A 57,671-nucleotide genomic window follows, 5' to 3' on the forward strand; every position below is an offset into this window, starting at 1 on the left:
GGCACGCGGGGTTCGTGGTGACGTGGTGTGCCGCGTTGTGGTGCGGATCGTGCCGTTGTGTGGCACGCGGGGTTCGTGGTGACGTGGTGTGCCGCGTTGTGGTGCGGGTGGCGGTCAGCCCTGCGTGTCGATGGGGGTGTCGAGACGCAGGTCGGGATGCCGGCCGGCCACCGTCCGCATCCGCCAGCGGTGCGGGAAGACGGCCAGCAGCGCGCCGTCCCGCACCCGGGTCATCACCTCGACGTTCGATTCGGTACGCAGGATCTCCTTGCCGGCCGCGTCGGTGACGGCGGCGATCTCGTACGGCAGATGCTCCAGTTTCACCTTCACCCCGAACTCGGCCTCCAGGCGGTAGGTCGCGACCTCGAACTGCATCGGCCCGACCGCCGCGAACACCGGGGTGCCGTCACCACGCTGCTCGGACCGCAGCACCTGGATGACACCCTCGCCGTCGAGCTGCTCGATGCCGCGGCGGAACCGTTTGAACGCCCCGGTGTCGTCGGTGCGCACCACCGCGAAGTGCTCCGGCGGGAACGACGGCAGTGGCGGGAACTCGACGGCCTTGCCCGCGTACAGCGTGTCGCCGATGCCGAGCGCGGTGGCGTTGACCAGGCCGACCACGTCACCGGGGAACGCCTCGTCGATGGTGTCCCGGCCCTGGCCGAAGATCTGCTGGGCGTATTTGGTGGCGAACGGCTTGCCGGTGCCGGCGTGCGTGACGATCATGCCGCGCTCGAACCGGCCGGAGCAGATCCGCATGAAGGCGACCTGGTCGCGGTGCGCCTTGTTCATGTTCGCCTGGATCTTGAAGACGAATCCGGAGAACCCGGCGTCGACGGCCCGCTCGCCGCCGTCGGTGGTGGGCCGGGCGGTGGCCGGCGGGGCCAGCTCGACCAGGATGTTCAGCAGCTGGCGGACGCCCAGGTTGGCGACCGCCGCGCCGAACAGCACCGGGGTGGCGGTGGCGGCCAGGAAGGCCTCCTTGTCGAAGTCGGCGCCGGTCATCTCGAGAAGCTCCAGCTCCTCGTTGGCGGTGTCCCAGTCGGCGCCGAACCGCTCGGCGGCCTCGTCGGCGGACAGCTCCTCCTCGATGGCCAGGTCGGCGCCACCGGGTGAGCGCTCCATCCGGGTGAACACTCCGGTGCGCCTGTCGATCACGCCGCGGAAGTGCCCGGCGATGCCGACCGGCCAGGTCAGCGGGGTGGGCTTGAGGCCGATCCGCTGCTCGATCTCGTCCATCAGGGCGAGCGCGTCGTGGCCGGGCCGGTCCCACTTGTTGATGAAGGTGATCACCGGGATGCTGCGCTGGCGGCACACCTCGAACAGCTTGAGCGTCTGCGGCTCCAGGCCCTTGGCGGCGTCCAGCAGCATGACCGCGCTGTCCACGGCGGTGAGCACCCGGTAGGTGTCCTCGGAGAAGTCGGCGTGACCGGGGGTGTCCAGCAGGTTGATCACGGTGTCGTCGTAGGAGAACTGGAGCGCGGCCGAGGTGACCGAGATGCCGCGCTGCTGCTCCATGGCCATCCAGTCGGAGACCACACCCTTGCGGTCGCCTTTGCCGTGCACCGCGCCGGCCTGGCCGATCACCCGGGCGTGCAGGGCCAGCGCCTCGGTCATGGTCGACTTGCCGGCGTCCGGGTGGGAGATCACCGCAAACGTCCGCCGCCGGGCTGCCTGGACGCCGACACCCGATGCCAGCACGCTCTGACTCACGAATCCCACTTTCCACAAACCGTAGCCAACCCTTCAACCTTACGGTCGCCCCTCGGGCGGCTGCTCGGAAGCCTCCTTGACATTGATTAGCGTCGATGCTCGAATTTCCACACGAGCGGCCATGAAACGTTCCATCCCCCCTCGCAGGAACACCGGCCGCGATCCCCCAAGGAGGAAGCATGCGTGTGCTCCGGCTACTCCTCGCCACCGCCCTGGCCGTACCCCTGCTGCCGGCGGCCCCGGCCGTCGCCGCCCCGCCCGGCTGTCTGGGCGTGAAAGCAGCTCACGCGGCAGCCCCGACGACTGTGTGGCTGGCGGGCGACTCGACGATGGCGAACGGCACCACCACCTGCCCGGTCGGCTGGGGTGCCCAGTTCGACCCGCTGTTCAACAGCGATGTCACGGTCAACAACCTGGCCATCGGTGGCCGCAGCATCCAGACCTGGCTGTACGAGGGCAACGTCACCTCCACCATCGGCTCCGACGGCGAGTGCGTGCTCAGCAACACCACCTACTCGTCGCGCTGGCAGCAGGTGCTCAACGGCATCAAGGCCGGTGACTACCTGTTCATCCAGTTCGGCATCAACGACGGCTCGGCCACCTGCCCCCGGCACGTCGGCACCGCCCGCTACCAGCAGCTGATGACGTACATGGCGAACACCGCGAAGGCCCGGGGCGCGACACCCGTTCTGCTCACCGCGGTCGCCGCGATCACCTGCTCGGGGAGTACGGCGGTGAAGAACCGCGGCTACGTCACCCAGACCCAGGCGGCTGCCGCGGCCACCGGCGCGCGCCTGATCGACCTGCAGACACTCAGCGTCAACCACTACAACGCGGTCAAACTCTGCCCCAACAACGGTGACTACACCTCCGGGCTGGTCGGGCAGTACTTCTGCAACGACCACACGCACTTCGAGGCGTACGGCGCCCGGCAGATCGCCCGCCTGGTCGCCGGCGCGCTGCGCACCCAGAACATCCCGCTCGCCACCTACCTGCTCTAGGAGGAACCATGCGATTTCGTACGATCATCGCAACGGTCCTGCTCACGCTGGGTGTGCTGGCGGTCCCGTCGCCGGCGCTGGCCGCGGGTGAGCCGACCGACCCCAACATCGAGTACGTCGGCCGCTGGAGCAGCACCTATGTCCCGCAATGGGCCGGGGCCTACCTGCGGGTCGGGTTCACCGGCACCACCGTGGCACTGCGGCAGCGCAACACCATCGACTTCTGGTACAGCATCGACGGTGGCGCGTACCGCAAGGCCACCAATGTCAGCGGCACCGTCAACCTGACGCCCACCCCACTGGCGGCCGGGCGGCACACACTGCTGGTGTCGTACCGGATCGTGGCCGGCAGTTACACCGGTGACGCGATCTTCCAGGGGCTCACCCTCGGGGCCGGGCAGAGCACCTACAAGCTGGCCAAGCCCGCCAAGGGTGTCGAGTTCGTCGGCGACTCGATCACCGCCGGGTACACCGCGACGAACATGGCCCTCAGCGCCTACCCGTGGATCATCGGCGAGAACCTGGGCACCCAGCACACCCAGATCGCGCTCAGCGGTGCCTGCCTGCGCGAACTCACCGCCGCCCAGAGCACCCGCGGCATCCGCTGTTACGGCCTGGAGAACCGGTACACCAGGATGAGCTTCAACGACAACGCGCCGGAGTGGAACTTCAACCGCTATCAACCGGCCGTGGTCATCGTCAACATCGGCACCAACGACACCGGACACGGCGTCAACAGCACCGATTTCCGTACGGGGTACACCAATCTGCTCCGCATCGTCCGCGAGCGGAACCCGTACGCGAGAATCCTGGCTCTTCGGATCTTCAAGGGTTCCTGGGCCGCCGAGACGCGACAGTCGGTGCTCGACAGGCAGGCGGCCGGCGACACCCGGGTCAGCTACGTCGACACCACCGGCTGGTGGGACGGCGCGACGATGAGCGGCGACGGCACCCACCCGAACGACCACGGCCACCAGGTCCTGGCCACGAAGTTGCAACCGTTCGTGGCCACGGCGCTGGCCGGCTGAGGCATGCCGGGACGCCCGTGGCGGCGGGCGTCCCGGCAGTCTTGACCTATGCGGCCGCGAGGGAGTCCGACGAGACCGGCTCCAGCGCCGTCTCCAGGATCTCGCGGACGTCGGACACGATGTGCACGGTCAGCGCCTCGAGGACGTCGGCGGGCACGTCGTCCAGGTCCGGCTCGTTGCGTTCCGGCAGGTAGACCTCGGTCAGCCCGGACCGCTGGGCGGCCAGCAGCTTCTGCTTCACCCCGCCGATCGGCAGCACCCGGCCGGTCAGCGACACCTCACCGGTCATCCCCACCTCGGCCCGCACGTTACGGCCCAGCAGCAGCGACACCAGCGCGGTCACCATCGTGACACCCGCCGACGGGCCGTCCTTCGGCACCGCGCCGGCCGGCACGTGCAGGTGGATCGGGTGGTCCAGCTGTTCCGGCGAGATGCCCAGGTCGGTGGCGTGCGCCCGGACGTACGACAGGGCGATCTGCGCCGACTCCTTCATCACGTCGCCGAGCTGGCCGGTCACCGACAGCCCGCCCTTGGTGCCGGGCAGCAGCGACGCCTCGATGTAGAGCACGTCACCGCCCATCCCGGTGACCGCCAGTCCGGTGGCCACGCCGGGGACCGCGGTGCGCTCACCCGACTCGGGGGTGAACCTCGGCCGCCCGATCAGATCCTTCAGATCACCGGTGTCCACGGTGGCCGGTAGTTCGCGCAGCGACACCTTGCGGAAGGCCTTGGCGAGCAGGCGCTCGAACGAGCGTACGCCCGCCTCCCGGGTGTAGTTCGCGGCGATCTCGCGCAGCGCGTCCTCGGTGACGGTCACCTCGCCGTCGGTGAGCGCGGCGCGTTCCAGCTGGCGGGGGATCAGGAAGTCACGGGCGATGGCCACCTTGTCGTTCTCGGTGTAGCCGTCGATGCCGATCAGCTCCATCCGGTCGAACAGCGCCTGCGGGATGGTCTCCAGCACGTTCGCGGTGGCGATGAACAGCACGTCCGACAGGTCCAGATCGAGGTCCAGGTAGTGGTCGCGGAACGTGTGGTTCTGCGCCGGGTCGAGAACCTCCAGCAGGGCCGCCGCCGGGTCGCCGCGGTAGTCGCTGCCCACCTTGTCCACCTCGTCGAGCAGCACCACCGGGTTCATCGAACCGGACTCGCGGATCGCCCGGACGATGCGGCCGGGCAGCGCGCCGACGTACGTCCGGCGATGGCCCCGGATCTCCGCCTCGTCCCGGACCCCACCGAGCGCCACCCGGACGAACTTGCGCCCCAGCGTCCGGGCCACCGACTCACCCAGCGAGGTCTTGCCCACTCCGGGCGGGCCGGCCAGCAGGATCACCGCGCCGGAACCCCGCCCGCCGACCGTCTCCAGGCCGCGCGACTCGCGACGGGCGCGCACCCCCAGATATTCGACGATGCGCTCCTTGACCTCGTCCAGCCCGTGGTGGTCGGCGTCGAGCACGGCGCGGGCCGCGGTCAGGTCGGTGTTGTCGGTGGTGCGGACCGTCCACGGCAGGTCCAGGACGGTGTCCAGCCAGGTGCGGATCCAGCCGGCCTCCGGGTTGTTGTCACCGGCCCGCTCCAGTTTGCCGACCTCGCGCAGCGCCGCCTCACGGACCGCGTCCGGCAGGTCGGCGGCCTCCACCCGGGCCCGGTAGTCGTCGGTGCCGTCCGCCTCGCCCTCGCCCAGCTCCTTGCGGATCGCCTTGAGCTGCTCGCGCAGCAGGTACTCGCGGTTGCGCTTCTCGACGTTCTCCCGAACGTCCTTCTCGATCGTCTCGTTGACCTCGGACTCGGCCAGGAAGTCCTTCGTCCACTCGATCAGCTGCCGCAGCCGCGCCTCGACATCAGGCGTTTCGAGCAGCTCACGCTTGCGGTCGTTGGACAGATAGGGCGCCCAGCCGGCGGTGTCGGCCAGATCACTGGGGTCGTCGATGGCGCTGACCGAGTCGATCACCTGCCACGCTTCACGCCGTTGCAGGACCGACACGACCAATTGTTTGTACGTCTCGGCAAGCTCACGCACGTGCTCACCGGGAGTCACGGCGTCGACCGGCTCGGCCTCCACCCACAGCGCCGCGCCGGGGCCGGTCACCCCACTGCCGATCCGGGCGCGGGGCCCGGTGCGCAGCACGGCGGCCGGGGAACCGCCACGGATCTTGCCGACCTGCTCCAGGGTGGCGACCACGCCGTACGAGGCGTAACGGTCCTCCAGCCGCGGGGCGATCAGCAGCTCATCGCCGGCCGAGGTGCGGGCGGCGTCGACGGCGGCCTGGGATGCCTCGTCGAGGACGACGGGCACGACCATGCCCGGAAGCAGGACGACATCGTCGAGGAACAGCACGGGAAGTCGCTTGCTGGTCACTGGTTACCTCCGGGAAGTTGAGTACAACCGGCTCAACTGTGCGGGTCCCGGTCCTCTTCCAGCGTTCACTGTCGGCGAACAACCCGGCCGATCAGCTCACCCAGCCCGCGCCGCAGCCGGCCACGCCGGTAGCCGCCGTGCACCCGCCCCGCCGACGGCGGCTCGAACAGCGCGCCCGGCCCGTCCACCGCCGGAGCGGACCTGGTCAGCAGGGTCGCGCTCCACCGGGCCACGACTGTCTCGGTGAGGTGCGGCGCGATCCGGTAGGCGGCCAGCGCCAGATGACCGACCACCCCGGCGGTCGCCTGCCGTCGAGGGTGCCGGGCGCTCGCGACGATCGTGGCGGCCAGCCTTTCGGGGGCGTACGCCGGCGGAATGGCTCGTAGCTCCCGCCCGGTGTGATTGGCGGCCCGCACGAAGAAGGGCGTGTCGACCGGCCCCGGCAACACCAGGCCGACCCGGATCCGCGGATGCCCGGCCACCTCCTGCCGCAGGTTCAGCGCCAGGCCCCGGACTGCGAACTTGGCCATCGAATAGAGCGGGATCATCGGATTCGGGAAGATCGACAGCAGCGACCCGACGATGATCAGCGTGCCGTGGTCCTGCTTCCGGAAGACGGTCATCGCGGCGCGGGCACACAGCGTGGTGCCGAAGACGTTCACGTCCACCAGGCGGCGGATCTCGTCCACCGGCGCCGAGGTCAACGGACCGGCGACACCGACAGCCACCGCCTCCACCCACACGTCGATCCGGCCGAACCGTTCCACCGCCGACCCGGCCAGACGGTCGACCGCCGCCGGATCGGCGATGTCCGTCGGCACCGTCAGCACCCGCGCGCCCCGCGACACGCAGTCCCGTTCCACAGCGGCCAGGGCCGGCGCGCTCCGCGAAGCCAGGACCAGGCTCGTCCCCCGGCCCGCGAAGGCCAGCGCGGTAGCCCGGCCGATCCCGCTCGACGCCCCGGTCACCAGCACCACACGGTCTTCGGTCATGGGAGCCGCCTACCCGATTCCGGGGCGATCACTCTCAGGTACGGCCGTCGCGCTCCTGCGCCTCCCGCAGCGCGTCGGCGTAACCCACCCAGTCGGCCAGCCGCACCGGGAAACCCTCCACCGTCAGCCGTTTCACCACCGCCGGATCATCGTCCACGACCACCGCGATCGTGCCCTCCCGGGACAGCCGGCGCAGCCGGGCGGTCTTGTAGTCGCGAGCCGGCCGCCGATCATGGTCCGGCCGCATCAGCAGCGTCCCGGCCGGCAGCCCCTGGTCGGCGAACCAGCGCTCGGTGACCGTCCGCAGCCGCTCCGGCCGCCCGGTCAGCCACACCACCCGGTGATCGGCCGCGAACCGGTGCACCAGCTCCACCCCGTCGGCGAGCGCCGGATCCCGGTCGGCGGCGGCGAAGAAGGCGACCCAGTCCTTGGGCCGTTTGGCGACATGACGAAGCCGGTGCCGCACATCAGCGACAACCCCATCCACGTCGAACACGGCGATCGGTAGTTCAGACACGTGATCATCCTGCCCCCACACCCCGCGTGCCGACTACCGGCGCATTCCGGACCGTTGCGCGGCACGCGGTCGGGGTGCGCGGTTCGTGTGGTGACGTGCGGTGCGTTCCGGACCGTTGCGCGGCACGCGGTCGGGGTTCGCGGTTCGTGTGGTGACGTGCGGTGCGTTCCTGACTGTTGCGCGGCACGCGGTCGGGGTTCGTGGTTCGTGTGGTGAGTTGCGGCGCGGAACGCACCGGATGTCGGCACGCGGGTTCGTGGCTCTAGGCTGCGGCCATGGCATTGACCCCGGACGAATTTCACCAGCGGTTCTTCGGGCGGCCCGAAGGCCAGGGTCAGCTGTTCGGCTCCTGGCTGCCGGTCTGGGACGATCTGCTTCCGGAATACCCGGCGGGGCCGGCCGACGCGGACGCCGAGCTGGTCGTGGACGCGCTGCTGGCCTCGTCCGGCGGCTCCCGCAGCCCGCGGTAGGAAACCGATGGACTGGGGAGAACTGCGGCACGCGTACGGGCCGGCCACGCACACCCCGGGGCATCTGCGGGCGCTGGAGTTCGGGGATGCGGCGGCTCGGGAGGCGGCGCTGTACCACCTGGACGTCGCCGTGCTGCACGGGAACTTTCCGGAGACCGCCACCGCGCCCGCGGTTCGGGTGGTGACGGGGCTGCTCGCCGAGGGGCGGGCACATCCGGACACGGTGGAGTCGCTGGTGGAGTTCCTCGGCGCGGCGGCCCTGGCGGTGACCGATCTGGACGGCATCGACTATCGGCCGGCCGACATCCCGGACCTGGCCGAGGCTGTGGCCGCCTCGTACCCGGTGGTGCTTCCGCTGCTCACCGCTCCTCCCGTGGACCGGATCGCGTACCGGGCGATCATGATCACGGCGATCGCCCGGCTGCCGTCCCTGGCGGACCGGCGGGCGGAGCTGGTGGCGCTCCTCCGGGACTGTGCGCGTCGTGATCCGGGGCCGCGGGAGTCGTGGGTGTTCTGTCTCGGCCGGCTCGGCGTGGATCTGCGGGACCGGCTCGACGACCCGGATCCGGGGGTACGGTTGCGGGCCGCGCTGTTCCATGAGGACGATCCGCGGGCCCGGGACCTGATTCGGTCAGCCCTTTCCGGGCCGATCCCGCCCGGTATCGATCCGGGTGATGTCGTCGCCGCGGCGATTCGTACCGCGGCCGGGTTCGACGAGATCGCCGGGCCGGCATGCGACCTGGTCCGGCGGGACAGTTGGGTCGCCTGCGACAGCAGCTGGGGCGCACTGGTGGCCTTCGGGTTCCCGGAGGCATCCGGGGAGACGATCCGGGACGGATCGGGGCTCACCGATGCCCAACGGGCGCTCGCCGGGGCGCTGGCCGCCAACGGTGACCGGGAGATCTGGAATTCGAAGAACGGAAACTGCTCCCTGGTCTTCGCCCGTGCCGGGCTGCCCCACGACCGGGAGGCGTGCCGCCGGCTCTCCGAAGGGCAGTCGATCACGTCTTAGCGGATCTCCCGAACATGCGGGTCGCCCTCCGGCTGCTGGAAGCCGTCGGTCCGGGGGAGGGCTCCGCCGCGAACCGGTCCGGTGGATCATCGGGAGCGTTCCTGCGCCGGCTGAATGATCGAATGCAGGAACGCCACCCCGGCGGGCACCGTGGCCAGGCCGGCGAGCAGCGACTTCGGGACGTTCTCGCCGGACACGTACGTCAGACCGCCGACCACCCCGCCGGCCGCCAGCGAGATGGTGAGAATCACGGCGGTGCGCAGTGTCATCAGACTGCTCTTCATCGAGTACCCCTCTGCGAAACGGAACTGCCTTCCTGTCGGCAGAACCCCGCGGATGTGCACCACAGTCGTCTGTCGGCAACCCGACAAAGCTCGCGGTGCGGGTGTCAACCCGTCCGGACGTGCAGAGTCTGGAATCGGCGGAGGTGTTGGTCTTGGCATTTGCACAACAGCAACTAATCCGTGGGTATCGATAGCGCCGGATCGTGGTCAGCCGGGGGGAGTGTCGCGTGAGGTTCGGCGTACTGGGCCCGTATCTCATCCATTCCGATAGGGAGAATCGGATAAGGGCGGCGAAGCATCGCAGCCTTTTCGCCGTCCTCACCGTCAACGCGAACACCTTCGTCACGGTGCGCCGGCTGACCGGGGAACTACGGCCGGACACACCACCGAACTCCGCCGAGAACCTGGTCAACGCGGCCGCGCAGATCGGCACCGCGATCGGCATCGCCGTGCTGCTGGCGGTGCCGGGCGGGCAGGTGACGGCCTATCTGGCCGCCGCCGGGCTCGCGGTTCTGGCCACCGCGGTGTGCGCCCGGACGAGGTGACGGCCGGTAGCGGGCGCTACCGGCCGTCGGATCGGGAGTTACAGCGGCAGCCAGAGGGACAGCACGTTCGGCGGTTCCCAGCCCGCGATCGACGTGTGCGCCTGGCGGCACTGGTAGCGCGTCCCGTTGTAGGTGACGATCGTGCCGGGGGAGTACGACGTGTTGACCGCCCACGTCGTCACCCCGGGAGTCACGGTCGGGGTGACCGTGGGTGAGGACGTGGTCGTGCCGCAGGTGCCGAACACCCGGAATTCGAAGAGCGAGTAGCCGTACGGCGTAGCCCGGGCCGTGCCGTTGATCCGCACGTAGCGGGCGTTTCCGGAGAGCGTGACCGTGTCGGTGCCGCCGTCGCCGTTGGTGACCGTGGCGGCGGTGGCCCAGGTGGTGCCGTTGGTGGAGGTCTGGACGGTGTACGCGGTGGCGTACGCGTCCTCCCACACCAGTTCGGCCCGGCTCAGGTTCTGGGTGGCGCCCAGGTCGACCTGTAGCCACTGCGGGTCGGCGAAGGCGCTGGACCAGCGGGTGGCCGTGTTGCCGTCGACCGCGTTGCCGGCCGGGTAGTCGGCGTTCTCCGAACTGGACGCGGTGGCGGTCTTGCCCTGGGACAGCAGCGGTCCGGTCGTACAACCGGGGTTGCTGGGGGTGGGTGAGGGGTTGACCACGCCGCCACCGTTGGCGTTGCCGCCGCTCCAGGTGAATCCGCCGCTGGTGGCGGTCTTGCCGGCGGCCACCGCGAGGGTACGCCCGTCGGAGTACGTCACCGTGAGTGCGCTGTTGGTGATGTTGGAGGCGACGTACGTCTTGACGCCGTTCTTGACGAACACCTTGGCGAGCGGGTGGTTGGCGGTGACCGTCTTGTCGACGGTGCCGAGCGCGGCCAGGTTGCGGATCCAGTGGAAGGTGTGCGCCTTGCTCTCACCCTCTTCGGAGGTGTAGTTGCCGCCGCTGGCCCGGAATTTCGACAGTGCCGCGTCCCCGTCGCCGAGGGCCAGGTACTGCCAGTGCATGTCCCGCCACTGCTGTGGTTCGCCGCCGTTGTTGCGGACCAGTTCGGCGTACGTGTCCCGCACCGACTGCGGATAGTCGCCGAGGTACAGCTGGCCACCGGTCATCGGCAGCATGTTGATCCCGACGATCAGCGCGTGCTCACCACTGAACCAGGTGGCGTACGCCCCGCCGGAACCCCACACGATGGCCGCGTAGTTGTGCCCCCACTGGCTGGGGAAGTTCTCCCCGGTGACGTCGAACCAGTACTCGTTGATCGCCGCGGCCTGGGTGGTGTGCAGCCAGATGCCGGCGTCCCGGACGGTGGTGTTGCCGGTGGCCTGGCCCCACTGGATGAGCGCGTTGGAGAAGTTCTGGCCCTCCGACGACGACTCCTGGTTGTTGCCCGCCCCGAACGCGCCGTGCCCGGACGCCCAGTCGTGACCGGCGTAGATGTCGAAGTCGCGCAGGTACGGGAACCGGGTGTCGCTGCGGTCGTAGTTGTTGGCGTCCCGGATCAGCAGGTCGACCATGCCGCCGTACTGGCTGGTGGTCGCCCACGCCGGGTCGAACTTGGCCAGGGTGGCGGCGGCCGCGATGTAGTAGCCGTAGTGGAAGTGGTGGTCGTTGAGGTCCTCGTCGGAGGCGTACGACGCCGGGTACCCGATCAGGGTGCCCCAGTTCTTGTCGTAGTAGAACAGCCGTGACGTCTTTCCGGCCGAGGCGGTGAACCAGTCGGTGATCCGGGTCTTGATGACACGCAGGGCGCTGTCGCGCACCGACGTCAGGTTCAGCTGGTCGGCGATCTCCGCGATCCGCGCCGCCCGGCCCAGGCCCTTGCCGGTCCAGTAGGTGTCGTCACCACGGAAGTCGGCCGGGTTGTTCAGCTCGGCGTTCAGATAGTTGGTGATCGTGGTCAGATCCGCGCCGCTGTTGTCGGCGACGGCCGGGATCTCCGGCAGCACACCGGTGTACTTCATCGACGTCTGGAACTGCGTCCCGGTCACGATCTTCATCCGGCCGCGCGGGGACACGTACGTCCGGGGTGACGGGGTTGAACCGGTCAGATAGCGCCACTGGTGCGGGTACAGCCCGATCACCGTGCCGGAGCCGCTGCCCTCACGGGCGGTGGTGGTGAACCCGTACGTCGTGTTGACCGTCCCGGTGTTCTGGTTGTAGCTGTACGACACACGCGTACCGGTCACGTGGTTGTGCGCGAACTGGTTCCACGAGTCGGCCAGCGCGATCTTCGCAGCGGTGCTGTCGGCCGTGGTGGTCGGCAGCACCCCGACGGTGAAGTAGCCCTTGCCGGCCAGCGTCGACCGGAACGTGTTGCCGCTCGCCGTCCAGGTGGCCCCGGCCGGCGCCCACGCCACGTAGTCCTGCCCGGCGATGGAGAACCCGAGCCGGTTGCCGCTGTTGGACCAGGCGGTCGGCGGCCCGGTCACGCTCAGCAGCGCGTCGCCGCCGGTGACCTGGTAGTACGACAGCGGCAGGCCGTGCCCGATGGTGGCCTTGAGGGTGCGGGTGCCGTCACTCCACGACGGGGTGACGGTCCAGTCGGTCCAGTTGTCGACGAGCGCCTTCGGCGCGTTCAAGCCCGCGACACCCGCGACGACCTTCTGCGCGTACGGGTAGTGGTACTCGCCGAGGCCGGTGGGGCTGCCACTGATCGCCGGGGTCTGCTCGTACGACAGCCCCAGTCCGCTGGCGATCGGCCGGTACGCGACCGGGTGGGCGTACAGCGCCTGGGAGAAGTTGCAGTCGTCGCCCTTCTTGAACAGCAGCGACGACCACCAGTCGTTGGTGGGCACCGCGCCGGCCGGGGCGTTCGCGGTCACATTCTGCCGCGGGTTGGTGGAGATCGTCCCGCAGCCGGTCGGCAGTTTCGCCCCGGCCGGGAGGGTCTCGGTGTAGCTGCCGGCGCCGATGGTGGCCGCGCTGGCGGTGCCGGCGCCGACCACGACGGCCAGCACACCCGATCCGACGGCGACCGCGCCGGCCACGGCTAAACCGGCCAGCCGGGTACGCCGGCGCGTGGGGGGAGAAGTCATCACTGGGGACCTCCGATGGGGAACGGTGCGATCGGGGGAGTGAGGTGCGCAAAGAGCTGTGAGAGCGCTCTCTGGAACCGTGACCGTAACCGGTACCGTGAGGGAGGTCAATGTTTCCGGCCCATGAACTGTTACCGGAACCGCCGACCTACTTCTTCGCCACGTAGTTCGGGTCGTCGAAGGTCTCCACCTTGAACCGGCCCTTCGGGACGTCCAGCTTCCGAACGCCGGCCGCCGCTGCCACCTGGCAGGTGATCGTTCTCTCCGGCTGGCAGTCCTTCCATCGGGGCTGCCAGCCGTCCCCGTCAGGCCGCCAGGTCGCGGGCCTGATGCAGGTTCAGTCTGCGGTTGACGGTCGCCGTCAGCCTGGTCACCGCGCCGTGCGGCAGGAATCGGGCCACCATGGTGATCGCCCGGTTGGTGGACCGTCCCGGGTAGGAGGCGCTCCGCCGCCGGGCATGGTCGTCGAGGATGTCCGCCGCGACCCGCTCGGGAGTGTCGACGAACACCGGGTTGATCGACGCGGTGCCGGCGTCGAAGAAGGACGTGTCGGTGCCGCCCGGCAAACCGCCTCACGCCCGCCACCGCCCACGCTCTCTGGCTGCTCGACCCGGTGGAGCCGCCACCATCGATGAAGGTGATGGCCGAGCGCCTCTACTGCAACGCCTCGAACCTGACCTTCGTCACCAACCAGCTCATCGACCGCGGCCTGGCCGACCGTGCCACCGACCCCTCCGACCGCCGCCTGAGGGTGCTGGTCCTCACCGATCGAGGGCGCCGGGTCCGCGGCGAGATCATCCAGGCCATGCTGGACCGGACACCGTTCTGCGCCCTGGAGACCACCGAGATGACCCAGGTACGAGCCCTCCTGGGGGAGGCGTCAGGACCCGGTGACCAGAAAAGTTGAGTCCGCTTCCCCGGATTCCACACCCAACCGCCCATCGAGTACGCGCACCGAACGCTCCGGATAGTTGAACGACGAGAACCGGACCGTCTCGCCGACCGGTCGAGCACAGAAGGTCGCGTCCTCACGGAACAGCAGGCTGTCCTCCGGCTCACTCAACCGAAGCCGGAACGAGGCGTGCCGCACGTAGCGCCCGTCCGCATACCGCAGCGACAGACACTCCCGGTCAGCCAGGCCGGCGGTGACGGAGAGCGCCGCGCCGGGCGTCCCGTCGGCGATGACCAGCTCGTCACCCGCCAGGTCGACGATGCCACGCGACCCGTCCGCCGGCCGGATCACCACCCGGCTCCCGGCAGTGATCCCCGGAACGCCGATCTGCCCGACACCTCCAGCAGGCGAACCCGGTTGTTCCGTACTCGACCCGGTCCCGCCCGGGCCCGGCCCTCCCCGGCCCGCACCCGGGGCATCCGATCGTCCTGCGGCCGGCTTCGAAGAGCGCTCCGCCGTCGTCGAGCCCGCCCCGAACGGAAGATCGGGCAGTGTCGTCAGTGTCGTGGCGGAGAACGCGGTCCCGGCCACCACGACAGCGGCCACCTTCGCCCCGGCAGACCGGGCGAACCACCCCCGGCCACCCGAGCCCCCGGCATGCAGCGGATCGGCTCCGCCGGCTGTGGTCAGCAGGTCGAGACCGCCCGTCGGGAACGGCAGAAGCAGCGCGCCGGCGCCCGGCAGTAAGCGCTCCATCGGGACCATGCCGGCGCCGGCCGGGCCGCACCGGGGGCAACCACGCAGATGCCTGACGAACCGTTTGCGCCACCGTGATGACGGGGTTCCGTTCCAATCCGTGGAGAGTGCTTCCAAACCGGGGCACGACGGTCTGGCCTCCAGCGCGGCCACCAGCCGGCGGCAGAGTTCCAGCTGGTGGCGCATGCGCTGGATGCGGACCCGGGCGTGTGCCGCGCCGACCCCGAGTGTGGCCGTCACCTCGGGCCGGCTGGTGCCGCCGGCCAGCTCCCGCCACCACAGGGCGGCCAGCTCCTGATCGTCCGGGTCCAGCCAGCCGACCGCCCGGCTGATCTGCCTGCGCTGGGTGGAGAGCGCGATCCGCAGCAGGGTGACGTCGGCGAACTCGGCCTCCGGGTCCGGGATCCGGGCGGCGTCGTCCAGCGGCCCGATCCGGTCGCGTTCCCGCTGCCACAGCCGTAGCCGACTGCTGATCTGCCGCATCGTGATGGCGATCAGCCAGGACCGGAAGCTCTCCGGCGCCCGCAGGCCCGGCAGATCCCGGTGCACCCGCAGCACCGTCTCCTGGACGACGTCGTCCACATCGGCATGCCCGTCCAGCGCCCGCCCGACGATCCGGTAGAGCATCGGCAGATGCGCGGCGATCAGCTCCTCGGCGGCCCGGCGGTCGCCGGCCCGGGCCGCGGCGACCAGATCCACACCGATTTCTGTTACGGCCTGTGGCCCACCGGCGTCTCCCCAGTGGGCACTGCCGCCGTCCGCCGACAAATCACGCCTCCGCCCGACAAGGCCAGGAAACTCGACAAGGCCGAGTCCCCAACGCCGATATCGCCGATGCTACCGCATTCTTTCGGCGATTTTTCAGGCGGATTATCCTTCGTTATCGGTCACTCCGGAAAGCGGTTTTCGGTGGCCTTTCAGCGTCGGTTCGAAACTCTGTTCGCCGGTCAGCCGACGGTGGAAGAAGGCTTCCCGGCAGGCCGTTCCCGCCCGCCGTTGCTGCGATTCGGTCAGTTTGTCCCCGGGCTCGGGCTGACCGTCGTCGGCGCCGACCTGGCCGCTGCTCGGCGGCATCCGCATGAGCCGGGGAGGGTGGTCGACGGAATCCTTCTCGCATCCCCGGCTCGCGTTCCGGGGATGGTGCACCCGCCCGGCGAACTCGATCTTCTGTGGACGGTGCCATTGCTGACGGTGAAGCCGGGAATACCGAATGCATCGTCACCGGGTCGTAGTCGGCGCTGCTGACCACGTACACAGCAGATGTCCTGGGGCGGGACCGGCCCTCACCGTCGGCAACGTCGCCGGCACGAAGCCGGCCGTGCGCTTTTTGATCTTTCGCAGGCCGGCGGGCGAACCGTCCGAACGCAAGAACACCGTCCGCCTTCCGGGCCGGTTTCCCGGCGCGCCTGAACCGGATCGACGCATTTACCGTTCTGATGGTTGTCAGGGGCGTCTCGGAAAGGAAATGGCATCGTGCGGATACGCACAGTCACAGGGGTGTTGGCCGGTACCTTCGCCATGGCGGCGGCGACCTTTTTCGTGGTGATCGGAACCGGCACCGCCAGCGCGATAGCCAACGGCGAACCGGTGCCGGAGGGGCAGTACCGGTTCTCCACCCGCCTGGTGATGACCGGGATCCCGACCGCGAGCGGCGGAAAACGCGACAGCGGCTGCTCCGGCGCCCTGATCGCCGAAGAGTGGATCATCACGGCCGGGCACTGTTTCCGGGACGCGAACGGGGTCCGGGTGAATCGTCCGGTCGCCGATTCCACGGTGGCCACCATCGGCAAGGCCGACGTCGAGGGTGACGGCCCGGGAGTGGCCCTGGACGTGGTCGAGGTGCGGCAGTCGACGACCGCCGACGTGGCGATCGCCCGGCTGGCGTCCCCGGCCGAGGGGATCGAGCCGATCGCCGTCGCGGACAGCCCACCGCAGGTCGGCGCCGTGCTCCGGCTCACCGGGTACGGCTCGGTGACCAGCAGCGACCCGGTGCAGGAGACTCGACTGCGGATGGGGCGGCTCGCCGTCCTCAACGTGGCCCCGAACGTCGTCGGCGTGGAGGGTTTCGGCCCCGCGCCGGACACCACCCCGTGCCCGTTCGACTCGGGCGGCCCGTTCTTCACCGAGGAGCAGTGGCAGGAACCCGAACTGGTCTCGGTGGTCAGTAACGGACCGTCCTGCCCGCACTCGCTGCAGGAGAACAGCGCGCGCGTCGACAACCTGAAGGACTGGATCGACCAGATCATCGGGTCCGGCACGCAGGGATGACGCCCGAGATGGCCGTCCCCTCACCGGAGGACGGCCATCAAGATCAATTGATGGCGTACGCGCGGATCACGGTCTGCTCCGCGGTGCCGCCCCTGGTAGCCGCGGTGGCCCGCAGGCTGACGAACCCGGCCGCCACGGGATGGTGCACGGTGACGGTGCGGTGTGTGCCCGATCCGGTGACCGGTACCCGGCGCCAGGTACTCCCGTCGTCGTAGGAGACCTCGACCGTGACGGCCCGGACCCGCGACGCGATCTGCTGATCCAGCCGCACCGGGATCCGGACGGCCCGGCCCGCGGGTGCCGTGCCGGTGAGGTCGACCGGTGGGCTGAATCGGACAGTGGTGACCGGTACGGGCGTCCACTCCGGCCCGGCGGTGTGCCCGGAGGTGAAGGTCCACGCGGCGGTGACCTCGGTGGAGTAGGTGTACCGGGCACCCCGTTGGATCGCGCTCTCCAGCCGGTAGGTGGCCGTCCCGGCCGGCACCTCCCACACTGCGGCGTCGGCCGGCTGCTCGCCGACCAGCTCGCGATTGCGGTAGAGCGCAGTGCGCGCGCTGTCCCAGCCGGTGAACCCGAAGTGGCCGGCGCCGTCACCGTGGGTCGGCGGGGCGGCCCGCAGGGTGTCACCGAGCCGGACCACATAGCCTCCGTTGCGGCTGGAGCCGACCACGGAGTGCGCGCGGACCGCCGTGTTCCACGGAACCTGGTAGGACCGGCCGGCCTGATGTCTCCGCGGTTCGCTGATCACCGTGCTGAGCGGGATGGTGGGGGAGATCTCGTTGAAGATGCCGGTCCACTCACCGGATCCGGCGTCGGCGTTGACGTATTCGGTGCGCCGGAACGGCAACACGCTGATCGGGGTGAGCGGTGTCCAGGCGAGACTCGGCCGATCCGGGCGCCATGGGCCTTGCCGGCGGTGGCACCGACCGCGTCTGCCTGGTACGACGTACGCAGGGTCGCGTAGTCACCGATCCGGGTCCGCCTGGTCAGGCCGGTGAACGGCACACCCTTCGAGAAGTACGTCTGGTCGTACGTCACCGGGCTGTCGGTGAACAGGCCATCGGTGCCGGGCCGGGCCCAGCTGCCGGTGACCGACCCCAGGAACCGTTTGTCGGCCGGTGACCCGGCGATCCGCCCGATCGCGGCCCGGTCGAGGTCGAACCCGCCGGCCGACAGGTCGATCCAGCCGCCCGGGGCATCCCACTCGCCGGAGACACCCGCGAAGGTGACACGGCTGGCGGCATCCGGCACGGAGAGCGCGATCCGCTTCGCGTTCCGGGGGTCCAGGGTGAGTTTCCGGTCACCGGTCACCGTGAACCGCGTGTGATAAAGCCAGGCGTCGACCGAGGCGGTCTCGACGGTGGCGGCCACCGCGTAGTCGCCCCGGGGCAGCCGGAGAGCGCTATCCGGCAGCCATTGGGTGAGCTTACCGGAGTCCAGATGGGCCAGTACCGCGTAAGCTCCGCCACCCGCCCCACCGGCGACCTCGACCTCGACGTCGTAGCTCTCCACCTCCCGAACCACACCCATCGGGGTCGAGACACGAACCCCACCGGGCCCGGTAGCGATCAGATGCGCACCGAGCGCCCGGTCCGGCAGGCCCCCCGAGTATCAGCAACGACCGTAACGGCGACGCTGCCACCCGCAGGAACGGTGATCCCGCTGCCGCTGGTGGTGTGGCGGGAGGAAGCGGTGAGTGTGGTGTCGGCGATGGAGAACACGCCGCTCTGGTCGGTGATGGTCAGGTTCAGTGGGAGGTCGGCGGTGCTCTCGTTGCGGTAGGTGACGGTTCTCGTCAGCGGCTGGTCGTCGTCGTGTGGCCAGCGCTGGATGCCGAAACTGATCGCGCCCTCGTCGACGGTCACCGGCTGGGTGAGGGCCCGGGCTATGTCCAGACGGCCCGCGCCCTGCTCGTACACCCCGGTGTCCTCGATCGGCAGGGCCGCGCCCATCAGGGCGTTCTTGCGTTGCCGGGCGGTCCAGTCCGGATGCCGCTGGGCCAGGATGGCGGCGGCCCCGGCGACGTGCGGTGTGGCCATCGACGTGCCGGAGAACGCGACATACGCGTCATCGCCGGAGACGCCTCCGGCGCGGGCCGCGAGGATCGCCACGCCGGGTGCGGTGATCTCCGGTTTGATCGCTCCGTCGCCGGTGCGCGGGCCCCGGCTGGAGAATTCGGCCAGCCGATCCGCGCGGTCCACGGCGCCGACCGCGAGCGCGGCGTCCGCGGTGGCCGGAGAACTGACCGGAGAGCGGTTACCCGCGTTGCCGGCCGCGATCACGAACAGGGTGCCGTACCGGGCGGTGAGGTCGTTGACCGCGGCTTCGACCGGGTCGATCGCGGCGGTGTCGATGCCGCCGAGGCTCATGCTGATCACGTCGGCGCGGGTGGCCGCCCACTCCATGCCGGCCAGGATGGCCGAGTCGGTGCAGCCCCGGTCGCCGCACACCTTGCCGATGACCAGGTCGGTGCCGGGCGCGACACCCCGGTACCGGCCACCGGACGCGGCACCGGTGCCGGCGATGGTGGACGCCACATGGGTGCCGTGCCCGGCGTCGTCGCCGGTGCCGCTGGCCGAGCCGGTGAAGTCGGCCGCTTCGGCGATCCGGCCGGCCAGGTCGGGATGGTTCGCGTCGATGCCGGAGTCCAGCACGGCGACCCGAACCCCGGTGCCGTCGAATCCGGCCTGCCACGCGGCGGGCGCGCCGACCTGCGGCACGCTGTGATCCAGCACCGGATCGCGCTTTCCGTCCAGCCAGATGTTCGCCACCGTGGGCTGGAGTGTGCGGTTCTCCGGCGTGCCCCGGGTGAGTCGCTGCCAGAGCCCGGCCCGTCCGTCCGTGGTGGCGCTCACCGCGAGCAGACCGGCCGCCGGCAGAGCCCGGGTCACCCTCGTCCCGGCGGTCACCGTCGCGGTCCGGGCCCGGTCGACCCCGCCATTGGGGTACGCGATGAGCAGCGGCAGCTCCGGGGTGCGGTCGTCGGTGTACCCGAATCCGGTCAGCGTGCCGACGTCGAACAGCCGCTCGTCGAGGTGACCGGCGGCGAGCAGCGGCAGAGCGTCGCGGGGTATGACAAGGTCACGGCCACCGGCCCGGCTCGACACGAAGCCGATCTTCTCCCGGCCGGGTGCGGGCCGGACCGAGGGGCGGCCGGTGCCGTGCACGGCGACCCGGTCACCGGTGATCAGCGTGATGGTGACGGACCCGCCGCCGCGGTTCGCCGGTGACCCCGCGGCGGGATCCGGCGGTGCGGTAGCGGTCTGGCCCGGCGGTGCGGCGGTGGCTCGGGTCGGCGGGGCGGCGGTGGCCGGAACTCCGGCTGCTGCGGACCCCAGGACGATCGCGGTGACACCCAGGAGTACTCCGGGCGCATTCGGTCTGAGCACATGACCTCCCAACAGGACGGGAATTGTTGTCGGTCAATATAAATGCAGGTCACCGCGGATGGGGATGTGGGTAATGGCACGAAAGTTTGCCGGGCCGCGGGGAACCGACCAGGCCCTTCATGCGTTTTGCCGGAAGCTGTGGCCGTCGTTTCGATCATCCGAGGCGTAACACTTCGGGGGCGTTCGATTTTGGCGCTATCCGCCAACGGTCCGGCGTGACTAATCGTTACGTGCGACGCCCTGTGAGCGCCCTCAGGGCATCATTCGAGCCGAATCGTTCGTAATACCTGAGAAATCTGAGTGAAACCTTGTGAATGCGGGGTCGCCTGCCTAACTTGACAATCGCGCTCATCGATGTGAGCGCTCACAAGAAGAAGGGAGCGGCCGCATGAGGATCCGGGCCGGACTCGCCGTCCTCGCGCTGTCGGCAGCGCTGGTGCCCGGGAGCGCCCGGGCCGACAACCCCATCGTGCAGACCATCTACACCGCGGACCCGGCACCCCTGGTCCACAACGGCCGGGTGTACGTCTACACCGGCCACGACGAGGACGGCTCCACCTACTTCACCATGCGCGACTGGCGGGTCTACTCGACCGCCGACATGGCCAACTGGACCGACCACGGCTCCCCGATGAGCCTGACCACCTTCAGTTGGGCCAGCGCCGACGCCTGGGCCGGCCACGTGACCGAACGCAACGGCCGGTTCTACTGGTACGTACCGGTCAAGAACCGGGCCACCGGCCGGATGGCCATCGGTGTCGGCGTGGCCACCAGCCCGACCGGCCCGTTCACCGACGCCCTCGGCCGCCCGCTGGTGGAGAACGGTGAGATCGACCCGAACGTGTTCATCGACGACGACGGCCAGGCCTATCTCTACTGGGGCAACCCCAACCTCTGGTATGTGCGCCTGAACACCGACATGACCTCGTACTCCGGAGGAGTCACCTCGATCCCGCTGACCACCGCCGGGTTCGGGGCGCGGACCGGGAACACCGGCAGGCCCACCCTGTATGAGGAGGGTCCCTGGGTCTACAAACGCAACGGCCTCTACTACAACGTGTTCGCCGCCGAGTGCTGCTCGGAGTTCATCGGCTATTCCACCGCCCCGGGTCCGACCGGGCCCTGGACCTACCGCGGAACGGTGATGCCCCGGCAGGGCGGCAGTTTCACCAATCATGCCGGAATCGTCGACTTCAACGGCGGATCGTATTTCTTCTATCACAACGCCGCGCTTCCCGGCGGTGGCGGATTCACCCGTTCCGTCGCGGTGGAACGCTTTACCTACCGCTCGGACGGAACGATCCCGGCGATCACCATGACCGCCGCCGGGCCGGCCCAGATCGGCACCGTGAACCCGTTCGTACGCCACGAGGGTGAGACCTCGGCCTGGGCCTCGGGTGTGGAGACCGAGCCCACGGCCGGCGGTGGGATCAACGTCGGATACATCGACAACAGCGACTACCTGAAGGTGCGGGGAGTGGCCTTCGGCGGTGGTGCGCGGACGTTCACCGCCCGGGTGGCCTCCGCGTCGGCGGGTGGCCGGATCGAACTGCGGCTGGGCGGCCCGTCCGGAACCCTCGCCGGCACCTGCACGGTCGGCGGGACCGGCGGCTGGCAGAACTGGGCGACCGTTTCCTGCCCGGTCACCGGCGCGAGTGGAACCCACGATCTGTATCTGCGATTCACCGGCGGTACCGGATATCTGCTCAATCTCGACTGGTGGCAGTTCAACGCCTGACAAAAGGACTCACGGAGCGAATCATGGACAGATCACGACGAATTCGGATCGGCGCCGCGCTGGGTAGCGCGACACTCCTCGGCACCGGGGTGATCGCCCTGGCGGCACCGGCCTCGGCGGCCGCGGGCTGCTCGGTGAACTACGCGGTGTCCTCTCAATGGCAGGGCGGTTTCGGCGCCGCCGTGACGATCACCAACCTCGGCGACGCGATCAACGGATGGACCCTGACCTGGTCGTACGCCGCCGGTCAGCAGGTGACGAGCGCCTGGAACACCGCGCTGACCCAGAGCGGAGCCGCGGTGACCGCGAAGAACGTCGCCTACAACGCCGCGATCGCCACCAACGGCACCGCCTCGTTCGGCTTCAACGGCTCGTGGGCCGGCAGCAATCCGGTGCCGGCCACGTTCAGCCTGAACGGGGTCACCTGCACGGGAGGAACCACCCCGTCGACGTCACCGAGCCCGTCCACACCATCCGGTTCGTGCACACTTCCGGCGTCGTACCGCTGGACGTCGACGGGTGTGCTGGCCACCCCGAAATCCGGCTGGGTGTCGCTGAAGGACTTCACCACGGTTCCGTACAACGGCAGGCAGTTGGTTTATGCGACCACGCATGACACCGGGACCCGGTGGGGGTCGATGAATTTCAGCCTGTTCACCGACTGGCCGGACATGGCCTCGGCCGGCCAGAACACGATGTCCGCCGCGACGGTGGCGCCGACACTGTTCTATTTCGCGCCGAAGAACATCTGGGTGCTCGCCTATCAGTGGGGTGGCCCGGCGTTCTCCTATCGCACCTCCACCGATCCGACCAACCCGAACGGCTGGTCGGCGGCGCAGACCCTGTTCACCGGCAGTATCACCGGCTCCGGCACCGGGCCGATCGACCAGGCGCTCATCGGCGACTCGCAGAACATGTACCTGTTCTTCGCCGGAGACAACGGCAAGATCTACCGGGCGAGCATGCCGATCGGGAATTTCCCCGGCAATTTCGGCTCGTCGTACACCACGATCATGAGTGACACCACGAACAACCTGTTCGAAGCGGTGCAGGTGTACAAGGTGCAGGGCCAGAATCAATTCCTGATGATCGTCGAGGCGATCGGTGCCAACGGCCGCTATTTCCGGTCCTTCACGTCGACGAGCCTTTCCGGTACGTGGACCCCGCAGGCCGCCACCGAGAGCAACCCGTTCGCGGGCAGATCCAACAGTGGTGCCACCTGGACCGACGACATCAGTCACGGCGAACTGATCCGGGTCAGCGCCGACCAGACGATGACCGTCGACCCGTGCCGGCTGCAACTGCTCTACCAGGGGCGATCCCCGAGCTCCGGTGGAGATTACGGCCTGCTGCCGTACCGGCCGGGGCTGTTGACCCTGCGCCGTTGACCTTCGTTCCCAGAGAGGTTTCCCCCATCATGCGCATCCCCATCAGAGTCCTCACCGCACTGTTCCTGGCCGCCGCGTCCGGTGCCGTCGCCGCCGGGCCCGCCGAGGCCGCCACCACGCTCGGCGCGTCGGCGGCGCAGACCGGCCGGTACTTCGGTGTGGCCACCGCGGCCTTCAAGTTCTCCGACACCCCGTACATGACGATCGTCAATCGTGAATTCAACTCGCTGGTCGCCGAGAACGACATGAAATGGGACGCCACCGAGCCGCAGCAGGGCCGGTTCACCTTCACCAACGCCGACCGGCTGGTCAGCCACGCGCAGAGCCGCGGCATGACGGTCCGCGGGCACACCCTGCTCTGGCACGCGCAGCAGCCGTCCTGGGCGCAGGGGCTGTCCGGAGCGGCCCTGCGCAACGCCGCGATCAACCACGTGACCCAGGTGGCCACCCACTTCCGCGGCAAGATCCACTCGTGGGACGTGGTCAACGAGGCGTTCGCCGACGGTGGCAGCGGCGCCCGGCGCGACTCCAACCTGCAGCGCACCGGCAACGACTGGATCGAGGCCGCGTTCCGGGCCGCGCGGGCCGCCGATCCCGGCGCCAAGCTCTGCTACAACGACTACAACACCGACGGCGTCAACGCGAAGTCGACAGGAATCTACAACATGGTCCGCGACTTCAAGGCCCGCGGCGTGCCGATCGACTGCGTCGGCCTCCAATCCCACCTGGGCACCGGTCTCGACTCCACCTACCAGCAGAACATCCAGCGGTTCGCCGACCTGGGGGTGGACGTGCAGATCACCGAGCTGGACGTGCAGCAGGGCGGCAACCAGGCGAACATCTACGGCGCGGTCACCCGGGCCTGTCTCGCGGTGACCCGCTGCACCGGCATCACCGTCTGGGGTGTACGCGACTCGGACTCGTGGCGTGACGACAACCCGCTGCTGTTCGACGCCGGCGGCAATAAGAAGGCGGCGTACACCGCGGTGCTGAACGCGCTGAACGCCGGTGGCCCGACCACACCGCCGCCGGGCACCGGTGCGTGCGGCGCACAGGTGACGCTGAACTCGTGGACCGGCGGATACACCGCGACCGTCCGGGTCACCGCCGGCGCCGCCGCGCTCAACGGCTGGACCGTCGGTGTGACCGTGCCCTCCGGCGGTGCCGTGACCAGCGCCTGGAACGCCACCAACACCGGCACCAGCGGCCAGGTGACGTTCCGCAACGTCGGCTACAACGGCCAGGTCCCGGCCGGCGGCTCCATCGAGTTCGGTTTCCAGGGCACCGGCACCGGCCCCACCGCGACCCCGACCTGCACGGCCGGCTGAAACCCACCCCGGCGGCGGCCCGCACCCGGGCCGCCGTCCCACCTCGGAGGAGTTGTCCCGTGCGCAGTAGATCGCTCGTCTCGACATTGATTCTCACCGTCGCCGCCGGCCTGACCCTCGCGGTGACCGGCAGCGCCCAGGCCGCCGAACCCAGCACCTTCACGAACCCCGTGGTGTGGCAGGACTTCGCCGACGGAGACATCATCCGGGTCGGGGACGCCTACTACTACTCGGCGTCGACCATGCACTACTCACCCGGAGCACCTATCCTGCGGTCGTACGACCTGGTGAACTGGGAGTTCGCCGGGCACTCGGTGCCACGGCTGGACTTCGACAACGCCGCGTACGACCTCAGCGGCTCACGGGCGTACGTCAAAGGGATCTGGGCCTCGGCCTTCAACTACCGGGCCAGTGACAGTACGTACTACTGGCTGGGGTGCACCGAGTTCAACCGCAGCTACGTCTACACCGCGACCTCGGTCGGGGGCACCTGGTCGAAACGGGCCCGGCTGCCGAACTGCTACTACGACGCGGGGCTGCTGTTCGACGGCGCCACCCCGTATGTCGCGTACGGCAACGGCACGATCAGTGTCGCCCAGCTCTCCGCCGACCTGACCTCGCAGGTGCGCGCGCAGACCGTCTACACGACACCGTCGAGCATCGGCACCCTCGAGGGCGCCCGGATGTACAAGCGCGGCAGCTACTACTACATCTGGCTCACCCGTCCCGCCAACGGGCAGTACGTACTGCGGTCGGCGAGCCCGTGGGGCCCGTACGAGCAGAGGCGGGTTCTTCTTGATCTGCCCGGCCCGATCAGCGGTGGGGGAGTGCCGCACCAGGGCGGCCTGGTGCAGACCCAGAACGGTGACTGGTGGTACATGGCGTTCACCGACGCCTTCCCCGGCGGCCGGATGCCCACGCTGGCCCCGATCACCTGGTCGTCCGACGGCTGGCCGGTTCTGACCACGGTCAACGGCCGGTGGGGCGCCACCTATCCGCGCCCGAACCTGCCCTGGCGGCCGGTCACCCCACTGGTCGGCGCCGACGACTTCACCGGTACCACGCTGGGCCACCAGTACGAGTGGAACCACAACCCGGAGACCAGCCGGTACGCCGTCGGCAACGGCCTGCGACTGAGAACCGCGACGGTCACCAATGATCTCTACAGTGCCCGGAACACGCTCACCCGGCGCATCCAGGGGCCGTCGTCGACCGCGACCATCCAGCTCGACTACTCGGCGATGACCGACGGTGACCGGGCCGGCCTGGCCATGCTGCGCGACTCGTCGGCCTGGATCGGCATCCGCAGGGACAACGGCGTCACCCGGGTGTCGATGACCAACGGCCTGACCATGAACTCCAGCTGGGCCACCACCGGCACCGGCACCGAGGCGGCCGGGACGAACGTCAGCGGCGGCCGGATCTGGCTGCGGGTGGCCGCCGACATCAGGCCCGGCGCCGGGCGCACCGCCACCTTCTCCTACAGCATCGACGGCAGTACGTTCACCCCGCTCGGGCCGGCGTTCACGCTGAACAACGCCTGGCAGTTCTTCATGGGCTACCGCTTCGGCGTCTTCAACTACGCCACCCGGGCCCTCGGCGGCGCCGTCACCGTCAACCGGTTCGCCGTCACCACCCCCTGATCCCCGCCAGGAGAACCTGATGAGAAGACCTCGAGTCACCGTCGCGCTGATCGCGGCGGGCGCGGTGTCGCTGGCCGCGGCGGCCGTCGCCACCGCGCTACCGGCCGATGCGGCAGCCGCCGGCTGTGCGGTCAAGTACACCGTGACCTCCCAATGGCAGGGCGGATTCGGCGCCGACGTCGCGATCACCAACCTCGGCGACCCCCTCACCGGATGGACCCTGACCTGGTCGTATGCCGCGGGTCAGACCGTCACCCAGGCGTGGAACGCCGCGGTGACCCAGAGCGGATCGGCCGTCACCGCCGTCAACGCCGCCTACAACGGGCCGGTCGCCACCAACGCGACCGTCTCGTTCGGCTTCAATGGAACGTCGAACGGCAGCACCAACCCGGCACCCACCACCTTCGCGGTCAACGGGCTGGCCTGTACCGGTGGAACCGCCCCACCCTCGGCGGCCGACATCACCGTCAACCCGGCGACCCGGTATCAGACCGTGGACGGATTCGGGGCCGCCGTCTCCATCTGGGGGAGCGCCTGGTCGACCGCCGAGACTCAGACCCTGGTCGGACTCGGTGCGAACCAGTTCGGGCTGTCGATCGTCCGGACCGGGATCTCACCGGTGTCCGGGGAGTGGGGCACCCAGGTCAACGCGCTGAAGACCGCCAAGTCGTACGGCTCCGGGGTGAAGATCCTCGCCTCGCCGTGGACCGCCCCGGCCGAGTGGAAGACCAACAACAGCCGGATCAACGGCGGAAAACTCAAAACCGACAACTATGACGAGTACGCCGGTCATCTCAACAACTACGTCCAGTACATGCGGGGTCAGGGTGTCGACATCGATGTCACGTCGGTACAGAACGAACCGGACTGGCATCCCGACTACGACTCGATGGACTGGAGCGGCACCGAACTGCGCAACTGGGTCCGGGACCAGGGCGCCAAGGTGCAGAACACGAAGCTGATGGTGGCCGAGGCGGTGAACCTGAACTACGGCTACACCGATCCGGCCCTCAACGACAGCACCGCGCGCGACAGGATCGGCTACATCGGCGGCCACCTGTACGGCACCGAGGCCGCCGGTCGTCTGGGTCCGTACCAGCTGGCCGCCCAGTACAACAAGCCGGTGTGGATGACCGAGTGGAACCTGCACGCCGCCGACGGCAACGGCTCGAACATCTGGGGCAACCCGGCGAACCAGACGGTCTGGAACGAGACCCTGGACGACATCATGCGCACCGTGCACCGGTCGATGGAGGCGAACTGGAGCGCGTACATCTGGTGGTACGGCAAGCGCTACTACTCGTTCATCGGTGACGGTGAGGCGGCGTACGGCACCACCGCCGGGGCGCCGCTCAAACGTGGGTACGCGTTCTCCCAGTACTCCAAGTACGTCCGCCCCGGTTATCAGCGGGTGGCCCTGACCAGGAGCAGCAAGGCGTCACCGCTGGAGGTGACCGCTTTCCAGGGCGACGGCAAGATCGCGCTGGTGCTTCTCAACCGGTCGGCGAGCGCGGTGAACAGCGCGGTGCTCCAAGCCCCGCAGACCATCACCCGAGCCGAACACCACGTGACCTCACAGACCGTCAACGCGGCAGCCCAGCCGACATCGGTCAACGGTGCACAGGTGACCGTCGACGTCCCGGCCCGCAGCATCTCCACGGTCGTCCTGACCCTGTGAAGTGGTGAGTAGCGGCGCGCTTTGCGCCGCTACTCACCACAACCCCGAACCGCGTGCCGACTTGCGGTGCGAATCGCGCCGGAAGTCGCCACGCGGGGTGGGGGTCAGCCCTTCAGGCCGGTGTGGGCCAGGCCCTCGATGAACTGGCGCTGGGCCAGCACGAAGACGATCAGGACCGGGATGGCGGTCATCGAGGCCGCCGACAACTGCACGTTCCACAGTTGCCCCTGGTAGGCGTCGGTGAACTGGGTCAACGCCTGCGGCAGTGTGTACTTGGTCTGCGACGAGATGTAGACGACCGGTTCCAGGTACAGGTTCCAGCTGTGCAGGAACGTGAAGATCGACACCGCGCCCAGGGCCGGCCGCGCCAGCGGGAGCGCGATCCGCCGGAAGATCGCCGGCCGGCCCAGCCCGTCGATGCGTGCCGCCTCCTCCAGCTCACCGGGCAGGGTGATGAAGAACTGCCGCATGATGAAGGTGGCCAGCACACTCGGCGGCCCGAGCATCGGCACCAGGATCAGCGGCCAGTGCGTGTCGATCATGCCGAGGCTGTTGAAGATCCGGAACAGCGGCACGATCGTCACCTCGCTCGGGATGAGCAGGCCGGTCAGCACGACCAGGAACAGCGCGTTCTGGCCGGGGAAACGGATCCGGGCGAACGCGTACCCGGCCATCGCCGCCACCACCAGCGTCCCCAGCGTGACGACGACGGCGATGTACGCGCTGTTGAAGTACTGCTGCGCGAACGGCTGCATCTCGAACACCTGACGCCACGGGTCGAGCGACCAGTCACTGGGCCAGAACGAGAACGCGAAGATCGACGCGTTCGGCTTGAACGAGCTGGTGATCATCCACCAGGTGGGGAACACGAAGGGCACACACAGGACCATCAGGACCCCGTACAGCCAGATCTTAGTTCTCATGGAAGACCCACCTCTTGCGCATCTGCCACTGGAGGACGGTCAGCGCCAGCACGATCAGGAACAGCACCACCGACAGCGTGGAGCCGTATCCGAACGCGTGGAACTGGAACGCCTGCTGGTAGAGGTAGTAGACGAGCACCGTGGTGGACGTCCCCGGACCGCCCTGGGTGAGCACGCTGATCTGGGCGAACACCTGCAACGACCCGACCACCGTGATGATCGAGGTGAGCAGGATGGTCGGGCTGATCAGGGGCAGTGTGATCCGCCGGAAGACGGTCCACGGCCCGGCGCCGTCGGTGCGCGCCGCCTCGTACAACTCCTGAGGCACGCCCTGGAGGGCGGCCAGGAACAGCACCATGTTCAGGCCGACGTTCTTGAACACCTGCACGATCACCACCGAGGCCATCGCGGTGCCCTCGGAGCGCAGCCAGTTCGGCCCGTCCACACCGATCGACGACAGGAAGGCGTTGATCCCGCCGTTGTCCTGCATCAGGAACCCCCACACGATGGTCCAGGCCAGCAGCGACACCACCACCGGCGAGAAGAACAGCACCCGGAAGAACGTGGTGCCGCGCAGCTTCTGGTTCAGCAGCACGGCAAGGGCCAGAGCCAGACCCAGATTGAGTACGACCAACCCCACCGAGAACAGCCCGGTGGCCCGGAGCACGGCCGGGAAGTTCGGGTCCGCGGCCAGGCGCTGGTAGTTCTCGGCGCCGACGAAGTCGAACGTGTCGGCGAGCACGTTCCACTCGTGCAGGCTGTACCAGACGACCAGCACGAGTGGAACGAACACGAAGGCGACGGCACCGAGCAGAGCCGGGGTGATGAACAGGTATCCGGTCAGGTTGTCCCGCCGCCGGGTGGTCCAGTAGGACACGGTCACTTGGCCAGCAGCGGGTCGATGGCCGTGCACACGCCGGTCAGCACTCCGGCCACGTCGGCGTCGGCCTTCCACAGCGGGTCGAGCGCACCCCGTACCGCCTGGTTGATCTCGGCACTTCCGGTGTGGCTGGGTTTGACCACCCCGGTGGCGATGCCGTCGATCACCACGTTCTGCAGTTGTTCCGGCTTGAGCAGCGGGTTGGCCTGGGCCAGGGTGTCCGAGGTGAGCTGCGACTGGCGCGGCGGCGGGAAGAACTGGGCGAGTTTGGCGGAGTTGGCCGGGCTGGTGAAGAACTTGACGAAGGCGGCGGCCGCGTCGGCGTTCTTTCCCTTCTTGAGTACGCCGAGACCGCCCTGCCCGATCACCGAGTACTTCCCGGACGGCCCGGCCGGCAGCGGCACCAGTTCCCAGCCGAACTTGGCGTCCTTGAGCAGCGAGGCCCGGGAGATCTGCGCGATCGTCATCGCCGACTCACCGGCGAAGAAGTCGGCGGCGACACCGGGCGCGGGCAGCGCCTTGTCGGTGAAGATCGCCTTGTGCAGGTAGGTCATCGCGTCGACCATCGGCTTCTGGTCGAACCCGCAGGTCTTGCCGTCGGCACTCCACGCCTCGGCGCCCCAGCCGCGGAACACGGTGGCCAGGTTGGTCCAGTCCTTGTAGTCGAAGTCGCGGACCACCAGGCCCTGCTTGCCGGTCTTGGCGGCGGTCGCGGAGGCGGCGGCGATCGCCGAGTCCCACGTCCACCCGTCACCGGACGGCAGCGTCTGACCGGCCTCTTTCAACATGTCAACGTTGACGAACACCCCGAACGGCGAGGTGGAGAACGGGTAGCCCATCAGTTTGCCGTCCTGACGCCACAGCGCGGTCGCGGCCGGCGACAGGTCGGCCGCCTCGTCGACGCTGCCGTCCAGCGGCACCAGCGCGCCGGAGGCGACGAAGTCGGGTGCCGCGCCCTCCAGGATCCAGGCGATGTCCGGCGGGTTGCCGCCGGCGATCTGGGTGGTCACGGTGGTGGTGTAGTTCTCCAGCGGCAGCGCCTCGAAGGTCACCGTGACATCCGGATTCGACGCCTTGTAGTCGGCGGCGATCGTGTTGAACAGCTCGACGTGGGCCGGGTTGGCCGACCAGGTGGTCATCCGGAGGGTGACCGGGCCGTCGTCGGCGGCTTCCGACGAGCACCCGGCGAGCAGGGCTATAGCAGCAAATCCAGCAATGAAACGGCGCATGTATACCAACTCCTCTCAATATCCGCTGATGTCGGGCCAGCGCAGCTCGACACCGTCGGCGCTCAGGTGGTTCTGGAATTCGGTGAGAAGCTCGGGGGTGTTGCGGACGGCTCGCGGGGACACCGCACGGTCGAGGCAGAAGGCGGCGAGCGCCCCGGCCACCTCACCGGCGTTCCACTCCACCGGGTGCAGCCGGTACGAGCCGTTGGTGATGTGCGTGGTGCCGATGTTCTTGCCGGCCGGCAGCAGGTTCTCCACCCGCTGGGGGATCAGCGCGCCGAGCGGGATCTCGAACGGGCACGACGCGACGTCGATGTAGTTGTCGCCGCCGGTGGACGGGTGCAGATCGATGCGGTACATGCCGACACCGATCGAGTCGTGGTACGACACCGCGCCCTTGTCCCCCCGGACGGCCAGCGACAGGTCCTGTTCGACCACTGTGTACTCGGCGCGGATGCGGCGGGACTCGCGGACGTACGGCGCCATCGCCAGCCCGTCCACACCACCTGTCACGTCACCGCGCAGCCGCAGGCCGGGCCAGCCGGTGCCGCCGTCCGGGCGGGGCGCCGCGGTCTGCAGCCAGTAGAGCACCGAGAACGACAGCTCCCGGGCCGAGCGCTCGACGGCGCCGGGGTCGGGCGCGTCCACGTACGGCTGCTCGAAGTAGTCGATCATCGGCCAGTTCACCAGGCAGATGTCACTCGGGTAGAGCCCGCCGGTGAAGTTGCGCCGGGCCGCGATCCGCCGGAACGTCCACAGGTTGCCGTCCCCCGGGTTGACCCGCTGATCGGCGTTGACCAGCCACGGGTCGTCGTCCGGGTTCGGGGTGAACGACCGGGTGGAGATCTCCAGCGTGCGCGGGTTCGGCGTCTGCCAGGACAGCATCGGCGCGCCCCAGAACGACGGCTGGTAGGCGCTCCAGAAGTCGTACGACGCCGGCCGGTCGATGACGTGGTCGCCGTCCACGTGGTCGATCGCGAAACACACCGACAGCGCCTGCATGTTGGCCGGATCGGCGACCTCGGCGGCGCTCGGCTCCCCGGTCTCGGCCTGCGACTCGGCGCCGGTGACGTACTCGGTACCGGTCAGCGGCAGCAACTCACCGGTCTCGGTGGCGTCCAGGATGTACGGCGCCGTCAGCACCACACGCTCACTGTCGACGTCGACGGTCACCGAGGTCACCCGGTCACCGTCGACCGAGGCGGCCACCGGCACCGCGGGCTGCAGCACGGTCAGCCGCCCGGCCCCGCGGTACGGCGCCAGCATCGACTCGATCACCGCGACCGCCACCCGGGGCTCGTGACAGAGCCGGCTGACGTGCCCGGCGCCCGGGTTCAGATCGCGGGTCCGGCGGGCCCGGTCGGTCAGCGGATAGTTCGCCCGGTAGTAGTCCCGGATCCCGTCGCGCAGCGCCCGGTAACTGGCCGTCACCCCGAACCGCTCCACCCAGCTGTGCTCGTCCGGCGGCACCGCCTGGCTGGTCAGCTGGCCGCCGAGCCATGCGTACTGCTCGGTCAGCAGCACCGTGCGCCCAGCCCGCAGCGCGGCCAGCGCCGCCGCCACCCCGCCCAGGCCGCCACCGACGACCACCACGTCCGCATGCATCTCACGCACGGGCCACCGCCAGCGTCGCGCCGGTCACCGGCTCGCACGGCAGCAGCCGCTGGGTGGCGCCGCCGGTGCCGTCCAGGATCGCCGACAGCACCTCCACGGCCTGCCAGCCCATCTCCCGCCGCGGAATCCGGTAACCGGTGAACTTCAGATCCGTGCTGGCCGGCCGGGTCGGATCACCCAGAGCGACGAACGACAGATCATCTGGTACGCGTAGCGAACGGTTGCCGGCCTCCTCGGCCAGGATCGCGCCGTCCGCGAACTCCTCCACAAAAATCGCCGTGACCTCTTCTTTCAACAGTTGATTCATGACGTGACCGGCGTCGGTGAAGCGCACGTGCACACCGGTGATCCCGGCCTGCTCGACCGCCTCGGTGAAGCCGCGCAACCGGTCGGCGTGCGACTCGGCCCCGGCGCCCTCGCCCACGTAGGCGATCCGCCGGTGCCCCAGCTCGACCGCCCGCCGGACCTGCGCCGCGGTGGCCGCCGGGTAGTCGGCGCCCACGTAGGGCACCGGCCCGCCGGCGTCGTCGCGCCGGCCGACACTGACGAACGGCTGCCCCTCGGCGATCAGCCGGGCCAGTTCCACCGGGTCGAGCCAGCGGCCGAGCAGCACACAGCCGTCGGCCAGCCGCAGCCGGTTGTCCTGGCTGAAGATCCGCCGACGGCCGTCGATCACCGGCGCGCTGGTGAACAGCAGCAGGTCACACCCGATGCTCTCGGCGCACTCCTCGATGCCGACCAGGAACGGGTGGTAGAAGTCGCCGAGCCCGGCCGGGAACACCGGCTCGTAGGTGAAGACGCCCAGGAACCGGTTGCGCTGGGCGGCCAGCCGGCGCGCGATCGGATCGGCCACGTACCCCGTCTTGCGGATCGCGGCCAGCACCCGTTCCCGGGTCTCCGGAGCGAGCCGGACCGCCGGATCGTCGCGCTCGTTCAGCACGATCGAGACGGTGGTCTGGCTGACGCCGCACATCCGGGCGATGTCCTGCTGCGTCACCCGTCGGCTCATCAGGTGTCCCCTCTGTTACGGCGCTAATACGCATTAACAAACGTGAGGAGATCGTGGGACACGTGATCCGGGCCCGTCAAGGAATCCCCAGGACTAATACCTATTAGCGGGTTGACCGGGGCAGTTAACGATGATGAAACTTCGAGGCATCCCCCGTACCGGAGAAAGGGTTTGATCTTGAATCGACGCTCTCTGATCCTCGGTGCCACAGCGGTCGGCCTGCTCGGCACGGCCCGCCCCGCCCAGGCCGCCGGCCCGGCCGGCATGCCCACCTACACCTACCTGCGCGACGCGCTGCGGATGCCGCTGAGCTACAACCCCACCGGCGAGTTCATCTTCCCCTGCATCCGCGGCGTCTACGACAAGATCAGCGGCTACCGCGGCCGCTACTACCTGTACTACGCCCCGCACGAGAAGCCCGGCGGCATCTGCGTCGCCTACGCCAACTCGCTCGCCGGCCCGTTCACCGAATACACCGGCAGCCCCGTCATCGACAACAAGCTGCCCAGCACCACCGTCTCGCACGTGTCGTCACCGCACGTCACGTGGATCCCCGAGCGCAAGCAGTTCTACCTCTACTACCACGGCGAGAACACCACCACCCGGGTCGCCCGCTCCACCGACGGTCTGACGTTCACCGACGAGACACCCATCCTGAGTACGAGACTCGTCCCCGGCCTGACCGAGACGTCGTACGCCCGGGTGTTCGCCCACAGCGGCCGGTACGTGATGGTCTACATGGGGGTGCTGGCCGGCAAACGGCGCATCTACCACGGCTGGTCACCCAACGGCTGGGACCAGTGGACGTTCGCACAGACCGCCCTGGTCAACCCGGAACCCGACGGCCTCACCGACATCTCCGGCCCGCACGTGGTCGTCCGCAACGGCACCACCTACGTCGCCTACCACGGCAACGACGGCCGGATGCGGATCACCGAGGTCGGCAACGCCTTCAACAGGGAGGTCCACCTGGGCGTCTTCCACACCCCGATCGCCTCCGACAACGGCCGCACCGCCGCACCGTCGTTCGGCACCGAGGGCGGCGTGCAGTACATGTTCTACGAGGCCGGCGCCCGCCTCAACGCCCGCATCTGCATCGCCCGAGCCGCCTGACCATCCCCGGTACGGCACCCCGGGTGTCGTACCGGGCCCGTCACTGCTCGCGGAGCGGGCGGTCGTCGTCGGCATGGAAGTAGCGGACCTCCACGTCCGGCAGCGCCCGCTGCAACTCCCGGGCCAGGTCCAGGCCCTCATCCGCCCACGCGTCGCCCGTCCAGTCCGCATCCTCGGGCGCGAACCTCTCGAACGTCTCGTTCCAGGCCCGCAACCGCCGCACCAGCGACTCCTCGACACCCAGCTCCCGCAACGACACCGGCGAGCCGCTGCCCCGGGGCCGCTCCCACACCGGATCCCCGACGCAGTACTCCGCCATCACCAGCAGCGTCGCCGGCCGGTCATCGGTGACATCAGGCGGGAACGCCCGCCACTCGAACTCGAAGCCCGGCCGCCGCCGCCCCTCGACCACCGCCAGCAGCTCCACCATCACCGACCGGTCCCGGGCGAGACCGGCCAGATCCCGGTCCGGGCCGAGGCGCTCCTCCAGAAAACCGCGGGCCGCGGTCATCGTCTGCGGGCCCAGCAGCCGGCCGACGTGATCCTGGAGAAAGATGAGCACCTCATCGGGCACGCCCCCACGCGTGTAGGCGTCCTCCGCGAGCAGCCAGGCGCCCAGCGCTTCCACCGGATCCCCACCGTCGGCCGCGGGCACCGTTTCGTCATCCACCCCCGAATCCTGGCACCCCCACCACACCCGCGAGCCGGTCCCCGCGAAGCCGGCCGGCGCCGGCCGCTTTGTCAACCGGCGCCGGGATCGGCGCGCGGTGCGGCACCATCGCGGTGCGCCGGGAGAACGCTCACCGCCGAAACCCGCCCGTCGTGCTGGAGCGCACACGTCACGCTGTCTCCATGACGCCCGGACATGCCGAGGAGAGCGCATCAAGGCTTCCTGCCGTCTGACGGTGGGTTCGTTGATGTTCGAGTCACTTCCGGGCTTGAGTCACTCGACGAGGAAGGCCGGACAGAACTCGCAAGAAACAGGATCGTCAACCTCACTATAAGGCGGAGAGCGAAGGCTGCGCATATCCACGCCGGATCTTGCGAAATTTGAGCCATCACAATGATGCAGTCGTCCAGCAGGGTGAGGAACTTGCCACCGTCGCGAGCTTCACGCATTTCGGCCGCCCTTCTTTCGAGGTCGGTTCCTATCCTGGTGAAGCAGGGGCGCCCGGATGAATGGGGTGCGGTGTCAAGCACTGTGAGAGGTGGCTGCCGGCGGCGAGCTCGGGCCGCCCTTTCGAGCGACGGGAGCAATCCCCCATTGACTCAGGCAATCCTTGTGCGGTACTGGTTGCCGTATTACCTGAGAGGGGCGGCAGGATGCATGTCTCTAACCTTCACTGGGCTACCTGGGCGGAGTGGGAAAAGATTTTCGCTCTTCGGGCCGGGGAGGACCTGTCCCAAGTGCTACGTCATGTGCGAGCCCATGCGACCAGTGCGACACGGGCTCGATGGTCCAACGACTGGAGGAGCCAGACTTTCTGCAACCTGGCGCTTCATCTCCTGCACGAGAAGATCACAGCCAGAGGCGGGACGACCGAGGCGATCGACGGTGAACGGATCTTCGTGGACTTGAAGCCGGTCGACCTCGAACGACACGCGGCAGTCATGATCGAGAACCTGGAGAGCGCGGATGCCCTGCATGTGCAGCGCTTCAACGACACGTGGGGGCATCAAGGGGCGTTCAGTGCCGACTTGATCTCTTACCTCCTTCGGCCGGCTCCCTACATGCATCGCCTTGACGTGTTGTTTCCGGCCATAGAAGCCGCAGCGCCGACGTTGACTCTCGGCGAGTTCGTTCAGCACGCAGCTTTGATGGAGCTCACCTCGAAGCTCGACGACAAGCTGGTAACTCTTCATTGCGCCATCATTCCGACACTTCCCCGGCATTCCGCCGCTCAGGGAAAGGTGGCAGCACTGAGGGATCAGAGACTTCTTCGATGGACGGCATTCTACGGCCAGGTGTTTCCCAGATACGGCCTCGACATCAAGGACGGGAAAGACTGGAAAGACTTGGCAAGAAAAATCGTCATGGCCAGCCTGGGGCTCTATCAGCGATCGATTGGTAAAAATCGCGATCCCTGGGAACGCGATGACATGACCTGCTTTTCGGAGTTGATTCTAGACCTTCTTTCGGTTTTCTTTGATGTCAAGCGTAGCGGCATAGACGGATTCAGATACTCCTGATGCTCAGGTGAATTCTCCCGCCGCTCCCGGTGAGGGGAATGGGTGGATGAACGGCGACCGGCGCCATCGAATCGAGCGGCTTATCCCGGTCGACGTTCATAAACCGTACCTTCCCAGGTCGTGATCGAGGTCGACGAGCATTCGTTTCACCTCATCCGCGGTGAATGCTGTCGGCATCTGACCCGCCTGATCCGGCTGGCTGCCGTAGTTCAGGGCCTCGGTGAGCACCTTCGTCTCGCGCCGTAGCTGGTCGAACGACTGGACGGCTCGGTCGTGCTCGGCCGGTAAAGGCCGAAGCTCTAGCCGGGCGGACGTCAGCCGTACCAGCCGTTTCGGATCCGCCGTGGTGATCCGGTATGTCATTCCGTTCCCCTGCACCGGCTGTACCTCCACGGCACCGTCCATCTCCGGTGCGCCCCGCACCGGATCGGGACCGCCGGCCGGTGACTCGGTGAACAGGACGTCAGGGTGCAGTTGCTTGTCCAGGTCGAAGCCGAAGAAGCCGTCATGCAGGACCACCCATCGGCCCTCGAATTTCGGCAGGCGCTGATCCAGGATTCCGGCCCAGCGCCAGAACTCCTCACGGCCCTGCAGCATCGTGTGCCCGCCGACGGAGATCACGCCTGCGGAAGCCACCAGCGTACCGGTGGCATCCTTGATCCGAATCGAGCCGAGCATGGCGCCGTTGCGGGCGACCATGACCCCGAAGTTGTAGACACCCTTGCGGTGTTCCGAAGCCGAAGCGAACGTGCCGGCCCACACGACAGCCGGCGCTCCGGCCAGGTCGACCGTCGCCACCCGCAGATCCTTGGCCGCGATCATGGCCTCGCTCCGTTGAGCCGCAGCGGTCCCCTCGGCGTCATGCTGGGCCTGAGCAGACATCACGACCGCCACGATCACCACCACGATCGCGATCACGGACGCACTGATGGCCATCAGAAGCCGCTGCCCCTTCGATTTCATGATCGCGAATATAGGGCACCGGTCACGCAGGACTGTGACGAAGCGTCAAGCCGGCACCTCGCGTCTCACTCCCGCCGCTGCGCGTGCATGGCAGTCACAACGGGGACTTCAGCCGGATTCGTCAGCCAGTCCACGAAGTGACGGCCCGGCGCCTGCGTGAGTGCGTCGCCGTACGCCAGCCCGAACAACGGCCCGGCGGCGGTACGCATGTGAGACTCCTTCGGCGGCGAGCGACAATGTCCACGATGAATGATCGTCTGGTGCACACGAGCGTTCCCGGACCGGCGGATGATACGGCCCTGCTGCGGGCGGCCGACGCGGCCGGGCACGGCTCGCGGGTCCGCGATCTGCTGGCCGGTGGCCTGGCCGAATCGGCGCGCGGCGATGCCGAGCTGATGCGGTGGGCGGCCGACTACGGCGCGTTCGCGCTGATCGTCAACCGTCTGGAGCCGGACACCACCGGGCCGCTGCTGCGGATCGCCCGGCAGTGGGCCGGCACCGACCCGGTCACCGAGCTGAGCCGTCGCCTCGGCACGTCGGGCACCGTGACCCGCTGGACGGTCCCGATCGACGATTACACCCACACCGATTGTGTACGGGTCACCGCCCCCGACGGCCGCTGGGCCGAGACGCAGACGGCCCATCTGGCGATCGTGACGTACCTCGAGGAACTCCTCGGCATCGGCGTTCCACCCGACGAGCTGCTGGCACGGGCCCTGGTGGACCGGGATCCCGGCGGGGCCGGCTGGTCACAGGCCTGGCACACCCTCGCCAGCCGGGCGGACCCGGAGGAGACGCTGCGCTGGGCGGCCGGCGTGCTGACCGCCCCGGACCGGGACGCCCGGTGGTTCGCCGCCGACGTGGCCCACCTGCTGGCGATCCACGACGTGCCGTGCCCGCCGGAGACGACGGCCCTGCTGCGGCAACGGCTGGCCACCGAACCGGATCCGGGTGTGCTGGCCGCACTGATCGGGGCGGCCGTCGAGTTCCACGGCCCCGGCCTCCAGCCCGAGGTGGCCGCCCACGCCACCCACCCGGACCCATCGGTCCGCCGCCGGGTAGCCGGCGAACTGTGCCAGTCGGTTCCGGACAGCGTGCCACTCCTGGTCAGGCTGGCCGCCGACCCGGACGGCGAGGTCCGGGCGACAGCCTTGCGGGTCCTGCGCGACTACGCCTTCGACCACCCGGAGACCGGCCGTCTCCTGACCGTCCTGCGCACCGACCCCGACCCGCGTGTGCGGGTGGAGGCCCTGGCCGGACTGGCCCGCGCCGGTGACCTCAAGGCATTCGCGGACCTGCGGCAACTCGCCGACGAGGCCGGCGAGGGCAGCCCGGCCGCCGCTCTCGCCGCCGCCGCCGGGAGCTGGTTGCGCACCCGGCGCCGCCAGACCGATCACTGACCGGCCCGTCATCGTGCACCATGGCCGTCATGGATCTCACTGACGGCCGGGCGGCCCGAGCCGAAGCGCTGGCCGGCCGGATGAACGAGCAGCAGGTCGCGTTCGTGGCGGAGGCCTGCCGGCGGCGGCTGGAGAAGCTGGGCCCGGCGGGTGTACGGGCACACGCCATCGCCGTCGATCCCGGCAAGTGGCCCGAAATCTCGGTGGGTGAGTCGATCACCCGTGGCGACGTCTTCGATCTCGCGCACAGCGGCGCGCTCGACCTGTTCACCGCCAGCTACGTGTTCGGGATGGGCAGACGCGGTTACGGCCGAAGCCGGTACGACAAGATCGTCGCCAGAGCCGTCGACCTGGCGGGCACCCTCGACGTCGTGCGGGACATCGGCCTGTGCCAGGGGCCGATATTCGCGTACGCACAGCTCTACGGGGGCCAGGATTTTGACCACCGGACCAGCAGCGGCACACCGGGGTGGTCGCGGATCGCCGGTTTCGGGCCGGCGTTCTTCACCAAGTTCCTGTACTTCGCCGTCCCCGGCGCGCTGATCCTGGACGCGCGCCTCGCCTACCGGGTCGCCCACCTGACCGGCAACGATTACGGCTACCTGCACAAGGGCCGACCGGCGGCCTGGACCCCTTACCGGTACGCGGTCTACCTCCACTGGATGCGGCAGGCCGCCGCCGACGTGAGCGTGCACACCGAGGTCACCCCCGAACTGCTGGAGGTGACCCTGTTCGACCTCAGCCTGGCCGACCTGCCGGGCCGGCCGGAAACCACTGTCCCGGCCGAGACGGACGACGACGGCGAGGCGGCCGACTGACTGCGGTGGGAGTCCTGTGTGCCGACGCCTTCGACCATCCGGAAACCGGGCGGCTGCTTGTTGCCGGCCGAACCGGCCCCATCTCCGGGCACTGCCCAGGGCCGGCTGCGCGGCTGCCCTCGGGTGTGGTGAGTTCCGGCGCGAAGCGCCCCGGAACTCACCACACCGTCAGTGGGCCTCGCCGAACCAGCGGATGAGCTGGGTGTTCAGGTCCGGTTGGTCGGTGCCGAGCCAGGCTGCGTGGCCGTCGGGGCGGATCAGGACGGCCGGGGCGTCCACAGCGGCGGAGGGATCGACCAGATAGTCCACGCGGTCCGACCAGGCGCCGGTGGTCAGGTGGCCGGTTCGGTCCAGCAGGGTGGCCCGGCCGTGGTGGAGGCGGTCGTAGAGGGTGCCCTGCGGCAGGTCCACGTCGGGCATGCGGCGGCCCCGCAGGGTGGGGCCGGGGCCGCAGTCGTAGCGGACGCCGATCGCGGTGGTCTTCGCCAGCAGATGACGGTTCACCTCGTCGATGTCCATCAGCTCGGTGAGCAGGCGGAGCGCGGCCCGCGCGCCCGGGTCGTCGGCCAGCAGGGCCGTCTGGGCCCGGGTGTTATCCAGGACGGCTGCCGCTACCGGCCGGCGTTCGGACTGGTAGGTGTCCAGCAGGGCCGGTGGCGCCCAGCCCCGGATCTGGGCGGCCAGTTTCCAGCCCAGGTTGAACGCGTCCTGCAAACCCAGGTTGAGGCCCTGACCGCCGATCGGTGGGTGGATGTGCGCGGCGTCGCCGGCCAGCAGGACCCGGCCGGACCGGTAGGTGTCGGCCAGCCGGGTGGCGTCGCCGAAACGGGACAGGTGGCGGGGGGAGTGGGCGCCGAAATCGGTGCCGGCCACCGCGCGCAGGGCCGCCCGTACGTCGTCGATGGTGGGTGGTTTCGTGCGGTCGCTGAGGCCGGGGGCCGGGATGATGGCCCGGAACACGCCGTCGCCCACCGGTGCGAGACTGAACCGTCCGCTGCGGACCGGGGCGGTCTGATCGGCCACCTTCATCTCGGCGATCAACGTCTCGTTGCGGGACGGCTCGCCGGTGAAGCCGATGCCGAGCAGGGTGCGGACGGTGCTGCGCCCGCCGTCGCAGCCGACCAGGTAGCGGGTACGCAGTGTCTGGCCGCCGGCCAGGGTCACCGTCACGGCGTCGTCGCCCTGATCGATGCCGGTCACCGGCTGGCCGCGCCGGACCTCGGCGCCCCGGGCGAGCGCGTGGTCCTCCAGCAGCCGGACCAGGGTGGGTTGCCGGATGCCGAGCAGGTAGGCGTATGGGGAATCCAGGTTGTCGGGTGCGGGTTTGTCGATGGCGGCGAAGTAGGCGCCGGGCGGGCGCTGCCGGCCCTCGGCGCGGACCCGGTCGAGCAGGCCGCGCATCGCCAGGATCTCCAGGCTGCGGATGTGCAGGCCGACGATGCGGGTGTCGGTGGCGGGCCGGGGCTCCCGCTCCAGGACCAGCACGGACACGTCGTGCAGCCGCAGCTCGGCGGCGAGGAGGGCGCCGGTCGGCCCGCAACCGGCGATGATCACGTCGAACATGGGGTGTTGCCTCTCGGGAGTGCGGTGCGCTCCCGGCGACAACTACGTCAGTCGCCCGACCAGGACGGGACAGGGAGCACCCGGAAACGAACGGTCATGGGTCTCACCTCCTACGGCAGCGTCGCGGTCAGCTGCAAACTAGCATGCCGGTCCAGCCGGTCGGCGGTGGCGCGCAGCAGGCGGGCGGTGCGGCGGCGGGTGGGGCCGGGCGGTGGATCGGGGATGACCGGAGCGTCCGGCATGGCGGAGTGGCTGGCCTTGCGCATGGAGTCGCGCAGCATCGGCAGGAGCAGTTCGATCATGGCACTGTCCTCTCACGTGTTGCGGGCTAAACTCGTTTTACTGGAAGCGTACTACCCTCTAAGTGGGTTTTGGTGGAAGCAATGACGGATTTTCCCGCGCTCTACGGCGAACACCCGGGGCTCGACTTCGCCAACACCGTCAACGGGCGAGCCCAGGACGAGCCCGAAGAGCACCTGCACGGCTATCGCGACATGGTGCGCTGGGCCGCGTACGCCCAATGGATCGGCCCGGAGGAACGGCGCGACCTGGACGCCCTCGCCGGGCAACGACCGGACGCCGCGCGTGGGTCCCATCTCGCCGGGGTCGCCGTGCGGGAGGCGATCCACCGCGTCTTCGCCGGGATGACCCGTGACCTGCCGCCGGATGAGGACGACCTGGCGTTGATCCAGCGGGCGTACGCCGCCGCGATGGCCGCCGCCCGGCTGCGACCCGGCGAAGGCCACTTCGGATGGGACTGGCCGGACGACAGCCTGGACCAGGTGTGGTGGCCGGCCGTGCTGTCCGTGATTGATCTGCTCACCACCGGGCCGGCCGGGCGGGTGAAAGTGTGCGCCTCCACCCGGGGATGCGCCGGGCTGTTCCTGGACACCAGCAAGAACGGTTCGCGTCGCTGGTGCCGGATGGCCGACTGCGGCACCGAGGCTAAGATCCACCGCCAGACGGCACGGCGCCGGGACGCCCGTCGATGATGAGTGCGAAGCCGTCCAGCAGGGCTTGGAGACCGGTTTCGAACAGGGCGTCCAGGTCGAAGTCGTAGCCGCCGTCCAGGCCGGACAGCATGTCGGCGAAGTTCGGGTAGACGCCGGAGGCGGCCAGGTCCTGCAGATCGTCCAGGTGGGCGTCGCCCCACTGTTCGTCGTTCAGGCCGGTCTCGGCTTCGGCCCGGATCTCACGTTCCCGGTGCACGGCCAGGCCCTGACCGTGCGCGTACAGCAGGATCTGCAGGTCCAGGATGCGGGCGGCGGGCAGGCCCAGGCCGGACAGCGCACCGATGATCCACTCGCCGTGGCGCAGCAGGTTCGGCAGCGGCAGCGGGCGGGCGAGCGGGCCCAGGTGGGCCAGCCACGGATGCCGCTGGTAGAGCCGCCACAGGGTGCGGGCGCCGAACTCCAGCCGGGCCCGCCAGCCGTCCGGCGGCACCGCCGGGTAGTCACCCTCGCTGTACGCCATGTCGGCCATCAGCAGCACCAGCCGATCCTTGTCGGGCACGTGCCGGTACAACGCCATCGTCGACACCCCCAGCCGGGCGGCGACCGCGCGCATCGACACCGCCTCGATGCCCTCGGCGTCGGCGATCGCCATCGCGGCCCGGACCACGCGATTGCGGTTCAGCTCGCGTTCCGGGGCCGGGCGCGCCTTCGCCCTCGGGACGACCACCGAGCCGACCCGGGGCTGGGCGCGGATCACCCCGGCCTGACCCAATTCGGTCAGGGCTTTCGCGGCGGTGGCGAGGGCGACGCCGTATTCGACGGCCAGCGCCCGGGTGGACGGCAGCCGATCGCCCGGCCGGAACTCCCCGATGTCGATGCGCCGGCGCAGGTCGGCGGCGATCCGAAGGTAGGGCGGATCTTCGCTCATGTACTAGTTCACCCCTCCTCTGTGCTAGCTCAGTGACGTTCAAAATCCTTATCAAGCCCATTGTGTACGCCGTACGTTGCTGATGTGTACAGCGTATCGAGGAGGATGTCATGACCACTGTGCTGATCTCCGGCGCCGGTGTCGGCGGGCCCGCCCTGGCGTACTGGCTGCACCGGCACGGGTTCGTGCCGACGATCGTGGAGCGGGCGTCGTCGATCCGGCCCGGTGGGCACGCCGTCGACGTGCGAGGCGTGGCCCTGACCGTGATCGAGCGGATGGGGCTGGCCGGGGCGGTGCGCGGGGCACGTACCCGGATGGGTGGAATGTCGATGGTCGACCGGGACGGCACCGAACTCATGCGGTCCACCGAGGTGGCGCTCAGCAGCGGCCGGCTCGACAGTGACGACGTGGAGATCCTGCGGGAGGACCTGGCCGGGCTGCTGTACGAGGCGACCCGGGCACACACCCGCTACCTGTTCGACGACACGGTGACCGGGATCGATCAGCGGCCCGACGGTGTCCGGGTGACCTTCGAGAACACCGGGCCGGAGACGTTCGACCTGGTGGTCGGCGCGGACGGGCTGCACTCCACGGTGCGGCGGCTGGCCTTCGGCCCGGAGCGGGAGTACGTGCACCATCTCGGCTCCTACCTGGGAGTCTTCACCGCACCCAATTTCCTCGGCCTGGACCGCTGGCAGGTGTGGCTGCGAGCGGAGCAGGAACAGGTCGGCTATGCCGTGTACTCGGCGCGGGACAACACCGAGATCCGGGCGACCATGGGATTCGAGTCCGGGCCGCTCGACTACGACCGGCGTGACCTGGACGCCCAACGTAGGCTGATCGAGGAGCGGGTCGCCGGGATCGGCTGGGAGACGCCCCGGCTGGTCGAGGCGATGTGGCAGGCCGGCGACTTCTACTTCGACGCGATGGCCCAGGTGCGGATGGACACCTGGTCGGCGGGCCGGGTCACCCTGCTCGGCGATGCCGGCTACTGCCCGTCACCGCTGTCCGGCCAGGGCACCAGCCTGGCCCTGGTCGGCGCCTACGTGCTGGCCGAGTCCCTGGCCGCGGAAAGGGGCGACCACCGGTCCGGGTTCGCCCGCTACGAGCAGCGGATGCGCGAGTTCGTCACCCTCAACCAGGCCCTGGCCACCGAGAACCCGGGCGGCCCACCCGCCGAGGAATCCACCGAACACGCCAAGTGGGCCATCGACCTCAGCTGACCCCTTAGGTTCTGTGTGGCCCCTTCGGGTTCGATGCGTGCCGGGACAGGGGCGGTGCGCGATGATGATCGGTATGGCGGCTTCTTCCGACGTGCGTGGACTGCCGGACGGCGACGCGATCAAGGTCTGGGGACGGCAAACGGTGGTCGGTGGAGCGGGTACGGCCGTCCGGGCGCTGTGTGATCCGGGTGCTGCCGGTGCCGTCCGGGCCGCTGGGGCCGAACGCGGCGGCGGTGCACGCGGAGTTCGCCCGGTTCGGACTGGGTGGTGAGGTGTTCAGTTCCGAATTGCCGCTCGTCGCCTTCGATGTGCCCGCCGATGCCGATTTCGGGGCGATCCAGCAGTTGCTCGCGGACGGTGTGACGAATGGGTGGTGGTCTTATGAGGTGGGCTGCGGCACCGAGGACTGGCGGACCGCGACACCTCGGTGACCACCGCATTCGCCCGGCGGTCGCCGGGCGGTCCGGGGTGCCGCCCGCGTCGCGGGGACGACACGGGGCGAATCGATTTTCGTGGGGCCGTGTGGCGTACCGGCAAAGGGTTGTGGGTGGGAAGAACGGACCGGGAGGCGGGCGCGAACCCGGAGTGGATTCGCGCCCATCCGGATCAGCCGCGGCGCCATTTCTGGTTCAGGCCGCCGAGGCATTCCCACAGGTTGAGTTTGGCGCCGTCGTTGCCGTTCCAGCCGCCGATGTCGATGCACTTGTTGGCCTGCGGATTGACCAGGTCACCGGCGGCGCTGAGCACCCACTGCTGGGCGGCATTGCCGGAACAGTTCGCGATCTGGATCGCGGCGCCGTTCGCGGTCGAACCCCACGCCACGTCCAGGCACTTGTTGTTGCCGGTCCTCAACGTGCCGCCGGTGGCCTCCCAGCGCTGCGCTCCGGAGCCGTTGCAGTTCCACATCTGCACCTGAACGCCGTCGGAGAAGTTGCTGCTCGGCACGTCGACGCACTTGTTGTTCCAGTTGCTGACCAGCGCCGAACCGCTGCCGCCACCACCGGTCGTGGTCAGCGACAGCCCGTACACCTGAAGGATCTCGTTGACCGGCTGGAACCACATCGTGCCGCCGGTCGTGCAGTTGCCGGTGCCGCCCGAGGTGACACCCTGCGCCTGGTTGCCGGTGACCCACGAGCCGCCCGAGTCGCCGCCCTGCGCGCACGCGTTGCTGCGGGACAGCCCGGACACCGAACCCTGCGCGTAGTTGATCGTCTCGTTCTTGCCGAGCAGTGTGCCGCACCGCCAGCCGGTGGTGCGCCCGGACCGGCAGATCGAGCTGCCGATCGCCGCCTCCTGCGAACCGGCGACCGTCACGTTGCCACCCGAGTAGTTGTTCACCCAGGGTTGGGAAACCCAGTTGCCGTTGGTACGAACCCAGCCGTAGTCGTTGCCGGGGAAGCTGGAGCCGGCGAACGTCCCCTGTGCCACATTGTTGTAGCCGAGGGTGGGGCTGCCGGTGCCGCCGCAGTGCCCGGCCGTGACGAAACCGCCGGCCACCGAGAAGCCGACCGAGCAGAGCGTGTTGCCGTTGATGACGTACTGGTCGCCGCCGCGGATGTCGTACATGGTGCGGGGCTGTTCCGCGGAGGTCCGCACGGTGACCGCGCCCGCCCCGCTGGCCTCGGCGAACTCACGGGCCTGTGTCTCGGCGCCCGGCTGGACCGTGACGACGACGCTGTTGGTGGCCGGGTCGACATGCCAGCCGCGTACGGTGTCCGGCGCCCGTTCCGCGTTGCGGTCCAGCTTGGCCCGGGCCGCGTCCAGGGTTTTCTCGCCACGTTTCACGATCGTCGGGACGGCGCCCTCGGCGCGTACCGTCGCGGCCTCCTTCTCGCTGGTCACCGCCACGGTGAGACGGGTCGCGCCGTCGGCGATCCAGGCGCCGCCGAACCGGTCGCCGAGCCGGGCCCGCAGCCGCTGCTCGACCACCGGGGCGGCCGCCTCCACGGCCAGGCGCTGCCGGATGCCGGCGTCGTCGAGCTTGAGGTCGCGTTTCATCGCCTCGGCCATGCCGGGGGCGAGACCGAGATCGGCGGGCGCCGGCAGCGGTTTCGGCGGGACCTGGGCGGCGAGCGGGTTCGGCGCGGCCTGGGCGGTTGCCGGGTTCGGCGCGGCCTGGGCGGCGAGCGGGGTGAGGGCTACCGCGGTGAGGGTGGCGGCGCCGACGGCTAACGCCTGGATGAGGGAACGTGGCATCGAGAGGTCCTTTCGCGCACGGCTGATCGCCCACGTCGGGGGAGGCGGGGGATGGATCGTGAGAGCGCTCTCGCAGGGATTCTCAACCCTCGATGCAACAATCGTCAACAAACTTCACAGAACTGTCGTACGGGGTGCTCGCCCCGGTACGGCCCCTCGATTCGCGTGCCGCGCAACGGCGCGGATCGCGCCGTTCCGCGGCACGCGGTCTTCGGCGGTCGAGTGTGTGCCGCGAAACGGTGTGGATCGCGCCGTTCCGCGGCACGCGGTCTTCGGCGGTCGAGTGTGTGCCGCGAAACGGTGTGGATCGCGCCGTTCTGCGGCACGCGGTTTGACTCTGGGTTTGACTATGAGTGCAGCACCTCGTCCATGCCACCGTTGTCGCGCCAGTGCTGGAGCAGGGCGTGGAAGGCGACCGGGCCCGGGCCGTACGCGTTGTTGACCGGCCGTGGTCTGCCCTCGCCGTTGTAGTAACCGGGGGTGCACTCGGCCTGGAACGCGTAGTTGTCGGGGGCGCTCGCCCGGATCACCTCCGCCCACGCCTGTTCGGCCTCAGCGGTCGGCTCGATCCGGCGGGCGCCCCGCTTGGCGGCCTCGGCCACCACCGCGGCGATGTGCCCGGCCTGCTCCTGGAGCACGTGCGTGAAGTTGACCGAGGCGGCGTTCTGCAGCGAGCCGAGGTGGAACAGGTTGGGGAAGCCGTGGCTGTAGAAGCCGTGCAGGGTGCGCGGCCCGTTGCGCCAGTGGCCGAGCAGGGGTAGCCCGTCGCGGCCGTACACGGGAAGGGTGCCGGAGACGACCCCGGAGACGCCGACCTCGAAGCCGGTGGCGAAGACGACGCAGTCCACCTCGTACTCCTCGTCCCCGACGACGACTCCGGACGGGGTCATCCGGGTGATGCCGCCGTGGTCCGCGGTGTCGACCAGGGTCACGTTGTCCCGGTTGAAGGTCGGCAGGTAGAAGTCGCTGAAGGCGGGGCGCTTGCACATGTAGCGGTACCAGGGCTGCAGTTTCGCCGCCGTCTCCGGGTCCTCCAGGATCGACGCGACCCGGTCCCGGATCTCGTCCATCTTGCGCAGATCGGCCAGCTCGTCCAGGTATTCGCGCTCCTCGTCGGAGAGCGAGGTGTCGACGGTGCCGGTGAGCATGTTGCGCTGCAGCCGGGCGGTGCTGGTCCAGCCGTCGTCGATCAGGTCGGTGGCGGCGTAACCGCCGGTGACGACGGTCAGGAAGTTCTCCATCCGCTCCCGCTGCCAGCCCGGGGTGAGACCGGCGGCGAAGGACTCGTCGATCGGGCGGTTGCCGCGCACGTCCACCGACGACGGGGTGCGCTGGAAGACGTACAGCCGCTCGGCGGCCTCGGCCACGTGCGGGATCACCTGGATGCCGGTGGCGCCGGTGCCGACCACACCCACCTTCCTGCCGGCCAGCCGGGACAGGTCGGGGCCGGTGTACTCGTAGTCCCAGCGGCTGGTGTGGAAGGTGTGCCCGCGGAACTCCTCGATGCCCGGGATGCCGGGGAGTTTCGGCTGGGTGAGGGTGCCCGACGAGACGATCGCATAGCGAGCCTGGAAGACATCACCCCGATCAGTGTGTACGGTCCACTCGCTCGCGTCGTCGTCCCAGCGCAGTTCGGTGACCCGGGTGTGGAACATGGTGTCGGCGTACAGTTCGAACTTCTCGGCGATCGCCACCGCGTGCCGGCGGATCTCCTCGCCCGGGGCGTACCGCCACTTCGGCACGTAGCCGACCTCTTCCAGCAGCGGCATGTAGACAGTCGACTCGATGTCGCAGTGGATGCCGGGGTAGCGGTTCCAGTACCACGTGCCGCCGAAGTCGCCCGCCTCGTCGATCATCCGGATGTCCCGGATCCCGGCCTGCCGCAGCCGGGCCCCGGTGAGCAGGCCGCCGAACCCGCCGCCGACGACGACCGCCTCGACCCGGTCGGTGCGGGGTGCCCGTTCGGCGACCGGCGTGTACGGGTCCTTGGCGTAGTAGCCGAACTCCCCGGCCGCCCGCCGGTACTGTCCGGTGCCGTCCGGGCGGATCCGGCGCTCCCGTTCGGCACAGTACTTCGCACGGATCGTCGCGACGTCGCCCGGAGTGCGGCGGCGTGGGGGCTTCGGTGCCTCGGTGGGGGACATGTGTGTCCTTCGGGTCTGGCGGGCGATTCGTTCCTGATCGGAGTGAGCTAAGCCAGGCGTACCTTTTAAGTCAAGTGACTGACTTAATCGGCGTGCCGGTCACCATGCGTCAACCAGGACAGAAGGGTTACCGGGTGACGTGGATCATCGTCGGGGCCAGGTAGATCCCCTCGATCACATCGATCAGGCCGGTCGCCGTCCGATTCCAGTCCGTCACGTTCCGCTCCCGCTGCGCGCACCACTGCACGATCAGCGTGTGCGCCATGTCGTCCCGCTCGGCCCGCACCGTGGCCGGCAGACCCGGCAGGCAGGCGTGCAGCCGCTCACTGATCGTCACCAGCAGGGAGGACTCGGAATACTCGGCGGCGGCCAGCTCCCGCAGCCGCGGCTCGGTCATCACCTGGGCGGCGAACCGGGCGTACCAGCTCGGCGAACCCAGCGCGGCCAGATGATCGGTGTACGGGCGCACCACACAGGTCACCCAGTCCCGGAACCGGTCGCTGCCGTCGAACCGGCGCAGCAGGTCGTCCCGGACCGTGTCCATCGCCGCGGTGTGCCGCTGGACGATCGCGCGCACCAGATCGTTCTTGGTCCCGAAGTGATAGCCGACAGCCGTGTTGTTGCCCTGCCCGGCCGCCTCACCGACCTGCCGGTTCGACACCGACGACACACCCTGCTCGGCGAACAGCCGCTCGGCCACCGTCAGGATGCGCAGCCGGGTGGCCTCGGCCTGCTCGTGGCGCAACCGCCGTGTCGCTGCCATGCCCGCCAGGATAGGGGTAGCGCTCAGCGCAGAGCCGGGACGCTCCACGAGTCCATCCAGGACGGGATGCCCTCCGGCGGCAGCGGGCGGCACATCAGGTAGCCCTGCGCCTGCTCACAGCCCATCTCGCCGATCACGGTCAGGGTGTTCTCGTCCTCCACGCCCTCCACCACCACGGTCAGGTCCAGCGCGTGCGCCAGGTCGACGATCGCCCGGACGATGGCCCGGCCCCGCTCGGTGGTGAGGATCTCGGTGGTGAACTTCCGGTCGATCTTCAGCTCGTCCAGCGGCATCGACTGCAGATAACTCATCGACGAGTAACCCACGCCGAAGTCGTCGATGGAGACCCGTACACCCTTGTCCCGCAGCACCGCCAGCGCGGCGGCCGCACCCTCCGGATCGCTGATCAGGAACGTCTCGGTGATCTCCAGGGTCAGGTGCCGGGCCGTCGCGCCGTGCCGCCGCAGCAACTCCTCGACCCGGCCCGGGAACCCGGTGTCACGCAGGCAGGCGGCGCCCACATTGACCGCCACCGGAACATGCCGGCCGGCGTCGCGCCACTCCCGCTGCTGGCGCAACGCCATGTCCAGGACCGCCCCGGTCAGCGACAGCATCAGATCGCTCTGCTCGGCCTCCGGCACGAACAGGTGCGGGCCGAGCAGACCACGGGTCGGATGCCGCCACCGGACCAGGGCCTCCATCCCGGCCACGGAACGGTCACCCGTCCGGATCTTCGGCTGATAGTGCAGCTCCAGCTCACCCCGTTCGATGCCGTAGCGCAGGTCGGCGAGCAGGGTGAGCTGTTCGAAGCTGTGCTTGTCGTTCTCCGGCTCGTACCCGGCGACCCCCAGATGGTTGCGTTTGGCGTGGTACATCGCCACGTCGGCGTGCTGCAGCAACTCCTCACCGCCGGTGCTCAGCGACGGGTGGTGCGAGTAGCCGATGCTGCCGCTGATGTCCACGGTGAGCCCGCCCAGCTCGGCCGGCCCGCACAACTCGGCCAGCACCCGCTGCGCCACCGCGCGGGCGTCGGCGATCCCCTCCACGTGCGGCAGCAGGATCGCGAACTCGTCGCCACCCAGCCGGGCCACCAGGTCGGTGGGCCGGGTGGCCGCGCTCAGCCGCCGGGCCACCTCGATCAGCAGCAGGTCGCCGGAATGGTGCCCGAGGGTGTCGTTGACCTCCTTGAACCGGTTCAGGTCCAGCAGCAGCAGACCCACCCCGCCGCCGTCCCGGTCGGCGTCCTCGATCGCCCGGGTCACCCGCTCGCCGAGCAGCCGCCGGTTGGCCAGCCCGGTCAGCCCGTCGTGGGAGGCCCGGTAGTCGTTGTCGGCGGCCTGACGTTCGGTGCGCTTCTGGTACGTCAGCAGCACCAGCCCGCAGAGGATGAGCAGCATCAGGTCGGCCGCCGACAGCACCCCGACCGCGATCAGCTGCTTGGCGTTGCGCTGCTTGGCCTCGCGCAGCACCACCGCGATCTCCAGGTTGTTGCGGGCCACGTTCACCGACGCCTGACGGCGCAGGCCGGAGGCGCTCAGAGCGGCCTGTCTCGCGTACTTGATCGTGTCGTCGCGCTGTTCGGCCGAGGCCGCGTCGATCAGATTCCTCAGCGTGTACGTGTACCCGCCGTACGCGTTCTGCAGCGCCAACACCTGCCGCGACTCGGCCTGATCGCCGTTGGCCAGCAGCCAGCGCAGGTTGGGTTCGGCGGAGCCGATCGACGACAGCAGCGGCTGCCGGTCACCGTGCTCGGGGGCGGCGAGATAGTCCTCCAGCAGCTCGTACTCCATGCTGATCTTGAGGTAGATCTCGTTCCACTGCTGGGCCGTCTGCTGGGTGCCGGCCGCGATGTCGGCGGCCTGCTGCGCGGACCGGCTGCTGACCACGGCCATCGCGGCGAGCAACGCCAGGCCCACGGTGAGGGCCGCGACCGCGCCGCGGGCGACCACCCGCCGCCGTAACCAGTCCCGCATGGCACCTCCCGAATCCCTATCGACCGGGCCGCCCGACTGATGAGACTCAGCCATCGCCGGGCGTGGCCGATGAGGAGCGGGTGAGGGTCGTCTCCGCCGCGTGCGCCGTGACGCTGGTGCTGTCGGCGTGCACCGGCGAGCCCCAGCCGCCACCCGACCCGGCCGTGCTGATCGTCGCCGGCCGGCAGGTCGACTTCGTGCACGAGCTGACCGCCGGATTCGAGGCGGGCGTCCGGCGGGTCCCCGGCATCGGCTGGGGCACGACCGGGCCGGAGATCGTCGACAGCGCCGCCCAGCTGCGGGTCTTCCAGGACTTCGTGGAGGGCCGGTACGGGTCGGTCACGCTGTTCACCTTCGCCCCGGAACTGTTCGCCGACTCGCTGGAACGGGCCGCCGCGGCCGGCACCCCGGTGGTCGAACTCAACTCGATCCCGGCTCCGGGCTCCCGGGTGCCGCTCTACGTCGGCAACGACAACCTGGAGATCGGCGAGCAGCTGGGCCGGGCGGTGGCCGGGCACATCCCGGCCGGCGCCACCGGCATGGTGATCCTCGGGTCGCCGTTCCCCGGAGTGACCGTGCTCGACGAGCGCGCCACCGGCGTCCGGGAGGCGGTACGGCGGCTGCGGCCGGAGGTGACCGTGCTCGGGCCGTTCGACACCAAGCAGGATCCGGTCGCCAACATGGAGGCCTGGCGGACATTGCAGGCGGCCAATCCGGGCGCGCTCGCCTTCGTCGGGGTGGGCGGGGCCGACGCGCACAGCCTGGCCCTGCTGGACGATCCGGACGACGACCGGGTCGACGGCGGGGTCGGTACCGCGGCCACCGCGCTGGCCGCCACCGGGCGCGGTGCGATGGTGCTGGTCTCCAGCGAGCCGTACCTGCAGGGCCTGCTGGCCGGGGCGATCCAGGCGCGGACCGCGAAGGACCACGGCGAGCTGCCGGTCGGCTGGCTGCCGGTGCCCGGCATCGTGGTGGACCGGGGCAACGTGGCGCTGATCGTGGCCCGCCAGCAGAACCCGGAGAACCGGGCCGCGTGGTTCCGGGACGCCGCCGACCGGATCCTGGCCGACGTCGACGACCACCTGCGCCCGATGGACGACGCCCGCTGACAGCGCCCCCACGCACCGCCGCGCGGCACGCGGTTGCGGTTCGCGGTTCGCGTGCCGCGTTGCGGTGCGTTCCGCGCCGCCGCGCGGCACGCGGGTGTGGGTTGCGGTTTGTGTGCCGCCTTGCGGTGCGGAACGCACCGCTGTGCGGCACGCTTCAGTTGACGCCCAGGGAGTCGCCGATCGAGCGGCCCTCGGCGACCGCGTCGGTCCAGGCCTGCGTCTCGCTCTTGGTGCCGTCCTCGACCTGGGCCAGTTGCTTCACGTACGCGTCGTGGATCTTGGCATCGGCCGGCGCCTCGTACACCCGGTGTGCCTTGCGGGCCGACTCGGCGAAGACGTCAACGGTCCGCTGGCCGCCGAAGAACGGGTCCGGCTCCTGCAGCGCGGGCATCTCGAACGCGGCGGTCGCGGCCGGGAACAGCGCGGCGTCGGCGAACGCCTTGGCCTGGTTCTCCGGCGTCAGGATCCACTTGATGACGTCGAAGGACAGCTGCGGGTCGGCGCTGCCCTCCGGGATGGCCAGGAACGAGCCGCCGTAGTTGGCGCCGATCGCCGGCCCGGCGGCCACCCGCCACTTCCCGGACGTCTTCGGCGCCAGGCTCTTCAGGTCGTAACCCAGCCAGGCGGCACCCAGCGCGGTGGCGATGGTGCCCTCGGCCAGCGCCTCACCCCAGCCCTCGCCGTCCTCGGCGGTGATGCCGGCGGCCAGGTCCTTGCGGATCAGCTCGACGCTCAGGTCCCAGGCGGCCCGGATGTGCGCCTCGCCGCCGATGAAGTGGTTGGTCTCGTCGATGTAGCGCTGGGTGCCCTGCCAGAGCACGATCGTGTAGAGCTCGGTGCCGTTGCGGACCAGCTTGACCTTGGGCAGCTCCTTGACCAGCTCGACACCGCTGGCGATGTAGTCCTTCCAGGTGCGCACCGCCGCGGCCATCCGGCCCGGCTCGCTGGGCAGGCCGGCCTTCTTGAACAGGTCGGCGCGGTAGAACGTGGCGGTCGGGCCGGTGTCGATCGGGAAGCCGATCTGCCGGTTGTCCGGCGAGGCCGCCTGCTGCCACTTCCACGGCACGTAATCGCCCATCAGCCGGTCCACGCCCAGGCTGTGCAGGTCGACGAAGAGGTCGGCGCGGGGCACCAGGGAGGCGATCTCCTCACCCCTGATGCCGACGATGCCGGGGATGTCGGTGCCGGCGCCGAGGATCTCCAGGAGCCGGTCCCGGTAGATGCCGTCGATCAACTCCGGGCGCAGGTCGGTGCGGTCGGCGAACTGGGTGGTGGCCGCGTTCAGCACGCCGGTGCTCAGCCCGCCGGGCCAGTAGAGCAGGCGGGTCCGGTCGTCGCCGGCGGTGCTGTCGGCCACCGGGTTCTGCCCCGCACAGGCGGTCAGCGACCCGGCCACGCAGGTCAGCCCCAGCAGAAGTGCTCGTCGTCGGGATACAGGTTGCAAAACGCCCCCTTCCGCCCGATGACCGTAACATCCGTCCCGCGGTCTCATGGCCGATTCCGACCGTGATGGTATGACCCGTAAGATATATAAGATCGTCGCTATCTTCACGCCATAATCCATATACACATTTCCATGTGTGCATCCCTGGTTTCGGGAGGAACCGCGTGAAGAGAACCCTTGCGCTGGCCGGCGTCACCGCGCTGGTCGGCAGCACCCTCGTGGCCACCGCCACGAGCGGCTCGGCCGCGCCGACGCCCGCTCCGCCCTCGCCCGCCCAGGCCGTCAGCCGGGCCGACGACCTGATCGAGGCCCGCCCGGCAGCCATCGCCGCCGCCGGAGACGAGACCTACCACGCCTACCGGACCACCGTCGATCCGGACGGCGACTCGCACGTCCGCTACACCCGTGAATATCGGGGCCTGCGCGTCCACGGCGGCGACTTCGTCGTGCACACCCGCGCCGACGGCACCCTCGCCGGGACCTCGCTGGGCCTGGCCAAGCCGCTCACCCTGAGCACCGCCGCCAAGGTCAAGAGCGCCACCGCGCTCAAGTCGGCGAAGGCCCGCTTCGAGGGCAGACTGACCGAGACCGACCAGCCCGAGCTGTTCATCGACGCCAGCACCGGGTATGGCAAGCTGGCCTGGGAGACCGTGCTGCACGGCTGGGCGCCCGACGGGCAGACCCCCTCCCGCTTCCACGTCATCACCGACGCGGTCACCGGCAAGCTCATCGGCGAGTACGACGACATCAACCACATCACCGGCACCGGCTCCAGCGTCTACTCCGGCACCGTCGCCGTCGAGTCCACGCTCTCCGGCTCCACCTACAGCCTGATCGACCCGGTGCGTGGCAACGGCCGCACCTGCGACATGAACAACGGCACCGGCACCTGCACCACCTTCACCGACGACGACAACGTGTGGGGCACCGGAGTGCCCAGCGGCCGGCAGTCGGCGGCGGTCGACGCGCACTTCGGCGCCGCGGTCACCTACGACTACTTCAAGAACGTGCACGGGCGCAACGGAATCTTCGGCGACGGGCGCGGCGTGCCGTCCCGGGTGCACTACGGCAACGCGTACGTCAACGCGTTCTGGGACGGCGCCCAGATGACCTACGGTGACGGCGCCGGCAACGCCAAGCCGCTCGTCTCCCTCGACGTGGCCGGCCACGAGATGTCGCACGGCGTCACCGAGAACGTGGTCTCCGGTGGCCTCACCTACTCCGGCGAGTCCGGTGGCCTCAACGAGGCGACCAGCGACATCTTCGGCTCGATGGTCGAGTTCTACGCCGACACCGCCAGCGACCCGGGTGACTACGACGTCGGCGAGAAGATCGACATCAATGGCAACGGCACCCCGCTGCGCTACATGTACGACCCGACCCTGGACGGGCGCTCGCACGGCTGCTGGGCCACCAACACCAACAGCGTCGACGTGCACTACTCGTCCGGTCCGGGCAACCACTTCTTCTTCAACCTGGCCGAGGGCACCGGCGCCACCGCGTACGGCACCTCGCCCATCTGCGGCACCGCCCCCGGCGTGGTCGGCATCGGCCGGGAGAAGGCGGAGAAGATCTGGTTCCGGGCGCTCGACGTCTACTTCACGTCCAACACCCGGTACGTCAACACCACCACCCCGTCGAACACCTCCCGCGCCTACACCCTGTCCGCAGCCACCGACCTGTACGGCCTGTGCTCCAGTGAGTACAAGGCGGTCCAGGCGGCGTGGACCGCGGTCAACGTGGCCGGCAGTGACCTGGAATGCCCGGTCGCCAACGACTTCTCGGTGACCGTGGCCCCGACCGCGGTGACACTCGACCCCGGCACCAGCGCCGACGTCACCGTCACCACCGCCAGCCTCGACGGCGAGGCGCAGACCATCGACCTGACCACCTCCGGCCTGGCGCCCGGCGTGACCGCGGCGTTCAGCTCCCCGTCGGTGACCGCCGGCGAGACCGCCACGCTCACCCTCACCGCCTCGGCCGAAGCCGACAGCGGCGAATACGCGGTCACCGTGATCGGCACCTCACCGGCCACCATCCGGCAGGCCGGCGTGGCGCTCACCGTCAACGGCCTGCCCGGCTGCTCCGGCACCAACAACACCGACGTGGCAGTCCCGGACAACACCACCGTCGAATCCGCCCTCGTGATCAGCGGCTGCGACGGCAACGCCTCCTCGAACAGTTCGGTCGCGGTGAGCATCGTCCACACGTACGTCGGTGACCTGGTCGTCTCGCTGGTCGCCCCGGACGGCACCGTCTACACCCTGCGCAGCCGCACCGGCGGCAGTGCCGACAACATCGACGCCACCTACACCGTCAACCTGTCCTCCGAGACCGCCAACGGCACCTGGAAACTCCGGGTCCAGGACGCCGCCTCGATCGACACCGGATACATCAAGAACTGGTCGCTGAGCCTCTGACGATCGACGGCGCCCGTCCCACCCTCATCCGGCGGGGCGGGCGCTGCTCCGTTCGCGCTTTGGGATCGCTCCCACAGGGTGGTTTAGCCGCGCTCGGCGCAGGGGTACTGGCACGCCGCTCGACCTTCCCCCACACATAGGAGCAGACATGTCGATTCCGGGCCTTCTCTACATCATCGCCGTCATCCTGCTGGTGATCGCCGCCCTCCCGGTCAACACCGGCCGCATCAGCCTGGCCCTGCTCGGCGCCGCCTCCGCCCTCCTGGCCTACTCCTGGGAGACCATCACCGCCGGCTGACCGGCGCGGTGGCCGGCTGCTTTCCCGGTGCTCGTGAATACCCACGCGTTGTCGTTCTGCCGCCATTTCGGGAGCGCCCCTCGATTTCCGGCCTGATCGCGGCAGATCTTGGGCTGTTCGCCACCGGATCGAGCCTTCTCCGCGGCCGCCGGATCCATTGCGGTCGATTTCGCGCGGCGACCCGAAATCCGGCGATCTCGCGCGCGGGCGACCCGCTCAGCAGAGATCTTGGTGGATTTACCACCGTTTTCGGTGGTAAATCCACCAAGATCGGCCAGGGTGGAGCTGGAAGGCGGACACTCGCGCGAGGAATCGACCGCGAGCGGGCCGGCAGCCGAGAAGCTTGGTCATCAACGAGAAGCTTGATCCGGGCGTTCGTCGACCAAGGGCTCGGGAGCGGGGTTAACCCTGGCCACCGCATTCGGCCCGGCGGTCGCCGGACGGTCCGGAGTGGCGCTCGCCTCGCGCGGACCAGACAGGGC

General features: G+C 69.4%; 49 protein-coding genes and 1 pseudogene. 23 read left to right on the forward strand and 27 right to left on the reverse strand.

What is annotated here, in order from left to right:
* Window positions 1–114 precede the first annotated feature (114 nt).
* Window positions 115–1,713: a peptide chain release factor 3 gene (locus tag ACQ0O7_RS10090; RefSeq protein WP_430781629.1), complete on the reverse strand. Its 1,599-nt coding sequence runs from the start codon at window positions 1,711–1,713 to the stop codon at window positions 115–117.
* A 179-nt stretch (window positions 1,714–1,892) separates the two neighbouring features.
* Between ACQ0O7_RS10090 and ACQ0O7_RS10095 the strand changes: the two genes are divergently transcribed.
* On the forward strand, window positions 1,893–2,714 hold the full coding sequence (locus ACQ0O7_RS10095; RefSeq protein WP_430781630.1) for a GDSL-type esterase/lipase family protein: 822 nt from the start codon (window positions 1,893–1,895) through the stop codon (window positions 2,712–2,714).
* Between the two features lie 8 nt (window positions 2,715–2,722).
* Window positions 2,723–3,742, forward strand: a complete 1,020-nt coding sequence (locus ACQ0O7_RS10100) for a GDSL-type esterase/lipase family protein (protein ID WP_430781631.1) — start codon at window positions 2,723–2,725, stop codon at window positions 3,740–3,742.
* Window positions 3,743–3,788: 46 nt separating this feature from the next.
* On the opposite strand, the gene lon is transcribed toward ACQ0O7_RS10100, so the two are convergent.
* The 3 genes from lon to ACQ0O7_RS10115 all read right to left on the reverse strand — a co-directional run bounded on the left by lon (window position 3,789) and on the right by ACQ0O7_RS10115 (window position 7,607).
* On the reverse strand, window positions 3,789–6,041 hold the full coding sequence (lon, locus tag ACQ0O7_RS10105; RefSeq protein WP_430781922.1) for an endopeptidase La: 2,253 nt from the start codon (window positions 6,039–6,041) through the stop codon (window positions 3,789–3,791).
* Between the two features lie 122 nt (window positions 6,042–6,163).
* Window positions 6,164–7,090, reverse strand: coding sequence for an SDR family NAD(P)-dependent oxidoreductase (locus ACQ0O7_RS10110; protein WP_430781632.1), 927 nt, complete (start codon window positions 7,088–7,090; stop codon window positions 6,164–6,166).
* A gap of 34 nt (window positions 7,091–7,124) precedes the next feature.
* Window positions 7,125–7,607: a hypothetical protein gene (locus ACQ0O7_RS10115; protein ID WP_430781633.1), complete on the reverse strand. Its 483-nt coding sequence runs from the start codon at window positions 7,605–7,607 to the stop codon at window positions 7,125–7,127.
* A gap of 275 nt (window positions 7,608–7,882) precedes the next feature.
* Between ACQ0O7_RS10115 and ACQ0O7_RS10120 the strand changes: the two genes are divergently transcribed.
* Complete coding sequence (locus ACQ0O7_RS10120) at window positions 7,883–8,077, forward strand: hypothetical protein (protein ID WP_430781634.1); 195 nt, start codon at window positions 7,883–7,885, stop codon at window positions 8,075–8,077.
* Between the two features lie 7 nt (window positions 8,078–8,084).
* Window positions 8,085–9,089, forward strand: a complete 1,005-nt coding sequence (locus ACQ0O7_RS10125; protein ID WP_430781635.1) for a hypothetical protein — start codon at window positions 8,085–8,087, stop codon at window positions 9,087–9,089.
* 86 nt (window positions 9,090–9,175) lie between these two features.
* On the opposite strand, the gene ACQ0O7_RS10130 is transcribed toward ACQ0O7_RS10125, so the two are convergent.
* Entirely contained in the window at window positions 9,176–9,373 is a 198-nt protein-coding gene (locus tag ACQ0O7_RS10130; RefSeq protein ID WP_430781637.1) for a hypothetical protein, read from the reverse strand.
* A 227-nt stretch (window positions 9,374–9,600) separates the two neighbouring features.
* On the opposite strand from ACQ0O7_RS10130, the gene ACQ0O7_RS10135 reads away from it, so the two are divergent.
* Complete coding sequence (locus tag ACQ0O7_RS10135; RefSeq protein ID WP_430781639.1) at window positions 9,601–9,918, forward strand: hypothetical protein; 318 nt, start codon at window positions 9,601–9,603, stop codon at window positions 9,916–9,918.
* 38 nt (window positions 9,919–9,956) lie between these two features.
* On the opposite strand, the gene ACQ0O7_RS10140 is transcribed toward ACQ0O7_RS10135, so the two are convergent.
* Window positions 9,957–12,956: a glycosyl hydrolase gene (locus ACQ0O7_RS10140; RefSeq protein WP_430781640.1), complete on the reverse strand. Its 3,000-nt coding sequence runs from the start codon at window positions 12,954–12,956 to the stop codon at window positions 9,957–9,959.
* 305 nt (window positions 12,957–13,261) lie between these two features.
* On the reverse strand, window positions 13,262–13,522 hold the full coding sequence (locus ACQ0O7_RS10145; RefSeq protein ID WP_430781641.1) for a hypothetical protein: 261 nt from the start codon (window positions 13,520–13,522) through the stop codon (window positions 13,262–13,264).
* A 17-nt stretch (window positions 13,523–13,539) separates the two neighbouring features.
* Here ACQ0O7_RS10145 and ACQ0O7_RS10150 point away from each other — a divergent pair.
* Window positions 13,540–13,863, forward strand: a pseudogene (locus tag ACQ0O7_RS10150) (MarR family transcriptional regulator); the annotation flags it as partial.
* Here ACQ0O7_RS10150 and ACQ0O7_RS10155 read toward each other — a convergent pair.
* Window positions 13,837–15,303, reverse strand: coding sequence for a sigma-70 family RNA polymerase sigma factor (locus ACQ0O7_RS10155; RefSeq protein ID WP_430781642.1), 1,467 nt, complete (start codon window positions 15,301–15,303; stop codon window positions 13,837–13,839). The pseudogene ACQ0O7_RS10150 and the gene ACQ0O7_RS10155 overlap by 27 nt on opposite strands.
* Between ACQ0O7_RS10155 and ACQ0O7_RS10160 the strand changes: the two genes are divergently transcribed.
* Window positions 15,238–15,849, forward strand: a complete 612-nt coding sequence (locus ACQ0O7_RS10160; protein ID WP_430781643.1) for a hypothetical protein — start codon at window positions 15,238–15,240, stop codon at window positions 15,847–15,849. The two genes, ACQ0O7_RS10155 and ACQ0O7_RS10160, sit on opposite strands and share 66 nt — an antisense overlap.
* Window positions 15,850–16,101: 252 nt before the next feature.
* On the forward strand, window positions 16,102–16,872 hold the full coding sequence (locus ACQ0O7_RS10165) for a S1 family peptidase (protein ID WP_430781644.1): 771 nt from the start codon (window positions 16,102–16,104) through the stop codon (window positions 16,870–16,872).
* A 43-nt stretch (window positions 16,873–16,915) separates the two neighbouring features.
* Here ACQ0O7_RS10165 and ACQ0O7_RS10170 read toward each other — a convergent pair whose 3' ends face one another.
* The 3 genes from ACQ0O7_RS10170 to ACQ0O7_RS10180 are packed head-to-tail and all read right to left on the reverse strand — an operon-like array spanning window position 16,916 to window position 20,261.
* Window positions 16,916–17,722, reverse strand: coding sequence for a hypothetical protein (locus ACQ0O7_RS10170; protein WP_430781645.1), 807 nt, complete (start codon window positions 17,720–17,722; stop codon window positions 16,916–16,918).
* The gene (locus tag ACQ0O7_RS10175; protein WP_430781646.1) at window positions 17,617–18,402 is read right to left on the reverse strand and encodes a hypothetical protein; all 786 of its coding nucleotides are present in this window, start codon (window positions 18,400–18,402) and stop codon (window positions 17,617–17,619) included. The genes ACQ0O7_RS10170 and ACQ0O7_RS10175 overlap by 106 nt, the downstream gene beginning before the upstream one ends.
* 38 nt (window positions 18,403–18,440) lie before the next feature.
* Window positions 18,441–20,261: a S8 family serine peptidase gene (locus ACQ0O7_RS10180; protein ID WP_430781647.1), complete on the reverse strand. Its 1,821-nt coding sequence runs from the start codon at window positions 20,259–20,261 to the stop codon at window positions 18,441–18,443.
* 388 nt (window positions 20,262–20,649) lie between these two features.
* Between ACQ0O7_RS10180 and ACQ0O7_RS10185 the strand changes: the two genes are divergently transcribed.
* Genes ACQ0O7_RS10185 through ACQ0O7_RS10205 form a run of 5 tightly spaced genes read left to right on the forward strand, consistent with a single transcriptional unit; the run spans window position 20,650 to window position 28,036 of the window.
* Window positions 20,650–21,999, forward strand: a complete 1,350-nt coding sequence (locus ACQ0O7_RS10185) for a glycoside hydrolase family 43 protein (RefSeq protein WP_430781649.1) — start codon at window positions 20,650–20,652, stop codon at window positions 21,997–21,999.
* A gap of 23 nt (window positions 22,000–22,022) precedes the next feature.
* On the forward strand, window positions 22,023–23,387 hold the full coding sequence (locus tag ACQ0O7_RS10190) for a non-reducing end alpha-L-arabinofuranosidase family hydrolase (protein ID WP_430781650.1): 1,365 nt from the start codon (window positions 22,023–22,025) through the stop codon (window positions 23,385–23,387).
* A gap of 29 nt (window positions 23,388–23,416) precedes the next feature.
* Window positions 23,417–24,715: an endo-1,4-beta-xylanase gene (locus ACQ0O7_RS10195; RefSeq protein WP_430781651.1), complete on the forward strand. Its 1,299-nt coding sequence runs from the start codon at window positions 23,417–23,419 to the stop codon at window positions 24,713–24,715.
* 59 nt (window positions 24,716–24,774) lie between these two features.
* Window positions 24,775–26,358 (forward strand): glycoside hydrolase family 43 protein, encoded by a 1,584-nt coding sequence (locus ACQ0O7_RS10200; RefSeq protein ID WP_430781652.1) that lies wholly within the window; start codon window positions 24,775–24,777, stop codon window positions 26,356–26,358.
* A 19-nt stretch (window positions 26,359–26,377) separates the two neighbouring features.
* A complete protein-coding gene (locus ACQ0O7_RS10205; protein WP_430781653.1) occupies window positions 26,378–28,036 on the forward strand; it encodes a cellulose binding domain-containing protein in 1,659 nt (552 codons plus the stop codon).
* Between the two features lie 104 nt (window positions 28,037–28,140).
* On the opposite strand, the gene ACQ0O7_RS10210 is transcribed toward ACQ0O7_RS10205, so the two are convergent.
* From ACQ0O7_RS10210 to ACQ0O7_RS10230, 5 genes are read right to left on the reverse strand one after another with little or no spacing between them, the layout of a single operon-like run.
* Entirely contained in the window at window positions 28,141–28,959 is an 819-nt protein-coding gene (locus ACQ0O7_RS10210) for a carbohydrate ABC transporter permease (RefSeq protein ID WP_430781655.1), read from the reverse strand.
* A complete protein-coding gene (locus ACQ0O7_RS10215) occupies window positions 28,949–29,842 on the reverse strand; it encodes a carbohydrate ABC transporter permease (RefSeq protein ID WP_430781656.1) in 894 nt (297 codons plus the stop codon). The genes ACQ0O7_RS10210 and ACQ0O7_RS10215 overlap by 11 nt, the downstream gene beginning before the upstream one ends.
* Window positions 29,839–31,068, reverse strand: coding sequence for an ABC transporter substrate-binding protein (locus tag ACQ0O7_RS10220; RefSeq protein WP_430781657.1), 1,230 nt, complete (start codon window positions 31,066–31,068; stop codon window positions 29,839–29,841). The genes ACQ0O7_RS10215 and ACQ0O7_RS10220 overlap by 4 nt, the downstream gene beginning before the upstream one ends.
* 15 nt (window positions 31,069–31,083) lie before the next feature.
* Window positions 31,084–32,673 carry an FAD-dependent oxidoreductase gene (locus tag ACQ0O7_RS10225; protein WP_430781923.1) on the reverse strand — a complete coding sequence of 530 codons (1,590 nt, stop codon included), beginning with the start codon at window positions 32,671–32,673 and terminating at the stop codon, window positions 31,084–31,086.
* Window position 32,674: 1 nt separating this feature from the next.
* On the reverse strand, window positions 32,675–33,691 hold the full coding sequence (locus ACQ0O7_RS10230) for a LacI family DNA-binding transcriptional regulator (RefSeq protein ID WP_430781658.1): 1,017 nt from the start codon (window positions 33,689–33,691) through the stop codon (window positions 32,675–32,677).
* Window positions 33,692–33,868: 177 nt separating this feature from the next.
* Between ACQ0O7_RS10230 and ACQ0O7_RS10235 the strand changes: the two genes are divergently transcribed.
* Window positions 33,869–34,804, forward strand: coding sequence for a hypothetical protein (locus tag ACQ0O7_RS10235; protein ID WP_430781659.1), 936 nt, complete (start codon window positions 33,869–33,871; stop codon window positions 34,802–34,804).
* A 40-nt stretch (window positions 34,805–34,844) separates the two neighbouring features.
* On the opposite strand, the gene ACQ0O7_RS10240 is transcribed toward ACQ0O7_RS10235, so the two are convergent.
* Window positions 34,845–35,474: a hypothetical protein gene (locus tag ACQ0O7_RS10240; RefSeq protein ID WP_430781660.1), complete on the reverse strand. Its 630-nt coding sequence runs from the start codon at window positions 35,472–35,474 to the stop codon at window positions 34,845–34,847.
* Window positions 35,475–36,379: 905 nt separating this feature from the next.
* Here ACQ0O7_RS10240 and ACQ0O7_RS10245 point away from each other — a divergent pair.
* Window positions 36,380–36,994 (forward strand): hypothetical protein, encoded by a 615-nt coding sequence (locus ACQ0O7_RS10245; protein WP_430781661.1) that lies wholly within the window; start codon window positions 36,380–36,382, stop codon window positions 36,992–36,994.
* Window positions 36,995–37,090: 96 nt separating this feature from the next.
* On the opposite strand, the gene ACQ0O7_RS10250 is transcribed toward ACQ0O7_RS10245, so the two are convergent.
* The gene (locus tag ACQ0O7_RS10250; protein ID WP_430781662.1) at window positions 37,091–37,957 is read right to left on the reverse strand and encodes a hypothetical protein; all 867 of its coding nucleotides are present in this window, start codon (window positions 37,955–37,957) and stop codon (window positions 37,091–37,093) included.
* A 65-nt stretch (window positions 37,958–38,022) separates the two neighbouring features.
* Window positions 38,023–38,166: a hypothetical protein gene (locus ACQ0O7_RS10255; RefSeq protein ID WP_430781663.1), complete on the reverse strand. Its 144-nt coding sequence runs from the start codon at window positions 38,164–38,166 to the stop codon at window positions 38,023–38,025.
* A gap of 36 nt (window positions 38,167–38,202) precedes the next feature.
* Between ACQ0O7_RS10255 and ACQ0O7_RS10260 the strand changes: the two genes are divergently transcribed.
* Window positions 38,203–39,357: a HEAT repeat domain-containing protein gene (locus tag ACQ0O7_RS10260; protein WP_430781665.1), complete on the forward strand. Its 1,155-nt coding sequence runs from the start codon at window positions 38,203–38,205 to the stop codon at window positions 39,355–39,357.
* A gap of 29 nt (window positions 39,358–39,386) precedes the next feature.
* A complete protein-coding gene (locus tag ACQ0O7_RS10265; RefSeq protein WP_430781667.1) occupies window positions 39,387–40,175 on the forward strand; it encodes a hypothetical protein in 789 nt (262 codons plus the stop codon).
* A 168-nt stretch (window positions 40,176–40,343) separates the two neighbouring features.
* On the opposite strand, the gene ACQ0O7_RS10270 is transcribed toward ACQ0O7_RS10265, so the two are convergent.
* Window positions 40,344–41,738: an FAD-dependent monooxygenase gene (locus ACQ0O7_RS10270; protein ID WP_430781668.1), complete on the reverse strand. Its 1,395-nt coding sequence runs from the start codon at window positions 41,736–41,738 to the stop codon at window positions 40,344–40,346.
* 110 nt (window positions 41,739–41,848) lie between these two features.
* Window positions 41,849–42,040 carry a hypothetical protein gene (locus ACQ0O7_RS10275; RefSeq protein WP_430781669.1) on the reverse strand — a complete coding sequence of 64 codons (192 nt, stop codon included), beginning with the start codon at window positions 42,038–42,040 and terminating at the stop codon, window positions 41,849–41,851.
* An 81-nt stretch (window positions 42,041–42,121) separates the two neighbouring features.
* On the opposite strand from ACQ0O7_RS10275, the gene ACQ0O7_RS10280 reads away from it, so the two are divergent.
* Entirely contained in the window at window positions 42,122–42,730 is a 609-nt protein-coding gene (locus ACQ0O7_RS10280; RefSeq protein WP_430781670.1) for a CGNR zinc finger domain-containing protein, read from the forward strand.
* On the opposite strand, the gene ACQ0O7_RS10285 is transcribed toward ACQ0O7_RS10280, so the two are convergent.
* Complete coding sequence (locus ACQ0O7_RS10285) at window positions 42,684–43,619, reverse strand: GntR family transcriptional regulator (protein ID WP_430781671.1); 936 nt, start codon at window positions 43,617–43,619, stop codon at window positions 42,684–42,686. The two genes, ACQ0O7_RS10280 and ACQ0O7_RS10285, sit on opposite strands and share 47 nt — an antisense overlap.
* A 110-nt stretch (window positions 43,620–43,729) precedes the next feature.
* On the opposite strand from ACQ0O7_RS10285, the gene ACQ0O7_RS10290 reads away from it, so the two are divergent.
* Together ACQ0O7_RS10290 and ACQ0O7_RS10295 are read left to right on the forward strand one after the other, a co-directional pair.
* Window positions 43,730–44,842 (forward strand): FAD-dependent monooxygenase, encoded by a 1,113-nt coding sequence (locus ACQ0O7_RS10290; RefSeq protein ID WP_430781672.1) that lies wholly within the window; start codon window positions 43,730–43,732, stop codon window positions 44,840–44,842.
* 95 nt (window positions 44,843–44,937) lie between these two features.
* Window positions 44,938–45,273 (forward strand): DUF4265 domain-containing protein, encoded by a 336-nt coding sequence (locus tag ACQ0O7_RS10295; RefSeq protein ID WP_430781673.1) that lies wholly within the window; start codon window positions 44,938–44,940, stop codon window positions 45,271–45,273.
* A 175-nt stretch (window positions 45,274–45,448) separates the two neighbouring features.
* Here ACQ0O7_RS10295 and ACQ0O7_RS10300 read toward each other — a convergent pair whose 3' ends face one another.
* From ACQ0O7_RS10300 to ACQ0O7_RS10315, 4 genes are all read right to left on the reverse strand, one after another.
* On the reverse strand, window positions 45,449–47,038 hold the full coding sequence (locus ACQ0O7_RS10300; protein WP_430781674.1) for a ricin-type beta-trefoil lectin domain protein: 1,590 nt from the start codon (window positions 47,036–47,038) through the stop codon (window positions 45,449–45,451).
* A 347-nt stretch (window positions 47,039–47,385) separates the two neighbouring features.
* A complete protein-coding gene (locus tag ACQ0O7_RS10305; protein WP_430781675.1) occupies window positions 47,386–49,182 on the reverse strand; it encodes a flavin-containing monooxygenase in 1,797 nt (598 codons plus the stop codon).
* Between the two features lie 127 nt (window positions 49,183–49,309).
* Window positions 49,310–49,945, reverse strand: coding sequence for a TetR/AcrR family transcriptional regulator (locus ACQ0O7_RS10310; RefSeq protein ID WP_430781676.1), 636 nt, complete (start codon window positions 49,943–49,945; stop codon window positions 49,310–49,312).
* A gap of 23 nt (window positions 49,946–49,968) precedes the next feature.
* A complete protein-coding gene (locus ACQ0O7_RS10315) occupies window positions 49,969–51,918 on the reverse strand; it encodes a putative bifunctional diguanylate cyclase/phosphodiesterase (protein WP_430781677.1) in 1,950 nt (649 codons plus the stop codon).
* An 80-nt stretch (window positions 51,919–51,998) separates the two neighbouring features.
* Here ACQ0O7_RS10315 and ACQ0O7_RS10320 point away from each other — a divergent pair, with 80 nt between their 5' ends.
* Entirely contained in the window at window positions 51,999–53,027 is a 1,029-nt protein-coding gene (locus ACQ0O7_RS10320) for a sugar ABC transporter substrate-binding protein (RefSeq protein ID WP_430781678.1), read from the forward strand.
* Between the two features lie 154 nt (window positions 53,028–53,181).
* Here the strand turns inward: ACQ0O7_RS10320 and ACQ0O7_RS10325 are convergent, their stop codons facing one another.
* Window positions 53,182–54,471: an ABC transporter substrate-binding protein gene (locus tag ACQ0O7_RS10325; protein ID WP_430781679.1), complete on the reverse strand. Its 1,290-nt coding sequence runs from the start codon at window positions 54,469–54,471 to the stop codon at window positions 53,182–53,184.
* A 164-nt stretch (window positions 54,472–54,635) separates the two neighbouring features.
* Here ACQ0O7_RS10325 and ACQ0O7_RS10330 point away from each other — a divergent pair, with 164 nt between their 5' ends.
* Window positions 54,636–56,891, forward strand: a complete 2,256-nt coding sequence (locus tag ACQ0O7_RS10330; protein ID WP_430781680.1) for a M4 family metallopeptidase — start codon at window positions 54,636–54,638, stop codon at window positions 56,889–56,891.
* A gap of 148 nt (window positions 56,892–57,039) precedes the next feature.
* Window positions 57,040–57,189, forward strand: a complete 150-nt coding sequence (locus ACQ0O7_RS10335) for a hypothetical protein (RefSeq protein ID WP_430781681.1) — start codon at window positions 57,040–57,042, stop codon at window positions 57,187–57,189.
* The last annotated feature ends 482 nt before the right edge of the window (window positions 57,190–57,671 follow it).

It is taken from the genome of Actinoplanes sp. G11-F43, from assembly GCF_050589265.1.
GTDB lineage: Bacteria > Actinomycetota > Actinomycetes > Mycobacteriales > Micromonosporaceae > Actinoplanes.

Bases quoted from the DNA above. Each gene is read 5' to 3' on its own strand.
- ACQ0O7_RS10095 (WP_430781630.1), top strand. From the start codon at position 1,893: ATGCGTGTGCTCCGGCTACTCCTCGCCACCGCCCTGGCCGTACCCCTG.
- ACQ0O7_RS10100 (WP_430781631.1), top strand. From the start codon at position 2,723: ATGCGATTTCGTACGATCATCGCAACGGTCCTGCTCACGCTGGGTGTG.
- lon (WP_430781922.1), bottom strand. From the start codon at position 6,041: ATGGTCGTGCCCGTCGTCCTCGACGAGGCATCCCAGGCCGCCGTCGAC.
- ACQ0O7_RS10110 (WP_430781632.1), bottom strand. From the start codon at position 7,090: ATGACCGAAGACCGTGTGGTGCTGGTGACCGGGGCGTCGAGCGGGATC.
- ACQ0O7_RS10120 (WP_430781634.1), top strand. From the start codon at position 7,883: ATGGCATTGACCCCGGACGAATTTCACCAGCGGTTCTTCGGGCGGCCC.
- ACQ0O7_RS10125 (WP_430781635.1), top strand. From the start codon at position 8,085: ATGGACTGGGGAGAACTGCGGCACGCGTACGGGCCGGCCACGCACACC.
- ACQ0O7_RS10130 (WP_430781637.1), bottom strand. From the start codon at position 9,373: ATGAAGAGCAGTCTGATGACACTGCGCACCGCCGTGATTCTCACCATC.
- ACQ0O7_RS10140 (WP_430781640.1), bottom strand. From the start codon at position 12,956: ATGACTTCTCCCCCCACGCGCCGGCGTACCCGGCTGGCCGGTTTAGCC.
- ACQ0O7_RS10160 (WP_430781643.1), top strand. From the start codon at position 15,238: ATGCGCGGCGATCAGCTCCTCGGCGGCCCGGCGGTCGCCGGCCCGGGC.
- ACQ0O7_RS10175 (WP_430781646.1), bottom strand. From the start codon at position 18,402: ATGGGTGTGGTTCGGGAGGTGGAGAGCTACGACGTCGAGGTCGAGGTC.
- ACQ0O7_RS10185 (WP_430781649.1), top strand. From the start codon at position 20,650: ATGAGGATCCGGGCCGGACTCGCCGTCCTCGCGCTGTCGGCAGCGCTG.
- ACQ0O7_RS10190 (WP_430781650.1), top strand. From the start codon at position 22,023: ATGGACAGATCACGACGAATTCGGATCGGCGCCGCGCTGGGTAGCGCG.
- ACQ0O7_RS10195 (WP_430781651.1), top strand. From the start codon at position 23,417: ATGCGCATCCCCATCAGAGTCCTCACCGCACTGTTCCTGGCCGCCGCG.
- ACQ0O7_RS10205 (WP_430781653.1), top strand. From the start codon at position 26,378: ATGAGAAGACCTCGAGTCACCGTCGCGCTGATCGCGGCGGGCGCGGTG.
- ACQ0O7_RS10210 (WP_430781655.1), bottom strand. From the start codon at position 28,959: ATGAGAACTAAGATCTGGCTGTACGGGGTCCTGATGGTCCTGTGTGTG.
- ACQ0O7_RS10220 (WP_430781657.1), bottom strand. From the start codon at position 31,068: ATGCGCCGTTTCATTGCTGGATTTGCTGCTATAGCCCTGCTCGCCGGG.
- ACQ0O7_RS10225 (WP_430781923.1), bottom strand. From the start codon at position 32,673: ATGCATGCGGACGTGGTGGTCGTCGGTGGCGGCCTGGGCGGGGTGGCG.
- ACQ0O7_RS10230 (WP_430781658.1), bottom strand. From the start codon at position 33,691: ATGAGCCGACGGGTGACGCAGCAGGACATCGCCCGGATGTGCGGCGTC.
- ACQ0O7_RS10250 (WP_430781662.1), bottom strand. From the start codon at position 37,957: ATGAAATCGAAGGGGCAGCGGCTTCTGATGGCCATCAGTGCGTCCGTG.
- ACQ0O7_RS10255 (WP_430781663.1), bottom strand. From the start codon at position 38,166: ATGCGTACCGCCGCCGGGCCGTTGTTCGGGCTGGCGTACGGCGACGCA.
- ACQ0O7_RS10260 (WP_430781665.1), top strand. From the start codon at position 38,203: ATGAATGATCGTCTGGTGCACACGAGCGTTCCCGGACCGGCGGATGAT.
- ACQ0O7_RS10265 (WP_430781667.1), top strand. From the start codon at position 39,387: ATGGATCTCACTGACGGCCGGGCGGCCCGAGCCGAAGCGCTGGCCGGC.
- ACQ0O7_RS10270 (WP_430781668.1), bottom strand. From the start codon at position 41,738: ATGTTCGACGTGATCATCGCCGGTTGCGGGCCGACCGGCGCCCTCCTC.
- ACQ0O7_RS10275 (WP_430781669.1), bottom strand. From the start codon at position 42,040: ATGATCGAACTGCTCCTGCCGATGCTGCGCGACTCCATGCGCAAGGCC.
- ACQ0O7_RS10280 (WP_430781670.1), top strand. From the start codon at position 42,122: ATGACGGATTTTCCCGCGCTCTACGGCGAACACCCGGGGCTCGACTTC.
- ACQ0O7_RS10285 (WP_430781671.1), bottom strand. From the start codon at position 43,619: ATGAGCGAAGATCCGCCCTACCTTCGGATCGCCGCCGACCTGCGCCGG.
- ACQ0O7_RS10290 (WP_430781672.1), top strand. From the start codon at position 43,730: ATGACCACTGTGCTGATCTCCGGCGCCGGTGTCGGCGGGCCCGCCCTG.
- ACQ0O7_RS10300 (WP_430781674.1), bottom strand. From the start codon at position 47,038: ATGCCACGTTCCCTCATCCAGGCGTTAGCCGTCGGCGCCGCCACCCTC.
- ACQ0O7_RS10305 (WP_430781675.1), bottom strand. From the start codon at position 49,182: ATGTCCCCCACCGAGGCACCGAAGCCCCCACGCCGCCGCACTCCGGGC.
- ACQ0O7_RS10310 (WP_430781676.1), bottom strand. From the start codon at position 49,945: ATGGCAGCGACACGGCGGTTGCGCCACGAGCAGGCCGAGGCCACCCGG.
- ACQ0O7_RS10315 (WP_430781677.1), bottom strand. From the start codon at position 51,918: ATGCGGGACTGGTTACGGCGGCGGGTGGTCGCCCGCGGCGCGGTCGCG.
- ACQ0O7_RS10335 (WP_430781681.1), top strand. From the start codon at position 57,040: ATGTCGATTCCGGGCCTTCTCTACATCATCGCCGTCATCCTGCTGGTG.